We start from the raw sequence: 57,671 nt of genomic DNA, 5'->3' as shown, positions 1-57,671 counted from the left end.
ATTCGATTTATGCCAAGTTTGTATGTAACTCATGATGAAATCGATCTAGCGATTCGCATACTTTGTAAAGTGTTGAGGGAGCAGAGAGGGGAAGTAATATGAAATATTTAGAAAAACAAGACCCGCCAGTGGCGAAAGCAATTCAACAAGAGCTTGCTCGTCAGCAGGATAAAATTGAACTGATAGCGTCAGAAAATTTTGTAAGTCGCGCTGTTTTGGAAGCTACAGGTACAGTATTGACGAATAAATATGCAGAAGGATACCCGGGAAAAAGATTTTATGGTGGATGCGAATTTGTCGATCAAGTTGAAGAGCTTGCCATTCAACGTGCCAAACTATTATTTGGAGCGGAACATGCTAACGTACAGCCACACTCTGGCGCACAAGCGAATATGGCAGTTTATTTTGCTACAGTTAAACCAGGTGACACCATTTTAGGGATGAATTTATCTCATGGCGGTCATCTAACACACGGGAGTTTAGCAAATTTTTCAGGAGAAATGTACAATTTTATTCCCTATGGAGTTGACGAGCGGACTGGGCGTATTGATTATGATCAAGTGCGAAAACTTGCTCATAAAAATCGTCCACGTATGATTGTTGCTGGGGCAAGCGCCTATCCAAGGCAAATCGATTTTGAAATATTCGCTCAAATTGCAAATGAAGTTGGTGCTCTATTTTTTGTAGATATGGCTCATATTGCAGGATTTGTAGCGGCTGGTTTGCATGCTAATCCAGTGCCTCACGCTCATATTGTTACGACGACAACACACAAAACGTTGCGTGGACCAAGAGGCGGCATGATTTTGTGCCGCGAACCATGGGCAAAAGCTATTGATAAAGCGATGTTTCCTGGTACGCAAGGAGGACCGCTAATGCATGTCATTGCTGGAAAAGCGGTTGCGTTAGGCGAGGCATTGCAGCCAGACTTTGTAACGTACATGGAAAAAGTACTTGAAAATGCGAAAGCATTGGCAGAGGGATTAATTAGTGAAGGATTAACGGTCGTATCAGGAGGAACAGATAACCATATTGTTCTACTAGATTTGCGCTCGATTGGACTGACAGGTAAGGATGCTCAAGCATTACTCGATGAGTTAGGAATTACGGCTAACAAAAACTCGATACCGCATGATACCGCAAGCCCTTTAGTAACAAGTGGTATTCGTTTTGGTACACCTGCAATGACGACTAGAGGATTGGGAACGAAGGAAATGAAAGAAATTGCGGAATTAATTAGTCTTGCTTTTAAAAATCCGAAAAATACGAATATAAAAGATCATATTGTAGGGCGAGTACAAGAAATCACATCTGCGTTTCCATTGTATGAAGGTCTCCAATAGTTACTAACTTTATAAACTGAAACACATTAGGAGTGAGACGTAGCGATGTACACCTATAACTTTAATGCGGGACCGAGTGCATTACCTCCGGAAGTTTTGCAGGAAGCGCAAGCAGAGTTTTTGAATTTTCAAGGAATTGGCGCATCAATATTGGAAATATCTCATCGTAGTAAACACTATGAAACTATTCATCAGGAAGCGCAACAGCGCATCAAACAGATGCTGGCTTTATCTTCAGAATATGAAGTTTTGTTTTTACAAGGAGGCGCAAGCGCGCAGTTTTCGATGTTACCGATCAATTTTTTGACTAAAGGAAAAACAGCGGGATATATAAACAGTGGAGCATGGTCGGAAAAGGCATGGAAAGAGGCACAGAAAATTGGAGAAGCAGTTGTTTTAGCTAGTGGAAAAGATAAGCAGTTTCAACAATTGCCCAACTTGCAAGTACAGAATATTCCAGAAGAATTAGTATATATTCACTTTGCCTCCAATGAAACAATTGGCGGTATCCAATATAAAACGTATCCTAAAGTTGGCGATATTCCTTTGGTGGCCGATATGTCCAGTGATATTATGAGTCGTCCTTTTGATGCCTCCCAATTTTCATTAATTTACGCAGGTGCTCAGAAAAACTTAGGTCCTGCTGGAGTTACCATTGTCATCGTTCATCGCTCTTTGCTAGACAGTATTCCTGAATCAACGCCTGATATGCTTAACTACGCTGTGCAAGCTGCCAACCAATCATTGTTTAACACACCTCCTGTTTTTTCGGTGTATATGATGAATCTAGTTTTAAAATGGATAGAGCAGCATGGCGGTCTCGAAGGAATGGCTGCACGCAATCAGCAGAAGGCGGACATACTTTACGAAGTGATCGATAGTAGTGATGGATTTTATAAAGGTCTTGCTCACAAAGACAGCAGATCTATTATGAATATAACGTTTGGTACAGAAAGCTCGGAAAAAGAAAAAAAGTTACTTCTTGAGCTGGAGCAAGCAGGATTTATTGGTCTAAAAGGGCATCGTGCCGCAGGACATTTGCGCGCTTCCATCTACAACGCCGTACCGTACGAACATTGTAAAGCATTAGCAGAATTTCTCGTTGATTTTCAAAGGCGAAATGCTTAGCCGCGCATTATAATAGAGCAGTTACTGACAACTGGCTTGACATATTGGAAAAATTAGCTTAATCTTTGAATTAATTAAATAAACCTGTAGTGATAAGTGAAGCACACCTATTCCATTCGGAGTAAGTGTGCTTATTTTTGTTTTCATTGGAAATAAAAAGGAGATGTGATAGTACTTATAGAATAAAAATGATGTGCATATAAGTCGAAAGGACGAGGTTCATCAGACCTAATTATATAAGGAGCTAGTGCTTTGTGATGCCAAATATTAACGGAGAAGGAGAGGTACATTTGTCAAAAAATATACTGTTAATAGTTCTGTGTGCCATGTTGTTTTCGATAGTTGTAATAGAAAATGTAGGAGCAGCATCGAATAGGAAGCAAGCGGATCGAAACGAAGTAATTGTAAGAACATCCTATATGGCAGAAAAAGAAGCCAGTGTCATTTTTACCATCGTCGGAATGGATGGAGCTTTTACATCATCAGTAATGCTTCCTAGTGGTAAAGTGATTCAAAATGAAAAGTCACAAAAAAACAATGGAAAATGGGAGAGCTATTATATGATACAGCCAGCGCAAAAAGGAACGTATACATTTAAAATTCAAGCACCAAAACAAGCTTATTATGCCATACATGCAGATGTACCACTGTTTGCAGATATTACGAATCACTGGGGGAAGAGTGTTATCGAAGAATTTGTAAAGAAGGGTATTGTTAACGGTAAGTCCAAAACGATGTTTGCGCCTGATGAAAGAGTGACAGGGGAAGAATTTATTAAAATGCTCGTTTTAGCTTTGACCGATCAAACAGATACAGGAGAGCGTAATTGGTCAAGACGTTTGCGTTGGAATGTGATTGACCAAGCGAAGAAAGAACAGCTAGATAGCGGAGAGTATAACTTTTCTATAAAAAAGGGAAAACATTGGTCAGAACCTTATATCGGTGCATTTGAAGATTTACAGTTTAATATAGCAACAAATCATTTCAATAAGGAATTAAAAAGAAAAGATGTTGCACTCATTTTGTCTAACGTCATTACCATGACCAACGATAGCAAAATTAAAACAGCAACGTTCAAAGATGTAGCTAAACTCGATACAGACTACAAACAAGCGATAGCTACAGTTAGCCAATTCAGTATTTTTAACGGTTATGCTGACGAGACATTTAAACCTGAACAGCCAGTAACAAGAGCAGAAGCAGTAACGGTATTAAGGCGACTGGTATTATTTTTAACCAATTAAAGGGGGATTTTTTATGAAAAAAGTAATCCTATCTATGATGGCTGCATTGTTAATGTTTTTGGTACTTCCAATAATGCCGAAAGCAAGTGCGAATGAAAATAGTGCAAGCGTACCATTCAACGACATAAGTACACATTGGGCAAAAAACAATATATTGCAAGCGTATGAAAAAGGGTTAGTAGACGGTTTTCCTGATGGCTCATTTCGTCCAGATGATGTAGTGCAAGCTGATCAATTCGTAGTAATGATGCTACGTGCCTTCTCCATGACAGAAGATGGTAGAACGACTTTTGATATGGCATGGTACGACCAATTGGCGGAATATCAACCTGGCTTTCTAGGGGAGATACGAGCGGCAGTTCGTAAAAACAACTTCGACTTCCAAACAGCAAAGAAAGGCTATTGGGCAAAACCATATATCGATATGTTATATGAAATGCCGTACTTGTTAGAGTTTGATGGTGTGTTCCCAAAAGAATATAAGCGATTTGAGAAGAATTTGAAGAGAGAAGAAGCGAGTTTTTTACTTGGAGAATGGTATAGCAAGTTTGAAGGTGGAGTAGAAAACAACTATCACGAGTTTGTAAGGAAAAACAGTGGATTGAAAGATTTTGTTACAGGTAGTGGATATGTAGCTGTTTACCATCCTACGATGCTGATAACAGGCATTATGGCAGGCTATCCAAATGGTTATTTCTATCCTAATCGCTATGTTACACGAGCTGAAGCATTAACAATGGTACTACGTTTACGCAATCCTGAGTTACGCACACCATACAAGCCGAACTTAAAAGGACAATATTACATGGAACTAAATGGAAAAATAATCTTGTTTCCAGATAAATTTAAATATGACACTTATAATAATATATTGGAATTAGCTGAAAAACATGTAACAAAGGGATATGTAGATGTTGCTCAGTTTTCATTGTCCATTTTCAAAAATAAAGATGATGCTGATAGTTGGATCTATTTAACTAAGATAGGTAGATACGAAATTCGACCACAAACCGAATTTGGTGTGACAGTGAGTTCTAGTGATGCGAGAGAAATTAGGATGCGTTATCCTAAAACGAGAAAAATGCCCAATAGCCAAGCCTTGTTTGATGCTGTAGTAGAAGTATTTGCTGGTAAAGGAAAAGGGAAAGAACTAAATAAACTAATGAAGTCTTATGAAAAAGATTTATCAAAAGAAAAGTACTTTACATTTAATAATCGCAAATATTCGATGGTAATGCAAAGTGGCGAAGATATTCTATTGAAATATAATTACTAGGGGGCAGGAAACATTGACCAAGAAACGAAGGAAATTAGTCGTACTCACTTCTCTCATGGCTCTATTGCTCACGTTATTTCCAATAGAGCCTTTGCAAGAGTTCGTATTAGCAGCGCAAGTAAAAGCACCAACGACCATTAATGGTTTTAATAATAAGTGTGGTTATAATCCTTCAGTAGATGGGGATATACCTACTCATGTAAGACCATGTAGCGATAATGGATTTAAGTTTAATTCCGAATATTACTATCAAACATGGAAGATAAGTGACCATTCACAAGATGTTATTGGTCAACGTCATTTAATTGTATATGGAGATGTCAGTAAAGTAGATGGAAATATTCAAAGTTTTAAAAAAGGCATGCAAGATGCCGATGCAAATGTCTTTCCTAACAAAGGACATTTTAGCAAATCATCTGGTAGTAAAAAAGAATTTGGAGAGTATCGTTTCTTAGGATATGATGTTAGTGGCACACTGTATCCGAATGACCATTTCATTCGAGACAGTAACGATTATACATTGCAACCAGTGGATAAACGGTGGATTTATCAGCCATGGAAAAGCTTGCCTGGAAGCTATAAGTATAAGCCTGGATCACCAGGTGGAGTATACAGAGATAGGGAACATAATGATCCTGAACTAGATAAGATTAAAACGAACATCGATCGTTCCATTGGTTTTCGTTTTGCAGATGCACCAAGAATATCTTATGCCGATCGTGATCGTATTCTATCAAGTGAAAATAAAGATTACACTGACGTTCGTAATTTCATGAACATTGGACAAGAGCCGACCGTATGGGAGCCGGGCATTGGGATGATGTACCACTGGCATCCAACGAAAAAAGCGTTGTTCTATCAATCGTTTCCATTGTTACAGCAAACACCAAACGAAAAGAAACCAACGATAGCTGCTTGTGAAATTGTACCTGTAAGTAAGAAGCCCATTGCACTTGGAAAGTCGCAATTTGTGGAAGTAGAAGTGCAAGTGACTGGTATATTGAAAGATGAAAGCTATATTAATAAGCGAGACAGAGAAACAGAATTTTATACACGTAAAGATATTGATTATTGGAAACTAGATTTAACCAATCCAACTAGTAAGAAAATAGAATCTCGTCTTTCCTCTAAAAAGGCAGATGGGGTAATCATCACAAAAAATAAAGCTAGTCACGTATTTTCGATAAAAGTTGATACGGAAAAGTTGGATCGAACGAATAAGGATGTGTGGACATTAACTTCTAACGCAGCCGTCTCTGTTTACTATGCCAATCATAGTGACATTGATCCATCGTATGCGAGAGAAACTTGTCAGTTAAACTTAAAGTTTCAGCCGAATCCACATAGTAGTATGAAAAGTGATTTTCATGTATTGCCTGAACATCGTTTGGAACAACGTTCAGAACTGACAGCAGATATGTTAGATTATATCGATTACTCCTATGGGGAAGATGCAGACTACTATGAGTTTGTCATTACGAATACACACGATAAAAGCAAAAAAGCAACGAAGACATTTGATCCTGCTATTCCCGAAGTGAAAAAACCAAACAAGGGTTATTTAGATCAAGAAGCAGTAAATCGATTTTTACAACAATTTATGTATGACCAGCTGCCAGCAGAAACGATGCGAGATCAAGCGTTAATACGTACGTTTAGCATTAGTCAAACGATTATAGATAAAGATAAAACAACGAATAATCGTTCTACTGAAACGAAAGAAGTTACGGTTATGCTCATGCCGAATACACCTGCTTGGTCTTGTGACATGTTACCAGACATACCACAGTACATTACACCTAATGTCGATTGGGAGCTGCATTGGTATGATGTTGTACCTTTCCCAACAACAGAAGGTGCGCCTAATATGATTCCAACCGATCAATGCGGCAATGTTACAGCTAACTATAGTGATTTCACCAAACGTGTGACGGTAGATGATGTACCCATAGATGCCAATGCCTTTTTCAAAGGAGAGTACATTTTTGGAGAAGATAAGCTTGGTTTACGTAAAGTATCTGCTTACTTTAATGCACCAGATGGTACAGAATCACACATTACACAATATGTCGTCATTCATGAATCCAAACCAAGAGTATCTTTAAAATTAGAAGGGCTATATAAGCAAAATCGGACAATGCAAGCTTTTGACCGTTCGAAAGAAAGTAATGACCAGTGGGCAGAAGAACGTGATCCTCTAGAAATTACATCGTTTAGTTACGTAAAGCTTGATGATCCAAACCTTAAAATTAGAGAAGGATACGGAGAAAATAATAAGGCTGAAAAAATGTTTATCTATAAAGAGACCGGCAACTATCAAATGAGCATAGCAGCTAAGCGAGTCATTCGATATGGCAACGGTAAAAGTATAACAAGGGTGTCTGATCCATACCTTGTGGATTACGAAATATTACCTGACCATCGACCAGCCATTATTGCTCATACGTATAGTGAACAAACCAGCAGACTAGATGAATTACCGCTATTCTATGATGTACAGAGTACGGATGGCGATTTTATTGACACTAAAAAACTACAAGTCTTTTACGATAGCAAACAGGATGGTAGTTTTACTAAAAAAATGTTTGAATCGGATGGGGATGTAGACAATTTACCTGTCTTTGACCAATTAGGACAATACAAAATAGTCGTTGATGCCAAAGAAGGGACAAAGCAAGAACGTTTAGAAGAATTTATTACAGACAAAGACAACAAAACGCATCATTATGAAGCATTCTTTACGGTAGATAACTATGCACCATTTAGCCATATGTATTTTGACACACCTGTAGAGATGCCCGAAATGGATGTTTACTTCATGTTAGATAAAAACTTAAAACAAGATTCTATCGACTATATACGGGGTAATCGAGTAACGCTGACGAATGATTTCACACGTGCTAATATGATGGCGAACATCGGCATTTGGGATATGAAAACATACACCTATAGCCAAGAAGCTAGCACGTATCGAAATACAGGTTCAAGCTATCCATCCAGCACAACCACCTATACTTCACCCGATGGGTATTCTGGAGTATTGGAACGAACAAGCACAAGCAACTCTCCATACTCAAGAGACGAAGGTAACTATGTAAAAGTGACAGATAGTAAAACAGCAACGGATAGTTGTTCGAGTAGTGTAACGACTTATTACGATAGTAAAGGAAAATATCAAAGCAGTAGTTCATGGAGTAATTGTCCTTCTTCCATGTCTTACAGTAGTGATGGTTACTCAGGTTCACTTAGCCGTACAGGGGAATCGACTTCAGGAAAATGTCCAAACACTGGTTCTCCTAATGGTAGTTGTTCGGCGAGCTGGACGGCATATTATTCTGGAACAGTATACCGCATAAGAGATGAATGGGTTCCAAAAATGGTGCAGTATGATGATTACACTGGTTACTACAAAGGTACAATCTACAAAGATGTACGCCAGCCCTATGATGCTAGTTTTATGAAAGCTGTTAAAAACAAAGTCGTTGTTTATATGACCGACCAAACGATTTCGGAGTTAAATGATTTAAAGATGGTGTTGGACAAGCACGATGCAACACTTCTATTAGTAGGCAAGGATACGATACAAAAACAAATGACACACAATGGTTTTATAGTAAACGAGGGAGCGATAGAAGATGTAATGGCTGAACTCATTGCTCATATCGCCAAAAACAACCCAGCCGTACCGAAAACACTATTATTGGTTGGACAGACAGCGAAAACCTATACAGCATATTTTGATTATGAAGATGATGCATTGCCAACGGAGTTTGACCAGCTGCAAATAGTGCAAGACCCCGATTATTATGACAATAGTACAGGGTTTATGACATTCAATAAGCAGTCGCTTATTGCAGTAAAGGATATACAGAACTGGCATCCATATCAATCGGAAATAGCCCTTACTAAAACAGGAAAATATACGTTCTATCGAAAAGTAAAAGATCAACCATCAACCGATCCGAAACTAGCCAATTTTAATTACGAGTCGAACGAAGCAGCGGTAGAAGTGATGGTACACCGTAGACCGATTGCTGATGTTATTTTGGACTTTGATTACTTGACCGATGCGAATATGTACAAAACAATTTGGATCGATACGAGTTATGATTTAGACCATAACATTACTCGAGCAAAAACGGATCGTGGCATTCAAGATCGTACGCTACGCTTCACGAATAAAGGAACAGGCGAAGTATTTACTAAGATTCCCGATCGCTTGCCGCCTGGTACTTATACGTTGGATTATCGGGTGCAAGATATAGAGGATGAATGGTCTGATCCGGTTAGACGAGAATATATTTTGCCAAATGCGATACCGGTACAGATGAAAAGTAACCTTAAATCATCGTACAGTGGCTTTTCAGTAAATAGCGTACCAGCCAGTGAGCAGCTAACGGCATTTGATATGTGGACAAGGTATCCGTATTCTATATCATTGGCATTAACGATGGGAAGTCATATTAACAAAACAGTTCCTTACTATACAGGCAAGAAAATAAATAACGATATTAACTGGCAAAATGAAGTATTAACGATTCCCAACACAACACCAGATGGCACATACACGTTTACGATTCAAGGCATTGGTTCAGTTGCTGGATCAAAGGCAAGTCAAAATTATACAGTAAAAGTAGTAACGCCGATCAACTTAAAAGGTCAGATTGATGCGAAAGGTGAGCAGGGGGAGAGTGGTACGAAAAAAGTAACATCGCTCGTAGTGAACGATACGTATGAATTTGTAGCATCGACGACCAAGTATCCTGATGCAGCCTATCGAGCAAATGCAACAACAGTTACCTTGTTTAAAGGAACAAGCTATCAAAAAATATTTAACATGACATCGACAACGAAGAGTAGTACAGGTTACGGTGCAAAAGATTGGATCTATACACATAAAATTGGTTCAATGCCAAACGGCAAGTATACAATCGAATGGCAATCGACTACCCCTAATGGTAATACCGAAACGGTGAGACAAATCGTAGAAGTGGTAAACAATCGACCGCCAACCGCAGCATTTACATGGGAGCCACAGCCTGTGTATGAAGGGGACATGGTACAGTTTAAATCGGATGTGAATGACGCAGATAAAGACAAACTGACAGTGAAGTATGAACTGACGAGTCCGACGGGTAGGAAAACAACGTATGACTATACGTTTGATGCCCCATATCCAACTACTGCACCACGAGTAAAAATGACCGAAGTTGGTAAATGGACGATGAAATTAATGGTCAGTGATGAAAAAGCGCCACCAGTAAGTATTAGTAAGCCAATAGCAGTATTACCACTTACAGTTAGTGGGTTCGTACATCATACAGAAAAATGGAATAATCATCGGATACAGTATAATTTGAAAACAAGTGGTCACAAAGATAGTCCTCGTACATACGCTACTTTTTGGGCAGGAGAAAAACTGTTATTGCAAGCGCTAACAACAGATACAACAACAGCCACTGTAGCATCGCGAGTGGAGGTTGAAAGTGAAAGAATACCGAAAAAAGTGACATTACTTCCGGTAAATAAAAATAGTTGGGCGTTCGAGCTATGGGAGGAGTCGTTTGCCAAATGGGCAGATGGAGCGGTGCCGGTAACTTTTACTGCTTATTATAATAATGGAACAATCAAATCGACTACGGTTACTATTTTTATAATGGGTGAAGCTGCTTCGATTGCAGGTGTGCACCGATTGAAATAGTGAAAACAACGTAGCAAAAAGTGAAAGAAGCAGAATCAAGACCAAGAATCTAGATTAGATTCCCTTCTTTCACTTGTGTCAAAAAGCGTGCCAACGCCGCATATGCAGCGCCATGAACTGCAGAGTGATCTTCAAGTTCTGCAAATTGAAGTTTAATGTGTTCTCTATTTAACGGTAACGTTCGTGCAATAATTGCTTCCTGCACCGATGAGGCAAGAAATTTTCTTGCCCGACTCATTCGATTACCTATAATAATCAGATCGGGATTGAAGGTGTTAACAATGTTTGCTATACCAGTTCCGAGAAAGGCGCCAACGTGATCAAATAGAGCTAAAACTTCTTTATGACCAGATTCTGCGGCTTGCAATAATTGGGATAAACTATGCATCCCTAGCGATGCAGCACCATTTAACAAAGCTTGTTCGGAAGCGTAAAGTTCCCAGCAACCATAGTTACCACAACTACATCTGTCACCGTCAAATTTGATCGACATATGACCTAGTTCGCCAGAATAACCATAAGCTCCTTTGTATAATTGATTGTTTAATACGAGCCCTGTACCAATACCGATGCCGACACTAATGTAGATTTGGTTCGTTGTTTTGCGGCCTGCTCCATATATTAATTCGCCGAGTGCTCCAGCGTTCGCTTCGTTGTCTACGATGACGGGAACTTGTAGACGAGTTTCTAGTATTTGTTGTAAATTGACTTGTTTCCATAACAAATGGGGGGCAAGCAGTACAGTACCTAGTTCATCTACTAAACCAGGAACGCCAATGCCTAGACCGACTAATCCATAAGGACTTTCGGGCATTTGCTTACTTAATTGTTGTACACATTCGACCAATAATTCTATAATTTGTTCACTGTCTCGTAATTGATGAGCCAACTCATATTTGTGTAGGATGTTTCCTGTTACATCCGTTAAAATTCCATGTAAATAATTGACGCCCAAATCAATACCGATGGCAAACCCTGCGCGATGGTTGAAGTGTAAAATAACTGGTTTACGACCGCCACTAGATTTACCGGTGCCTGCTTCCAAAACAAGCTGTTGATCCAATAAATCTTGGACAAGATTAGAAACGGTCGCTTTATTCAGCCCGGTTAATACCGAGATTTTAGCTCTTGATATTGGCTCATGTTGTAAAACGGCATCAAGAACGATAGCAGTATTTATTTTTTTTATTAGTGCTTGATCGCCAGTAGATTTTGCCTTCACCGAAAAAACTCCTTTTTGTTACATACAATTTTGTCATTCATTATATCACGAAATCAGATTGTCGTAAGAATGAACTTTGCAAAATAAAAAGCAAATGAACTTAGTTTATCGGATAGACAAACTTGGTGAAAACGTGGTATTCTGTTGTTAAGAGATAACAACTTAAAATGATGGGGAGGCTATTTAATATGAGTTATTTTAAAAATATAGGAAAAATCGGATTTGAAGGTAAAGGTTCTGACAACCCATTTGCGTTTAAACATTATGATCCCAAACAAATGGTGCTTGGTAAAACAATGGAGGAGCATTTGCGTTTTGCAGTGGCTTATTGGCACACGTTTAATGCGAATGGAGCAGATCAATTCGGCGCCGGCACGATGGTGCGTCCTTGGGACAAACTAGATGGATTAGATCGTTCGAAAGCTCGAGTAGAAGCAAATTTTGAATTTATGGAAAAGTTAAATATTCCTTTTTATGCTTTTCACGATGTAGATATTGCGCCTGAAGGAGCTACACTTGCAGAGACGAACAAAAACTTGGATGTCATAGTAGCACTACTAAAAGAACAACAGCAAGCAACAGGCAAAAAATTGTTGTGGAATACAGCTAATATGTTTACGAATCCTCGCTATGTTCATGGTGCTGGTACGACGAACAATGCTGATGTCTACGCTTACGCTGCTGCTCAAATTAAAAAAGGCTTAGAAGTAGGTAAAGAACTAGGTGCCGAAAACTATGTGTTCTGGGGTGGTCGCGAAGGATACGAAACATTAATTAATACGGATATGGGCTTTGAACTAGATAATCTAGCTCGCTTGTATCAAATGGCGCTTGATTATGCAGCAGAAATTGGCTTCGACGCACAGTTTTTAATTGAACCGAAACCAAAAGAGCCGACCAAACATCAGTATGATTTTGATGCGGCAACTACGATTTCGTTTTTGCGCAAATATAATTTGCAAGATAAATTTAAGCTGAATTTGGAAGCGAACCATGCGACACTTGCTGGTCATACATTCGAGCATGAAATTCGGACAGCTGCGATCAACGGTATGCTCGGTTCACTAGATGCGAATCAAGGCGATCTACTATTAGGCTGGGATACGGATGAATTTCCAACAGATCTATATGGTACGACACTGGCAATGTTTGAAGTGCTAAAAGCAGGTGGTATCGGTCGTGGTGGTATTAACTTTGACGCAAAAGTACGCCGTGCTTCTTTCGAAGATGACGATTTGTTCCTAGCTCACATTGCTGGTATGGATAGCTTTGCTTGGGGCTTGAAAGCAGCGGCTAAACTGATCGATGAAAAAATATTTGACAGTGTAATAGAAGAGCGTTATAGCAGTTTTAATACAGGCATTGGTGCAGATATCGTTGCAGGGAAAGCGACATTAGCTTCATTAGAGCAGTATGCATTGCAAAATAATCCAATCGTTAATCGTTCTGGTCGTCAAGAACGTCTACGTTTACTATTAAGTGAAGTTATTTTTAGCGTGTAATTAACGTATCATTTACGTCGGGAGGCGTACTTATGAGTTATGTCATTGGTATAGATTTGGGAACGAGCGCTGTGAAGGCACTATTGGTCAATAAAAGTGGGCAAGTAGTAGCCGAAGCGGCTAGCAATTATCCTCTCTATCATGATCATTCAGGGTGGAGTGAACAAGATCCGGAAGATTGGGTACGAGGTACGATTGCTGCTATTGATGAAGTAGTTACGTCTGCCAAAGTTGCGAGCAACGAAGTAGCAGGAATAAGCTTTTCGGGACAAATGCATGGGCTTGTGTTATTAGATAAAGAAGGTGTGCCACTTCGCCGAGCAATTTTGTGGAATGATACACGGACAACTGCGCAATGTCGTTATATTGAGCAAGTACTTGGTGAGAAGCTAATACAAATTGCTCGTAATCAAGCGTTAGAAGGTTTCACATTGCCAAAAATATTGTGGGTACGTGAACATGAACCGGACGTATTTGCACAAGCAAATGTATTTCTACTACCAAAAGATTATGTGCGTTATCGGCTTACGGGGCAGTTGCATATGGACTATTCCGATGCAGCGGGAACATTATTGCTCGATGTAGCAGATAAACGATGGAGTGAAACGTTATTACAGTCATTCCAATTACCGTTATCGCTCTGTCCGCCGTTAGTGGAATCACACGATCATGTAGGGGAGCTACTGCCGGCAATTGCGGAGCAGGTCCAATTGGATCCGACTACGAATGTTTTTGCGGGTGGTGCAGATAATGCATGTGGTGCTATTGGTGCGGGTATTCTACACGAAGGACTGACGTTAAGCAGTATCGGTACATCTGGCGTTATTCTTGCTTATGAAGCAGATAAAACAAGTGACTTTGCTGGAAAAGTTCATTTCTTTAATCATGGTATGCAGGATGCTTACTATGCGATGGGAGTTACGCTAGCTGCTGGTTATAGTTTAAGCTGGTTCAAAGAAGTATTCGCCCCTCACGAAACGTTTGATCAGTTGTTAGGTGGGATCGATACAATTTCTCCAGGCAGTAACGGTTTATTGTTTACACCATATTTGGTTGGAGAACGAACACCTTATGCCGACGCTAATATTCGTGCTAGTTTTATCGGGATGGATGGTAGCCATCGTCGCAGTCATTTTGTACGAGCTGTTATGGAAGGAATTACCTATTCCTTGCATGAATCCATTGACTTATTACGCAATGCTGGCAAGCAGATTGATAAAGTGGTGTCTATTGGCGGTGGCGGGCAAAATAAAATATGGCTACAGATGCAAGCGGATATTTTTAACACGCCTGTTGTAGCCTTGGAAAATGAGCAAGGACCAGGCTTAGGAGCAGCGATGTTAGCGGCAGTCGGAGCTGGTTGGTTCAGCACTTTACAAGATTGTGCACAACAATTTGTAAAGTATGGTGCTACTTATGCTCCCGAAGAACAAGCAACTCAGACTTATGCTGAACTATTCGCTATTTACCAACAGGTTTATACACAAACGAAGCAAATAAATGAGCAGCTTGTACCTTTTAGAGCTTAAATGTGGTAGCTAGAGACTGGAATTGGTTATAACATAGTCTAATCAACAATATGGATACGATATTTAGATGATACGAAACTGTGTACAGAAGAGAAGCACTCTTGTTTACCTATTAGGTATGAGAGTAATGCTTGCATCTGTGCGCAGTTTTTTTGTTTTTAACAGCATGTTGCTTTGTGATAACTAACATGTGTATAGAGAGAACCAGTTGTTGTGCTACACTTTTAACTCGAAAATGAGTATACTAAAAATAAGTCGAAGGGAATGAAAGTAGATGGATTCGACAGAAAATAAGGAACGATTATATCAACAGCATGATAGTTCTTATCGTTTTTTATTATCGAATAAAAAGATATTTATTGAATTGCTACGCAGCTTTATTGCACGAGATTGGGTAAATAATATAGAGGAAGATCATGTGGAGGAAATTTCACATACGTTTGTATTACAGGACTTTAAACGAAAAGAAGCAGATCTTATCTATCGTGTGCAAGTAAACGAGCAAGATGTTATATTTTATTTATTATTAGAAATGCAATCGACCGTTGATTTCCGGATGGCTTATCGATTACTACTGTATCAAGTGGAAGTATGGCGTTACTTGTTGCAAAACGATGAGCAAATAGCTGCTAATCGAAAAACATTTCGATTGCCACCTATTATCCCGATTGTTTTATATAATGGAAAGCAGAAGTGGCATGCGCAGCGGCAGGTTCGTCAACTGTTAGTTAACGAGCAATTATTTACCTCGGAGTTATTAAATTTTGAATATATACTGATTGATGTTGCACGTTATAGTGAAGAAGATCTGCTAATGATGTCTAACACGATTGCATCTGTTTTTTTATTAGATCAAGCAGAAGAGAAAGAACAATTAACTAATAGATTAAGGAAATTGGTACGTATTATAAGTAAGCTTCCTGAAGATAATCAGCAAAAGTTATTGACTTGGATAGCGAACATTATTGGTCGCAAACTACCAGATGATGCTTTCAAAATAGTACAGTTTATACATAGTGCGAAAGGAGATGTGTCGATAATGGGACTGGAAAAAGTAATAAGTGATATTAAATTAGAAGGGAAACAAGAAGGTAAATTGGAAGGTAAGTTAGAAGGAAAATTAGAAGGTACACAAGAAACGAAGGAAATAATAGCGACACGAATGGTTCGATTAGGACTAGATGATCATGTAATAGCTGCCGCTACGGGACTATCTATGGAGGAAATAAAACGATTACAACAATTAAGCTAATATAGGAACTGTGATGTATTAAATACTTCGATATTATAGTAGCTTGTTCTATAGAGGCACGGCTTTGAGGGTACTGATTACTAACAAATAGTTGTTAATAGTCGGTGAACTAAGGTTGTGTCTTTTTTGTGTTCTGTTTTAGAAAATTGCCAAGAAATGAACAGGAAAGATACGCAGAAAAAAAGAAAAAACAATTAAAAGTAATTAATAACATGTAAAGATAGTGTGAAAGCAACGAAAAACATTGACCTTCTGAAGAAAGATGACTAATCTAATAACAAGTCAATTATTTTAACTGAACAAGTAAAAAGAATGGCGTAAAAGTATAACGTAAAGGAGGAATATAATGGGTGTTATTATCCGTTTAAAAGAACGACTTACGCCTGTCACTATGGTAGCAATTGTTACAGCGATTAGTTTATTAGGCGATTCTATGTTATATATTGTTTTACCTGTCTATTGGCGTCAAATTGGACTTGATTCGTTATGGCAAGTAGGAATTTTATTATCGATTAATCGTTTTGTACGTTTACCACTTAATCCTATTTTGGGTTGGTTATATCACAAAATGTCTCTGCGAACGGGATTGTTGGTAGCAATAGTATTGGGTACATTAACGACAATTGGCTATGGGGTTTTTAAAGGTTTTATTATTTGGTTAATATTACGTATAATATGGGGAATTGCATGGTCGTTACTGCGGATTGGCGGTTATTTTGCTGTTATTAATTATTCCGATGATACGAATCGTGGATATGTGATGGGAAAATTCAATGGTGTTTCTCGGTTAGGAAGTTTAGTAGGTATGCTTGCAGGTGGTATTTTGGTGCCGATCATTGGTTTGCCAACTGTTGCTATCGTATTTGGTTGTATATGTGCCATTGGTATACCGATCATTATGTTGTTTGTATCTAAACAAACGACGAATGAAACTTCAGTAAGTCCTTCCTTTAAGCAAGTTTCTGTTTATTTAAAATCAGCTCCTGTTCTCAAAATTATTATTGGAGGTCTATTAATTTCGCTACTATATGCGACGATGAGTGCTACGTTAAGTTTAGTTATTGAAACCCATTATGCGTCTGATATATCGGTTTTCGGTATTATATTGGGCAGTACTGCATTAGCTGGTGCGATTCAAGCTGCTCGTTGGTTATGGGAGCCATTCCTCGCAGTTTGGATTGGTCGCATGTCGGATGGTCCGAAAGGGAGAACGCCGTTATTGTTTGCATCGTTGATGATTGCCGCTATTTGTTTTGCGTTAATTCCATGGTCACTTCCAATCTATATATGGATACTAATTGTACTGTTTGCTTTAGTAACGGGAACGGCAGTAACAACGTTAATGGACGCCGTCGCTTCAGATATTGGCAAGTCCTCGATGGTCATCGCTATTATGACTGCTTATTCCGTCGCTACCGATTTGGGTGCAGCACTTGGACCTATGATTAGTTTTTGGGTTTTGGAAGCTACGGGTGGCATAGTCCCCGTCTATAGCATTTCTGCCATATTATTTGTAGTAACAGCGTTATGGCTGCGTACATTAAAAGAAATGCGCCCTACATTTCAAAAAACAACTAGTGAGTCAGTAGAATCGGTTTAATTCATATCATCCATATAGTCAGTGTGAAAAAATGGATTAGACCGCTGTAGTCAAGTATATACTATACTTATTAAACAGGTTTTCAGCGATGAAGGTCTGTTCTTTTTTGACTAGTTGCTCATAATTTAATACAATGAATGATAGTCATTCACGATTTTAATAATTAGTAATTAGTTTATTACTATATCAATGATGACTAAAAACGAAGAGAGAGGATCTTTATGAGTCGAAAAAAACAGTTGAAAATGCAGAAAGTGGAACCGGAACATTTGCAGCAATATAGTGAACTATTACGTTATGTTTTTCAGGTGACACATCAATCTTTGTATCGAATAGGCTGGGATGAAGAAGAAATGGTGCAAGCTATTTCCCCAGTACTAGAGCATGCAGATGTATGGGGCTGGTTTGATCGAGACAAGCTTGTATCACAAGTTGCTGTTTACCCATTTCAAGTGAATATATTCGGAAAAACTTATGATATGGGCGGGATTACTAGTGTTGGTACTTTTCCGGAGTATTCTAACCAAGGGCTGATGAACAAACTGTTATATAAAGCATTGGAAAATATGCGTCTTAAAAATCAATCGATATCGTACTTATATCCGTATTCTATCCCGTATTATCGTCGTAAAGGATGGGAGGTTATATCGGATCGTATTGTGTACGAAGTACAAGATTATCAATTGCCTAAATTAAAGCAAGTAACCGGCGATGTTGAACGAGTAGCTCCACAAAGTGAAGAAGTACGCCAAGCGTATGAACGGTTTTCACTAAAAACACATGGTGCGATGATTCGTAATAAATTAGCGTGGAATGAGTACTGGTTTTGGGATTCGGATGATTTAACAGCAGCCATTTATTACAATGAAAATCGTGAACCAGATGGTTACGTCTTGTACTGGATTGCCGATGAAATATTTCATATTAAAGATATGATTTTTATGAATGAAGAAGCGAGAAGTGGGTTGTGGAACTTTATAAGTGCCCATTTTTCTATGATTACCAAAGTAGTTGGGCGTACACATACAGATGAACCACTTGCATTTTTGTTGGAAGATGCGGATATAAAAGAAACTATTTCTCCATATTACATGGCTCGTATCGTTGATATTGAACAATTTGTTGCACAATATCCTTTCAAAGCAGATACATTCGAACGAACGTGGGTATTTACATTGGATGATCCGTTGCTTGCATGGAATCAAGGTGTGTTTAAGCTACACATTGCAGCAGACGGAAAAGGTTCCATTGAACGAACAACGGAACGAAGTAATTCCAGAATAGATATCCAAACGATGACAACGATGTTGCTCGGCTACAAACGACCAGACTATTTGCATAAAATAGGTCGCTTAACCTGTTCTGATGAGATTGTTGATCTATTAGAAGATGCAATCGAGCAACAAACATCGTATTTTTCTGATTATTTTTAAAATTACGCAATCGGCGTTCCATTTGGTAAAAGTTGATCTGGTTGTAGCAATACAACATCATCTGCTGATGGCACGCCACCTAGTACAAGTACTTCTGATTTATAACCGGCAATTTTTCTTGATGGAAAATTAATAATTGCAATGACTTGTTTTCCAATAAGTTGTTCAGCAGCATAGCGTTTCGTAATTTGGGCAGAGGATTGTTTTACACCGAGCTCGCCAAAATCAATTGTCATTTTAATTGCTGGTTTACGTGCTTCTGGAAAAGGCTGTGCAGTGAGCACCGTTCCTACTCGAATATCAAGTGCTGCAAAGTCTTCTATAGTTGCCATTAGGTATTGGACTCCTTTGTCTTTATAATAATAGTATTATTATAGCAGAATTAAATTACTAGTTAATAATCACACCCGATTTTGCTCTATAATGAGTAAAAGGGGTGTTTTTTATGTGTGCTGAACGTATTAATATAATTGATTTGAATTGTGATATAGGGGAAGATTACGGCGCTTACCGATTACTAACGGAGCAAGAAGAACGAATGTTAATGCAGCACGTTAGTTCAGTGAACATTGCTTGTGGTTTTCATGCCGGTGATCCAAAAACGATGCGTCGCACTGTGCGCTTAGCATTGGAGCATGACGTAGCAATCGGTGCGCATCCGGGATTAGCTGATTTGCATGGGTTTGGTAGACGAGAATTACAAGTTTCAGCGGAAGATGTGTACGAATTAGTTCTTTATCAGTTAGGGGCGCTAATGGCTGTTGCTAAAGCTGAAGGTGGCATTGTTCGCCATGTGAAACCCCATGGTGCGCTATACAATATGGCAGCTCGCAATGAGCATTTAGCTGAAGCGATAGTAAAAGCAGTTTATAAAGTAGACGACCAACTTATTTTATATGGACTCGCTGATAGTCAATTAATACGAGCAGCAAAGCAAAGGGGATTAGCTTATGCCAGTGAAGTATTTGCTGATCGCCGCTATGAACAGGATGGGAGTCTCACGCCCCGCACACATCATGCTGCCAGCATAACAGATGTCAACGAAGCAACTGCGCAAGTTTTACAAATAATAACGACTGGCAAAGTAACAACTAGAACTGGTCAATTTCTGCCGCTTCAAGCAAATACGATTTGTATTCACGGAGATAATGGCGCTGCGGTACAGTTTGCTCGACTGCTTTCACAGCAATTAAAGGAAGCTGGTTGGGTCATAAGGGGAAAGGGAGTTAGGTTATAACAATTTTCAGGCGATAAGGAATTGTAATCCGCTGGATAAAATTTGCTGGGGAACAAGTCATCCTACAAGTCTAGATTTTCTTTATTAGCGTATCCCCATCGCTCAGTGGGTGGGTATTTTGCACGGAGCGAATGGGATACTTACTGCCGACATAGCCTTTTACGATAAATTAGAATACAGAAAGTCGTATTATGTTATAATTATGAAAGTGGTATACGCTTACAAAAAAAGTGATGTGTATAAAGTGATGTATATATTATTAGAGGTGGGATGTATTTATGACGCAACCTAATATTTTATTATTGATGACGGACCAGCAACGATGGGATACGCTAGGGAGCTATGGCAATTCAGTGGTGGAGACGGCAAATTTGGATTGGTTAGCTTCCGAAGGAACGGTGTTTACTCATGCTTATACGCCAAGTCCATCTTGTATACCAGCTAGAGCGAGTTTATTGACAGGGATGAATCCGTGGAATACAGGTGTGCTGGGAATGGGACGGGGACAGGGACAGATGGGCACTGGTTTTCGTCATACGCTCCCAGGAGAGCTGGCAACTGCGGGCTATCATACGCAAGGTGTTGGCAAAATGCATTTTTATCCGCAACGGTCGCTCAATGGATTTCATCATACGCAATTAGATGAATCGGGTAGAGTGCATGATCCTGGGTTTAAATCTGATTATCGTATGTGGTTTGAACGTAATAGGACAGGGGAATATGATTTTGTTGATCATGGTATTGGTTGGAATTCTTGGATGGCAAGACCGTATCATGCTCCTGAATTTTTACACCCGACGAATTGGACCGTTAATGAATCAATCGCCTTTTTGAAGAAGCGAGATCCATCTAAACCTTTTTTTCTGAAAACATCGTTTGCTAGACCACATTCCCCTTATGATGCATTACCGTTTTATTTTGATTTGTATGCTAATAAAGAGATGCCGACACCGATGATTGGCGATTGGGCGAGTATGCATGATTGTCCGGAAGAAGCGGCGAGGCCTGATGCTTGGCGGGGAGTACGCAGTGAGGAAGAAATTAAACGAGCGCGAGCCGGGTATTATGGACTTATTCATCATATCGATCATCAGATTGGTCGCTTGCTTCAATTTATGACGGATCAAAAATTGTTAGATAACACGATTATTGTATTTACATCGGATCATGGCGATATGCTGGGCGATCATAATCTGTGGCGAAAAACATATGCTTACGAAGGCTCGGCACATATTCCGTTTATTGTTCGATTACCATCTTCTTTTGGGAAAATGGCGAAGCAAGTGGATACTCCAGTAGTATTACAAGATATTATGCCAACGTTGTTGGAGGCGGTAGGTGCTTCGATTCCGGATACGGTAGATGGGCTAAGTTTGTTACCTTTAATGCGAGGGGAAACTAATTTTCAACGGGATTATGTGCATGGAGAACATAGTACTTGTTACTCGGAAGAACAAGAGATGCAGTATGTAACAGATGGGAAGATGAAATATATTTGGTTTCCACGACTCGGGACAGAGCAACTATTTGATTTGACGAAAGATCCGTGCGAGTGTCAAAATGTAGCTAGTGATCCTAATTATAAGGAACAACTACTAGATTGGCGCAATAAATTAGTGTTAGAATTAGCACCTCGTCAATTAGGGCTGACAGACGGAGATTCGTTAGTTTGCCAAGCGGGCAAACCGCCGATTGTGTCACCACACTATGCAGAGCGGATAAATCAGACGAGATGAAAAGTTATACGATAGAGCCGCTAGGTGATAGTGCGCTACTGATTCGTTTTGGTAAGCAAATTGCAATAGAGGCGCATAGACAAGTGATGGAAGCTAAACAGTTACTAGAACAACGACCATTTCACGGCTTAGTTGAAGTAGTAATTAGTTATGCGGCAATTGCGGTACATTATGAGCCTATAGCTGTGCTGCAACAACAGTTACCAGTAGGCAAGCAGCGAGATAGCACTGTGTTCACTATCGTTGCTCAAATTGTTGAGGAAATATTAGCGGAGCAGAGAGTGTCGTTGGGGGAAGAGCAGTGTAGTAGCCCGGTGATCGAAGTTCCAGTTTGCTATGGAGGATCGTTTGGTCCTGATCTGGCTGAATTGGCAGCTGCTTGTCAGCTTTCTGTGCAGGAAGTGATTGCGATTCATAGTGAGCCATTATATCTTATCTATATGTTAGGTTTTGCACCAGGTTTTCCTTACTTAGGTGGAATGGATGAACGAATTACGTACAAACGGAGAGATCAGCCGCGTACGTTGGTAGCAGCAGGGAGTGTTGGAATTGCCGGTTTACAAACCGGCATATATCCTACTGCGATGCCAGGAGGATGGAACATTATTGGCAGAACACCACTTACGTTATTTGATGCTGACCATGATCCACCCGCAGTTTTGCAAGCAGGTAAGCGGATAAAATTTGTTCCCATTTCCGAAGCAGAGTACGACAAATGGGTGTAGCAGCAATAGCAACAAGGAGTCAACGGTGATCGGAGGCAAACAGGTAGGATGGCTTTAGTAGTGATACGAGCGGGTACATTGGCAACGATCCAAGATGGTGGTAGGTTTGGTTATCAACAAGTGGGAGTAGGACCGAGTGGGGCGATGGATCTCCATGCGTTGCAAACGGCGAATATGTTAGTTGGCAATGAGTCATGTGTACCAGCAATTGAAATAATGTATGGTGAAACCAGTTTCCTAGTAGAGCGCCCGATGTTAATTGCTATTTGTGGGTTCGGTATGAAAGTAGAAGTGACGAAAGCTCAATCGTCAGTTGTACAAGAGCAGCGAACGCTACTTCCGCTATGGCGACCTGTCGCAGTCAGTATCGGGATGCAGTTATATTTTTCACCTGAAAAAAAAGGGCTAGCGATGTATATGGCGATATGGGGTGGTGTGCAAGCAGCGGTGGAATTAGGAAGTAGCAGTACGGCGTTGCGAAGTGGGCTAGGAGGTCTTCCGCCAGGCGGTGGTAAATCGTTAGCAGCAGGAGATCGCATTACCCATCATCATCCGTCGGAACAAGCTGTGAAAATATATAAGTCTTTTCAACCTATGCTGTCACCAACATGGTTCGCTAATGCTGCTCCATATTATCCACAAACGAATACAGCTATCCGAATAATAGTAGGTGCACAGTTTGCAGAGCTGACAGAACAAAGTAAACACCGGTTGCTTCATACGACATTTCGTGTGAGTAGTCAGTCTGATCGAATGGGGTATCGATTGCAGGGAGAGCTGCTTAAATTAGCTAATGCCGAAGAATTAATTTCCGAACCAGTAGCAACAGGAACGATGCAGCTTCCACCAAGTGGAGAACCTATTATATTGCTGGCAGATCGACAAACGACAGGTGGTTATCCACGGATTGCTCATGTTTGTACGATAGACTTGCCAAAGCTGGCGCAACTGAAACCAGGAGATAAGGTTACGTTTCAATTGGTTAGTTTGCAAGAAGCAGAAGCATTACTTTTACAGCAGGCTCAGTCGTTTGCACTATTAAAAACAGCAATCACGTTGAAGCTACGATAGTGCGTAGTTTTAACGTGATTGTTTGTTTATTATTGTACTATTTAAAAAACAAAAAATGTGTCGGTAATTTTCGAAGCTGCCCATCGGCAGGATTATTAATTAATTTACCGTTGAACACGAGAGTAGTGGAACCGCCACCGTCTAAATTATAGCTATCTACTACACCGAATTTTTTCAATGATGATTGTACTTCTGCGAGTGTAGCACCAGCACCATTACCGCCTTTATTGTAGCCATCGGTAACGAGTAGAAGTAATTGATCGTCTTTGTAATTTGCTATAACAGTACGTGGAGCACGGGCAGGAGTAGTTTTCCACTTTTCTGGAATGGTTTGTGCTACACCTTTTTTCATTAAGACAGGTACGAAAGTAGCTCCGAATTTCGGCTTCAATTTATCTAGTTGTTGTTGATTAGAAAATTTGCCGCCGATTAGTTTATTATTTTTGCTCATGCCAACAAAAGCTAGATCCGCGTAAGTTGCTGCAAATCCGCCATTACTGTACTCGCCATCGACGATAGTTGTGCCAATTGGATATCGTTTCCCTTTACTATCGGCGTACCCTCCGGCATTAATGCCTACAGCCGCCTTATGTTGTTTGACCGCAGCTAGTGTTGTATTTGCTTTACCTAACTCATCGCCGCCAAGCACCATCTTCATTGCATCGTCTGTTTTTAACTTGATCTTGACTAGGTAGCTTCTATATTGTTCTTGATGATTATAAAAGAGCTGCGCCCGCATGTTTTTTCCTTCAATAGTAGAGACTGGCTTTCCTAATTTACTCGTAATTTTCTTGTCATAGATTTGGAGCGGGCGATTAGCTTGCTCTCTTGTTGTTTTGGCTATTTGCTTCATAGTAGCATTGGTTTCGTTGTAGAGCTTTAACTGTTTGTGGATCGATTGTTGTGTATGGACAGCAGTAGCTTCTGCTAGATTGAGTTGTTTGATCAGTCGTTCATGTTCTCTCGAAAATGTGATTGCTTCCGGTTTGTTTGCCTCCGATTGTAGCTCCGCTGAAGTTAATTGGATGGAGGCGCTGCTTAGTAATAACCAGATGAGCATCCCAAGAAAAGGGGTACAAACAAATAGCATGAAGCGGTTAATATAGTTAACTTTTAGCATTATTTCAGTACGTCCAAATTCTTTTTAAGTTCGTTCAATTGCTTCTTCACTTCGTTCAATTCAGAATATAGTTTGTTGCTATTATCTGTCTTCGAGTCCGCATTGTCTTTTGTAAAAGTAAGCAGCTCGTTGAGCGCTTCGACTTTGCTGGATAGTTCATCCATACGCTTCTCATATTGTTCATCCAGTTTTACCAAATTAGCTTGATACAGATCAGCCAGTGCAGTTACTTCGGCTTTTGTTTGTTGTTCAATGGCAATGGTCATTTGCTCTTTTGTAGTATCAATGTACCATTTCGCTAACCAGATGCCACTGCCAATTAAAATAAGCCATAGGATGAGAAAGACAACTAGTAATCGTTTGTTACGTTTTGTCCGTCTTGGAGAAGGCGTTTGATTGGTAATGTAATGTAGATCCGTTTGTAATTCACTCATCTTGTATCACCTCAAATTCAAGTTGCGTCTGTGTGGGAGTCGAAGAGGATGCGAAGATGAACGAAAGATATTAGGATGCGCCAAAAAAAGTCTGTCCACTGTACTAAACGCAATTGCGCCAAAAAGGTTGCGGATGAATAACGAACATTGTAGCTGAATTGTGAAATAATCGACTTCTACTCAGCTGCATTTATCGCTTAATATAACAGTTTTGGTTTCTATCGTTTGTCATGTATAATAGGGGTGGAATAGCATTATTGCTATCATTAGTATTAGAAGATGGAGGGGATAGCTATGGAGCTGTCGCATCATAATCAGGCTGAAGCGATGTTTGCAGGCGGTTGCTTTTGGTGTATGGTATCACCATTCGAAGAACAACCGGGTATTATAGCAGTAGTATCAGGATATGCAGGCGGTCATACTGTCAATCCGACGTATGAAGAAGTTTGTTCAGAAGCAACAGGTCATGCGGAAGTCATTCATATTACGTATGATCCTACTATTTTTCCTTATGAAAAGCTACTAGACGTATTTTGGAAACAAATAGATCCAACTGATGCAGGTGGACAATTTTTTGATCGTGGAGCCTCTTATCGTACAGCGATTTACTATTATACAGAAGAGCAACGTCAATTAGCGGAAGCATCCAAGCAGAAGTTAGCTGCTAGCGGCAAGTTTGATCGTCCGATCGTAACCGAAATTACAGCGGCTCCTACCTTCTATCCAGCAGAAGATTATCATCAACAATATTATAAAAAAAATCCGATGCGATATAAAATGTATCGACAAGGTTCAGGTAGAGATGCTTTTATTAACGAACATTGGCGTGCGGAGAAAAAAGATGTGGAGCAATTGCGTGCCGAGTTAACGGACATTCAATTTCACGTGACACAAAATAATGGTACGGAACGACCTTTCACTGGAGAATACTGGGATCACGAGGAAGAGGGTATCTATGTCGATATCGTTTCTGGTGAACCATTGTTTAGTTCACATGATAAATATGATGCTGGCTGCGGCTGGCCTAGTTTTACGAAACCGTTGCATCAGTCTTCTATAACAGAACATCAGGATACGACACATTTTATGGTGCGGACAGAAGTTCGTAGTGTCGATGCTGACTCCCATCTTGGTCATCTGTTTGAAGATGGTCCAGTTGATCGTGGAGGACTTCGCTATTGTATTAATAGTGCTGCGCTGCGATTTATTTCGAAGGATCGGTTGGAAGAAGAAGGTTACGGACAGTATGTAGCGTTATTTAGATAGCATACAAGCAAGGCCTGTAAACAGGAGAGGGGACAATACAAACAATGAAACAAGTAGATGATGTACTAGAGAGGCAGCTAACTGTCGGGGAAGCGATCCGTACTAGAAGATCCATAGGAAGAGTAAAGCAAGAGGAAGTGCCTCGTGAATATATCGAAAATATGATCGAAGCAGCTACATGGGCACCATGCCACTTTAATACACAACCGTGGCGCTTTATTGCGATGACCGGAGATGGGCGGAAATTGCTAGGCGATGGATATGGTAAAGTAATGATGGCTGAAAATCCGCAATTGTTAGGTGAAGAACTAGCAGAACGATTGCAAAAAGAAGAGCAAAAAGCGATGCGTGCTCCAGTCGTTATTGCAGCGATTTGTTCTCCCTCCGATGATCCAAGAGCGCTGATTGAAGAAGAGCTAGCTGCAACTCACGCTGCTGTACAAAATATGTTGTTACAAGCTCATGAGCTTGGTTTAGCAACGATTTGGCGTTCTGGTGATGCGACGTACCACGAAGCGATGCGTTCGCATTTTCAGTTAACGGATCGTGAAAGTATCGTTGGTTTTATATATGTAGGGTATTCTGATTTGCCAGAGAAAGTATCGACTCGTAAACCTGTGGAAGCTGTTATGAGTTGGGCAGACGAAAGTAAGTAAAGGATGCGCAGTTGAGAAACTATCCACAAGTTATTGTAATTGTAATAGCTCTTTTATGCCGTATCCCATTGGCTCAGTGACTATTCCATTGCGCTACTGAGTGAATGGGATACGTATTTAATTAATCTGTACTTTACTTCAGGTGACAAATATTATATTATTGCTTCATCATAAGATTTTAATGAAAGACATACTTATACGAGGTGTTTTATGAGTGTAGTAGGTTCGAAATAGGCACAATTTAACAAGGAATGATGCTATGACCTAGGGTAGGATGTACGTTTTTTACAACCCTATGTTATGGATTATTCGAGTTACCTATGAAGATACCTACGTTACATGATAAAGCATAAGCCGGTGAATAAAGGGAATCACAGCGACTGAGGATTGTTACAGCTGCTTGTGGTAGCCTTGATTTGTTGGATGTTGGAGTATGCTGAATACATGTCAACAAAGTTGTGGGTCTCCTGCAGCTTTTTTTTGTGCTTATTTGAGTATAGATATTGAAATCTTATGATGTAGGGATCTTCATCATGATAATAATAGATCGTGAGGAGAATGAAGCGATGAACACAAATACAACAGACAAATTACAATATAATGAACTGAAGGAAATGGTGAAGACATATTGCGTGAGTAATCTTGGAAAACAGTTGATCGATAAACTCGAACCAAGCTCGAATATCAAAGTCATTAGACTCCGGTTGAATGAAACGACAGAGGCTAGAGCGGTTTTGGATACAGAAAGTCGTGTACCGTTGCTAGGGATCTCGAATATTGAGTATATGCTGGAGAAGCTACAAAAAGGCATGGTATTGGACCCTTCGGAACTGATCGCCGTTGCCGATTTCCTGCGCGGTTGTCGGAAGATTAAGAAGTTCATGATGGAAAAGGAATTCTATGCGCCCAAACTGAGCTCTTATGCATATTCGATGGTAGAGTTTCTCGAGATCGAAGATCGCATCCAATTTGCAATTAAGGGGAATCGCGTAGATTCGGGTGCGTGCAAAGAGCTAAAGCGGATTCGCAAACATATCGAGATCACCGAAGCTAGGATTGAGGAGCAGTTACAGAAATTCCTAAAGAATCGTGCGAATAAGGAGTACATTCAAGAATTCTTTGTCAGTAAGAAGAATGACCGTTTCACGATTCCGATCAAAGCGGCGTATAAGAATCAGGTAGCGGGATCGATTATCGAAGTGTCTTCCAAAGGATCGACAGTGTTTATTGAACCCTCGACGGTGGCGAAGCACAATGCGGATTTATCGGGATTGAGGGCAGAAGAAGTGATGATGGAACTTCAAATATTAGCGGAACTGTCGAACCTTATTTTTGAACAGATGCATCCAATAACAATAAATATTGATCTGATTAGTCAGTATGATATGGTTTTTGCCAAAGCGAAATATAGCAAAAGCATCAGCGGGATCGAACCGAGAATTAATGATCATGGATATATCAAGTTAATCCATTGCAGACATCCGCTGCTTCCTGGCAACGTTGTTCCATTGCATTTCGAAATCGGGGATGCCTATCGTAGTCTGATCATTACTGGACCGAATGCCGGTGGGAAGACCGTTGTCTTGAAAACCATTGGACTGATCACGCTTGCGACAATGTCAGGTTTCCACGTTTCGGCGGACCCTGCTACAGAAATCGCTGTATTCAAGAAAATTTTTGTGGATATCGGCGATAATCAGAGTATGGAGAACGCGTTGAGTACCTTTTCATCGCATATGAAGAATATATCTGAGATTATGCACCAAGCGAACCGGAACACACTGTTGCTATTCGATGAGATTGGCAGCGGCACGGAACCGAATGAAGGGGCAGCCCTTGCAATCGCAATCTTAGAGGAGTTTTACCATATGGGGTGTATTACGGTAGCGTCTACTCATTATGGTGAGATCAAGCAGTTCTCAGAATTGCATGTTGACTTCATGAATGCAGCGATGGAATTCAATAGCGAAACGCTAGAGCCGCAATATAAGCTGATTATTGGACAATCCGGTGAGAGTAATGCGCTCTGGATTTCGAAGAAAATGAACTTAAAAGAGCAAGTTCTGGAGCGAGCGAAGAGCTATATGGAGCAAAAGGACTATCGTATGGACCGTCTTCACGAGAGTAAAGTAACCAAGCCACAAGTTACAGAAGAAGTTGCGGAAAATCTGATCGAGTATTTTATGGGGGATAAAGTAAGATTGCTGGAGCACAACGATCCGGCCATCGTCTATAAGGGGAGAGATACACGTCACAACTTGACCGTGCTCTATCAAGGGGAGCTGGTGGAAGTACATGCGAAGCGAGTCAGGTTAGAACTCCGAGCAAGTGAGTTGTATCCAGAGGGGTATGATTTGAATTAATATATCTATAAATAAGGAGCAGTAGATAAGCCTAAGTGCCTGTCAACTGCTCTTTATTTATTTTCAAGTTTAAGCCTGTTCTATTCGATTTGCCGTAGGCCGCAGGAAGTTTATAAAGAAAGGCGATTAGAGTAATTTGCTTACTGTTACGTTGTTGTCAATCAGTGTCCAGTTTTGTGGGCATGCAAGCCCAAGTACCCAATAACTCAACCCTCGTAACTGGTGTGCTTTGGCGATATTCAGTTTTGCTTGGATGCTGCGTGCATCTTCGAACCAGACAATATGTTGTTTTTGTTGCTCATCCGTGTAGTAGTAGTAGGGGGATTGAGCTGTTTCATCATATTGAATGGGAACGTTGTTTGTTGCTGCTCGTTTGATCGCTTCTTGTGAGCTAATTGGCTGAGCCCAATTGCCACCTTGTACGTAAGGTAAACTCCAATCGTATCCGTATAATGGCATGCCGAGCATAATTTTGTTGGCTGGAATAACGGATAGCGCATAGTTTAATACTTTAACTATTTCGTTCAGTGGAGCTACGGCTCGAGGTGGTCCACCAGACCAGCCCCATTCATAGGTCATCAATGTGACGAAATCTACGATCTGACCATGTGCTTCATAGTCATGTGCTTCGTAGAGAATCCCGGTCTGCTGCGATGATGTTTTTGGTGCGAGTGATGTAGCAACTAGTAGTTCATGTTGATGCAGTCTGTCTGTTAATGTGCGTAAAAACTGGTTATAAGCTAATCGATCTTCTGGCAATACATATTCAAAATCGACATTAAGCGCCGTATAGCCTTTCAACAGCATCGTAGAAGTGATTTGCTCCAGTAATCGCTGCTGGACTATATTATCGTGAAAAATAGTATGTGTAATTTGAGAATCGAAAGTACCGTTGTGCAGGTTAGTAATGACCATCATCGGCATGAGACTGTGTTCGTATGAGCTATCGATGAGCAAACCATCTTCTGGCGCTAACAAAGTACCATCAGCCTTGACAAGATAACTGAACGGACTTAAATAAGTAAGAGAAGGGCTTGCTTCGCGAACGAGTGCTGCACCAACTTCGCTGAATGCTTCACAATAGGCGTTAATTTCTAGAGGTTGTTTGTCTATTGCTGGAATATGTAACGGTACTCCAACTTCAATAAGTGCAGGATTATGCAATTGGTTCATTTGTTGAACAGCTGATATAGTAACGCCGTACTGTTGTGCAATATCTGCTAATGTTTCTCCCGCATTCGTTCGATGTTCGGTCACTGTAGCTGTGAGCGGAATAATGATTGCTTGCCCAATGACGAGTGAACTAGCAGATGTGAGACCATTGGCAATGGCTATATGTTCGAGATCTAGTTGGTATTGCTGAGACAATGTGGACATGGTATCGCCTTGATTAATTGTATGGATGAGCAACAGGATCAAACCTCCCAAAAAACGTTCTACTACAATTCAAGTCTATTAGTAGAGTTGGCAGAAAATGATTAAATATTGCTGATTTCATTTGAATTGTACGAAATATTATAGTTAATTATACGCTCTTAACCTAAAAATGGAAATGGATTCATTGTAAAATCACTTATTTTTTATTTTTAACGTACAAGTGCCATTGAAATTATAGAAAATTGTGAAAGTAATCCGCAAAAGGCGAACTTTAATAATTTTTAATAGTTTAATGTTCGTATTTTTGTTGACAGCTATTGTGGAATTGGATTAAAATATAAGAGTGCTAGATGAAGTAATGGAATACAGTTAACGCCTCGTATATGTTCGGGATAGGCTCGAACGTTTCTACCCGGAAACCGCATTTTCTGGACTACGAGTGGATTGGATATATGAGCATAAATAATGTATTAGGCTGCTATATTGTTGGCAAACTATGATTGATTTGTGTTTATTAGCAATGGTATAGACATATAACATATGTTGCTATCACCTCTATCTGCTCTGGTACTGCGGCACTTCTGAATGTGAATGAACGCTGACAGGATATTGTTAACGAAAACGTGAATGAAGGTAGGTATGCAGTCATGTCTGTGCAGGTAGGAGTAATCATGGGAAGTAAGTCAGATTGGGAAACGATGAAGCTAGCTTGTGATATTTTGGACGAATTAGCTATTCCTTATGAGAAAAAAGTAGTTTCGGCGCACCGCACACCAGATTTAATGTTTGAATATGCAGCATCAGCTGCTCAGCGTGGATTGAAAGTAATTATTGCTGGAGCTGGCGGAGCTGCACATTTGCCCGGCATGGTTGCCTCCAAAACCATTGTTCCGGTTATTGGTGTTCCGATCAAATCATCCACATTAAATGGAATAGATTCTTTGTTGTCGATTGTACAAATGCCAGGTGGCGTACCTGTTGCAACAATGGCAATTGGTGCAGCTGGCGCTACGAATGCTGGACTTATGGCAGGGCAAATGATTGGAGCATTCGATGAAGAAGTGCGTGAACGCTGTATAGCACGTCGCGAGCAGATGCAACAAGCGGTACTTACAGGTAGCGACTTATGAGCGCACCAATAATTGCTCCTGGCAGTACCATCGGCATGCTCGGCGGAGGACAGCTGGGTCGGATGATCGTACAAGAAGGTAGCAAAATGGGGTATCGTTTTATTACACTTGACCCAACAGTAGATAGTCCAATGGGACAACTATGTGAGCAAATTATTGCTCCTTATTATGATAAAGAAGCGGCACAGCAATTAGCTAAACAAGCCGATGTTATTACTTACGAATTTGAAAATGTCGATGCTGAAGTAGCCGCTATGTTAATGAAAGAAAGCTACGTGCCACAAGGCAGCGAATTGTTATTCACCACCCAGCATCGATTACGCGAAAAAGCGGCAATCGAAGCAGCTGGCGCTGTCGTTGCTCCATATAAGCAAGTATCAAGCGTTGCAGAACTAAGCGCAGCTGTCAAACAATTTGGTACGCCATGTGTACTGAAGACAGCTACAGGTGGTTACGATGGCAAAGGACAATGGGTTATCCGTGATGAAGCGGAAATAGAGCAAGCTTATGAAACAGTAGCCAAATCAGGCGTAGAGCTTGTCGTTGAAAAATTTATCGCATTTGAAAAAGAAATATCCGTTATAGCAGCACGCAGCACGCAGGGAGAAATCAAAGTTTTTCCTGTAGCTGAAAATATACATGTCAATAACATTCTCCATCTATCGATCGTGCCTGCCAATATTAGCGAGCAGATGCGTAAGCAAGCGGAGCAATTAGCTACGGCTATTGCTGAGAAGCTGCAAGTTATAGGGCTGATCGCAGTCGAAATGTTTGCTTGTGCAAACGGCGAATTGTATGTCAATGAGCTGGCGCCAAGACCGCATAATAGCGGGCACTATACGACGGACGCTTGTCGCACTTCACAATTCGAGCAGCATATTCGAGCGGTATGCGGATTGCCATTAGGCGATACGACGCTCATGACACCTGTTGTTATGGTGAATGTGCTAGGTCAGCATATGGAGCCATTAATTGCTCATATGTGTCAGCCGGATGCAGCAGCACAGCAATTAGCTGTTACACCAAAGTTACATCTGTATGGTAAGCAGGAAGCAGCTATGAATCGCAAGATGGGTCATGTTAATGTTATTGGAGCAAGTACTGATGCTGCACTAGAGTGGATAGCGCAAACCGCGTTATGGTAATTATCTTGTTCACCACTTAAGAAATTAACTAAATCGAAATTCAGGAGGCTACTCATGAAAGCAAAAGTTTATGTCACAATCCAACAAAACGTATTGGATCCACAAGGTTCAGCGGCAGAAAAGTCGCTACAGTCACTTGGATTTAATGAGGTAGGAAAAGTACGTATCGGCAAATTTATCGAAATTGAACTAGATACGAATGATCGCAACGAAGCAGAAAAACGCGTGAAAGAAATGTGCGAAAAGCTGCTTGTCAATGTTGAAGTGGAAGACTACCGTTTTGAACTGGAGGGGTAAGACTATGAAGTTTGCAGTACTCGTATTTCCTGGGTCAAATGGCGATATAGACAGCTATAGAGCTGTTAAGACAATTGGTGAACAAGTCGAATATGTATGGCATGAAACAACTGATTTATCTGATTACGATGTTATTATACTGCCAGGCGGTGCTACTTACGGTAACTATGTACGTCCTGGAGCACTAGCAAGTCATGCGGCAATCATTGATGGATTAAAGCAAGCAGTAGAGCAAGGCAAGTTAGTTATTGGTATTAGTAATGGTTTTCAAATTTTAACAGAGGCAGGCTTACTGCCAGGAACTTTTATGCCGAACGAAGGCTTGAAGTTCAGCTGTAAATATACGTCTCTAGTAGTAGAAAATAATGCAACAGCATTTACAGGTGATTATAAAGCAGCAGAACAAATATCGTTGCCAATCGCACATGCAGAAGGTAACTATTATTGTGATTCAGCAACGCTTGCGACTATGCAGGCAAATGGACAAATAGTGCTGCGTTATGCAGCTGATTATAATCCTGATGGTTCTTTAGATAATATTGCTGGTATTGTAAACGAAACAGGTAACGTGTTTGGGCTAATGCCGCATCCAGAGCGGGCGATGGACGAGCTGTTCGGATCAGAGGATGGCAAACGAATCTTTACATCGATTCTAAAAGCATGGAGGGAAAAAAATGGCACAACAGTTAACAGCTAAGGAACCTACAGCAGAACAAATTGCTTCTGAACGAATTTATTTGCAGTTTGGTGTAACGGAAGAAGAATACGAGCTTGTATGTAAATATATGGGACGCAAGCCAAACTATACAGAAATCGGCGTATTTAGCGTTATGTGGTCTGAGCACTGTTCGTATAAAAACTCCAAGCCAATTTTAAAGAAGTTTCCAATTACTGGTGAACGAGTGTTGATGGGTCCTGGTGAAGGTGCTGGAATTGTAGATATTGGTGACAATCAAGCGGTTGTATTCAAACTTGAGTCCCATAATCACCCTTCTGCTGTAGAGCCATATCAAGGAGCGGCTACTGGCGTAGGCGGAATATTGCGAGATATTTTCTCCATGGGCGCAAGACCGATTGCATCTTTGAACAGTATGCGTTTTGGTAATCTAAAAAGTGAACGAGCAAGGTATTTGTTCGAAAACGCAGTAGCTGGTATTGCTGGTTATGGTAATGCGATTGGTGTGCCATCTGTTGGCGGCGAATTGATGTTTGACGAAAGTTATGAAGGAAATCCACTAGTTAATGCGATGAGTGTTGGTCTTATTAATCACGATCAAATTCAGCGTGGTGTTGCCAAAGGAGTTGGTAACCCGGTATTTTATGTAGGTCCACCAACAGGTCGAGATGGTATTCACGGAGCAACATTCTCTTCTGTGGAACTATCTGAAGAGTCGGAGAAAAACCGTACGCCAGTACAAGTAGGCGATCCATTCGTGGAGAAATTAGTAATGGAAGCTACACTAGAATTGATCGAATCCGGTATTGTTCTTGGTATTCAAGATATGGGAGCAGCTGGGCTTACTTGTTCTAGTGCAGAGATGGCAGCAAAAGCGGGCAATGGTTTAGAGTTATATTTGGACGATGTACCGCAACGCGAGTCTGACATGACGGCATACGAAATGATGCTTTCTGAATCACAAGAAAGAATGTTGTTCGTTATTGAACCACAGCACGAAGCGCAAGCGATGGAAATTTTTGAGCGATGGGACGTTATTTGTGCCAAAGTAGGAAAAGTTACGGACGACGGTAGATTACGTTTATTCCACAAAGGAGAGCAAGTGGCAGATATGCCAGTTCAATCACTTGTTGATGATTGCCCAGTGTATCACAAGCCATCTGCTGAACCAGTTTATTATAGAGAAAACGGTATGATCGATAGTGCCGATTTTGAAGAAATTACAGATTTAAATAAAGCATTAGAAGACGTACTAGCTTCTCCGACTGTTGCGAGTAAAGAATGGGTATATAATCAATTCGACTATATGGCACGTACAGCGACAGCAGTTCCTCCAGGATCTGATGCAGGAGTAGTAGTTATTGAAGGAACGAACAAAGCGATTGCAATGACAACGGATTGTAACGGTCGTTATGTTTATTTGGACCCAGAGGTGGGCGGTAAAATTGCTGTAGCAGAAGCTGGTCGTAATATCGTTTGTTCGGGAGCAGAACCACTTGCGGTAACTGATAATCTTAACTTTGGTAACCCGGAGAAACCAGAAGTATTCTGGCAACTAGAAAAATCTGCTGACGGTATTTCAGAAGCTTGTGTCGTACTGAATACACCAGTTATTGGTGGTAACGTTAGTTTGTACAATGAAAATGCAGAAGGTGCAATCTACCCTACACCAGTTATTGGTATGGTAGGTTTGATGAATGACCTTGCTCATATTACAACACAAAGCTTCAAAGCAGAAGGCGATGTTATCGTATTGCTAGGTGAAACTAAAGCGGAATTTGGCGGTAGTGAACTACAATATGTGATGACAGGGAAAAGTGCCGGACGTCCACCAGCAATTGATTTGACAGTAGAAAAGAATACACAAGCAGCAGTACTTGCTTCGATTCGTGCAGGGCTTGTAGCTTCGGCTCATGATCTATCAGAAGGTGGACTAGCTGTTGCAATAGCAGAATCAGCAATAAGCGGTAAGCTGGGAGCGAAAGTAGCACTAGAAACGACGCTTCGTGCCGATCATCTATTGTTCAGTGAATCACAATCCCGTATTTTGTTATCCGTGAAAAAAGAGAACGTAGAGCAGCTTGCGAGCGTGCTAAAAGAGCATGACGTTACTTATGCTACGATTGGTGAAGTAACTGGCTCACAGCTTCAAATAGAAGTAAATGGTGCTGCAAAAATTGATGCACCAGTTGCTAACCTGGAAAAAGTCTGGAAGGAAGCGATCCCATGTCTGATGAAGTAATTCAGCAGACGAAGCTTTGGCTGGGAGAGCATTACAATGAAGGCAATGGCCGTAGCGAATTTGCTGACAAATTAAAAGAAGAATGCGGCGTACTCGGTATATTTAATGTGCCGGATGCAAGCACACTCTCTTACTATGCGTTGCATGCACTGCAACATCGTGGCGAAGAAAGTGCTGGTATTTGTACAGTGGACACAAAAGAGAAAAACCGCTTTTGTTATTATCGTGGGTTAGGGCTTGTAAAAGAAGTATTTGATAAAGAGAAGTTAGCGGAACTTAAAGGTGATCGAGCGATTGGACATGTTCGTTATCCAAGTTCTGGCGAAGAAGATGCGGCTAGTAATATCCAGCCGCTCATCTTCCGCTATCGTGATGGTGACCTTGCAGTCGCCACTAATGGTAGCATTATCAATGCCGGAGAAATTCGTACAGAGCTAGAACAGCAAGGATCGATATTTCAAACAACTAGTGATACGGAAGTAATTGCTCATTTGATTGCTCGTTCCTCGGCAGATTTTGAAACAGCAGCGAAGGAAGCTTTAGCTCGATTGAATGGTGGTTTCGCTGTATTAATTATGACGAACGATAAGCTGTTAGCAGCGACAGACCGTCATGGATTTCGTCCATTAGTATTAGGAAAAGTAGGCTCTGGTTTTGTATTTTCATCAGAAACGTGTGCATTTGAAACGATCGGTGCGACGTATGTGCGTGATATTACACCAGGAGAATTACTTATTCTAAGTGATAATGAATTACGAGAAGAGCGATTCGCAGAAGCAGAGCGCCAAGCGATGTGTGCGATGGAATATATTTATTTTGCACGACCAGATAGCGATATTAATGGAATTAACATCCACTCCGCTCGGAAACGGATGGGACGGATGTTAGCCAAAGAATCGTTTGTCGATGCAGACATTGTGACGGGCGTGCCCGATTCCAGTATATCTGCGGCGATTGGTTATGCAGAACAGACAGGAATTCCATACGAACTAGGATTAATTAAAAATAAATATACCGGCCGAACATTTATCCAGCCTTCACAGCAGCTACGTGAACAAGGTGTAAAAATGAAGCTATCGGCAGTACGTAAGGTTGTGGAAGGCAAACGAGTCGTTATGATTGATGATTCTATTGTTCGTGGCACGACCTCGTTGCGTATTGTTAACTTGCTTCGTGAAGCGGGTGCTATAGAAGTACATGTGCGCATTACTTCTCCACCGTTTCAAAATCCATGTTTTTATGGGATAGATACACCTGAGAGAAAAGATTTAATTGCTGCACGAATGACAGTAGAACAGATTAGACGTGAAATTAATGCTGATTCTTTGCAATTTTTAACGCATCAAGGTTGTTTGGACGCAGTTGGAAGTAATGAAGAAGTACGAAATCGTGGACTTTGTATGGCCTGCTTCGATAATGATTATCCAACAGAACAACAAAACGAGCAAATGGTTACTAGTAACAGCAAATGATGAAAATAAAGAGGTGTAATTAATGTCAGAGGCGTACAAAAAAGCTGGCGTTGATATAGCTGCTGGTAATGAAGCAGTAGATCGCATGAAAAAGCACGTGAAACGAACGTACCGTCCAGAAGTAATGGCAGAGCTAGGCGGATTCGGTAGTTTGTTTCGTTTCGATAAAGATAAGTACGATGAGCCTATTCTAGTGTCTGGAACAGATGGAGTAGGAACAAAGTTAAAGCTAGCATTCGCTATGGATAAACATGATACAATCGGTATTGATGCAGTGGCGATGTGTGTCAATGATGTTATCGTTCAAGGAGCGGAACCGTTGTTTTTTCTGGACTATTTAGCTTGCGATAAAGTTATTCCTGAGAAAATCGAAGCGATTGTTCAAGGGATAGCGGAAGGCTGTGTACAAGCTGGTTGTTCTTTGATTGGTGGAGAAACAGCTGAAATGCCAGGTATGTATGCGGAAGGAGAATATGATATTGCGGGCTTTACCGTTGGTGTCGTTGACAAAAAGAAAATGATCGATGGTTCAACGATTGCAGCTGGCGATGTTGTCCTTGGTTTTTCATCAAGCGGTATTCATAGTAATGGATTCTCTTTAGTACGTCGCTTATTGTTGGAAGAAGCAGGTTACGAGTTGACGGATGAGCTAGCAGAATTAGATGGGGCTAGACTTGGTGATGTGTTGATCGAACCGACACGGATATATGTGAAATCTGTCTTGAAACTGATGGAGCAAGTAGATGTAAAAGGGATGGCTCACATTACAGGTGGTGGCTTTATCGAAAATATTCCACGTATGTTACCTAAAACGGTCAACGTTAATGTAGAATATGGTTCATGGTCGATACAACCGATATTTCAGTTGATGCAACAAAAAGGAAATATTAGTGAGCGAGATATGTTTACGACATTTAATATGGGAATTGGGCTTGTCCTTGTCGTGCCAGCAGCACAAGCGGAGCTAGCTATGCAAATAGCAGCGGAGCAAGGCGAGGAAGTGTACCGGATCGGTGAAGTACAAGCTGGTCAAGGGGATGTAACTTTTACTGGAGTGACTGTATAATGGGAAGCAAACTGCGGATCGCAATATTTGCTTCTGGTCAAGGTAGTAATTTTCAAGCGATTGCAGATGCTGTACAACATAGGAAGCTCGATTGTTCTATCGAGCTTCTTGTTTGTGACAAGCCAGCTGCACCTGTTGTAGAGCGTGCGCATCAGAGTGGCGTAGAAGCATTCGTGTTTCAGCCAAAGCAGTATGCGTCACGAGCAGACTATGAAGCAGAAATACTGCTGGAATTGCAAAAGCGTTCTGTTGATTTAATTGTACTTGCCGGATATATGCGTATTATTACAAATACACTCGTTGAACCCTACTATGGCAAAATGATCAATATCCATCCATCACTGTTACCTGCTTTTCCGGGAGTAGCGGCTATGGAGCAAGCACTCGAATATGGGGTCAAAGTAACTGGCGTGACGGTACATTTCGTCGATGGAGGAATGGATACCGGTCCGATTATCGCTCAGCAAGCAGTGGACATTCGTCCTGATGAGACGATAGAGACATTAGCAGCAAGAATCCATGCTGTCGAACAAGAGCTATATCCAGCCGTTATTAACCAAATTGCTAATCAGCAAATCAAACTAACTGGAAGACATGTCCAGATTATAACAAACGCAAATTAAAGGAGGAATTCGTTTTGGCTATAAAGAGAGCACTACTTAGTGTTTCCGATAAAACAGGCATCGTTGATTTTGCTCGACAACTCGTGCAAGCTGGAATTGAGCTTATATCTACTGGTGGTACGCATCAATTGCTACAAGATGAAGGAGTACCGGTAATTGGTATTTCTGATGTTACAGGTTTTCCCGAAGTATTAGATGGGCGAGTAAAAACGTTGCATCCTGCTGTACATAGTGGTTTGCTAGCTATTCGCGACAATGCAGCACACCAAAAAACGATGCAAGAGCTAGAGTTTGATTATATTGATCTTGTAGTTGTTAACTTATATCCATTTAAAAATACGATTGCAAAATCGGACGTTTCTTATGCAGATGCGATTGAAAATATCGATATTGGTGGACCAACGATGTTGCGCTCTGCCGCCAAAAATCATGCTTTTGTAACAGTAGTCGTTGATGCTGCTGATTACGGTGCTGTTGTGGAACAAGTAATGGAAGCAGGGGATACAACGTTAGAACTTCGTAAACGACTTGCTGGAAAAGTATTCCGTCATACAGCAGCGTATGATACGCTAATCTCTACGTACATGCTGGAGCAAAATGGCGAAACGTTGCCAGAGACTTACACCGTTACGTATGAAAAAGTACAAGATTTACGTTATGGTGAAAATCCGCATCAGCAAGCAGCATTTTACCAAAAACCACTGGCGCAAGCGGGCAACATTACGACAGCGGAGCAACTACATGGTAAGGAATTATCATACAATAACATTAGCGATGCTAATGCGGCACTAGCGATTTTGCGTGAGTTTGAAGAACCTGCAGTTGTAGCAGTAAAACATATGAATCCATGTGGCGTAGGTATTGGTGCAACGATACATGAAGCGTATGAAAAAGCATATGCGGCTGATCCAACGTCTATCTTTGGTGGTATTGTAGCTGCTAACCGCGTAATTGAGGCAAATACAGCAGAACTATTGGCAGGTATTTTCTTGGAAATTATTATTGCACCAGATTTTAGTGCGGAAGCATTAGCTATTTTGACAAAAAAGAAAAATATTCGCTTACTAAAATTAGGGATCGATTCACTACAAACTGCTGCTCAACGTAAAGCGGACTGGGTAGTCACGTCTGTCGATGGCGGTATGCTAGTACAGCAAAGCGATGTGCATACGCTCGATGTGGCTGATCTAGAAATAGTAACAGAACGTGCGCCTTCTGAAGCAGAATTAAAACAACTGTTGTTCGGTTGGAAAGTTGTAAAGCATGTAAAATCGAATGCTATTTTATTAGCTAGAGATAATATGACCGTTGGTGTTGGTGCGGGACAAATGAACCGAGTAGGTGCAGCGAAAATTGCGATCGATCAAGCAGCTACTTTGGCGAGTGGCTCCGTACTTGCTTCCGATGCCTTCTTCCCAATGGGTGATACAGTAGAGCTGGCAGCGCAAGCGGGCATTACTGCTATTATTCAACCGGGTGGTTCTATTAGAGATGAGGAATCGATTGCAGCAGCTAACGCTAACAATATTGCTATGGTATTTACAAAAGTTCGTCATTTCAAACACTGATTCGAAGTAGTATCGTAATTACGATCTGTAGTATAATGGACGTTTGGATAGATATTCGGAAGGATGGGATTTGGAGTGCGCATTCTTGTAGTAGGTGGCGGTGGTCGTGAACATACGATCATTTGGTCATTGAAAAAAAGTGAAAAAGTATCAGAAATATATTGTGCTCCCGGCAATGCAGGAATTGCACAACTCGCTACTTGCGTGCCGATTGCAGTCGATAAATTCGCAGAGTTAGTTGCTTTTGCTAAACAAGAGCAAATAGATCTCGTTATTGTAGGTCCTGATGATCCACTGGCAGGGGGACTTATCGATGCATTTGAGCAAGCGAATATACCGGCTTATGGACCGAATAAAGCAGCAGCAGAAATTGAAGGCAGCAAGATTTTCATGAAAAACTTGTTGAAAAAATATAATATTCCAACTGCGGCTTACGAGACGTTTACTGATTACGAAGCAGCACTTACTTACTTAAGACAGCAATCTGCTCCAATCGTTATTAAAGCGGATGGATTAGCAGCAGGCAAAGGCGTTACGGTAGCAATGACGATGGAAGAAGCAGAACAAGCATTACATGAAGCGATGGTTGACAAAGTGTTCGGTGCATCGGGAAATCAAGTCGTGATTGAACAGTTTTTGCAAGGACAAGAGATGTCGATCTTAGCATTTGTTGATGGAGAAACAGTTAAGGCGATGCCCGCAGCGCAAGACCATAAACCGATTTTTGATGGCGACAAAGGTCCTAACACGGGTGGTATGGGTACTTATGCTCCACTACCTCATATTGATCCCGCTATTATTGCATCAGCGATGGAAACGATCGTTGTTCCAACTGCCAAAGCGATGGTACAGGAAGGTAGGCCGTTCCGTGGAGTATTGTTCGCTGGTTTAATAATGACAGCCGATGGAGTAAAAACAATTGAGTTTAATGCTCGTTTCGGAGATCCAGAAACACAAGTTGTTTTACCGAAATTAGAAACCGATTTGTTGGACATTATTCTTGCTTCGATGAATGGTAAGCTTGATGAGCTTGATATACAGTGGAATGATGATGCGGCAGTGTGTGTTATTATAGCTTCGGAAGGTTATCCAGGGAGTTATGAAAAAGGTAAAGTAATTACTGGTATAGAAGAAGCAGAAGAGCAAGGTGCGCTAGTATTTCATGCCGGAACAGCATTACAGGACGGACAGTTAGTAACAAACGGCGGACGAGTACTCGGTGTCGTTGGTAAAGGTGCATCGATTGCTGAAGCGCGTGAACGCGCCTATGAAGCTGTGGAGAAAATTACATTTGCAGGAAAGCAAAGTAGAACAGATATTGCACTTAAAGCACTAGTTTAACTACTGTAAACTTCCTAAAACATCCTCATGAGTAAACGAGAGTTCACGATTCTGACATCAATTCTCGTTTATGATGAGGTTTTTTTTATTTTATTAATAAACTTTAACAAATGATAGAACTTTTTCATCACTAGTAGCGTCTAAGTACATATAGAGTTAAATTGTGTCGAATCGATATGTCGAATGAACTATTTACAACTTTATAATGGATGTTACTTTTTTGTAACTCTATCAATATAACTATGCGATACAATAGAGGTAACAGCAATGATAAGAAGGTGATGCAAGTGGAAGTAAGAAGAGAACGACGGCGAATATTGGCAGTAGTAATTATGACATTATTTTTATTAATTGTACTTGTTAGTGGTTGTGCGCTTAATGGAACGTTTGGCAATACGATGGAAACGGAAAAGTTTCAACAAGGAAGTCAAGTAGATGGTAAAGGCAATGTAATCGGGTCGGTATCTGGTCATGGAGCAAATGGTAATGGTGAACAAAAGGATGGAGATCGTCCATCAACTGGTCATCATGTAGATGAGCCGTCATCAACAAGCTCACCCTCTAGTAATGGGCAGTCAGGAAGCAATCAGGGTGACAACGATGATGGGGACAATGCAGGCAAGCAAACGAATGGTAGTGAATCAAACGGAAATTCGAACAGTTCAGAACAAAGTAATAATGGGCAAGAAACAGATAACACCGAACAAACGACAGAGCCAAATGAAGGAGCGACAAACAGCGGTACAAAGGGGAATGAAGAAAATTCCACAGGAACTGCTGAGTCACCTAGCCCTAATCCTACTGATTCAAACCAATCTTCTACCAAACCTAATCCTGATGGGAAAGGTACTGGAACGAAGGGTAGTGAAACAGCCGGTACTATTGGCAAGGATAAGCCAACAGTGGATGGGAAACAACCATCAGATAAAAAAGTTGTTGCATTAACTTTCGATGATGGTCCAGATACGAAGTATACTCCAGCAATTTTGGATATACTACAAGAGAAAGGGGTGCCGGCGACGTTTTACGTAGTTGGTACACAAGTGTCAAAGCATCATGATATTATGAAACGAATAGTTGATGAAGGGCATGCGCTTGGTAATCATTCTTTAAGTCATAAAGATTTTACAAAATTAAGTAAAAAACAATTACAAGAGGAAATTGAAAAAAATGATCAGCTTATAAAAGCTGCTGTAGGTTTTTATCCTAATGAGATTAGAGCGCCTTATGGAGCTTTGAACAAAACTGTACGCGAGATGTTTAAGCAAAATGATCGGACGCATGTTGCTTGGACGGTGGATACGAGAGACTGGGCAGGAACATCGATTAAAGAAATGCGTGAAATGATCCGAACACAAACAAAAGATCGTGGAATTATATTAATGCACTCATTCGGTGGTAAACATATTCAGAACACAGTAGATATGCTAGCAGATGTTATTGATGATTTACAGAAGCTTGGCTTTACATTCGTCACAACAGAGGAATTATTTGATTAATATACTTTGCGATAGAAGGAGGAGTGCTATTTTGCAATGGCATGAGTTACAGCAGAGTAGCCGACACCAGCCGTCCGTTATTCGGACGGTTCTTCTTTTTTTATGGGCTAGTTGTGGATTATATTTAGCAGGGTGTAGCAGCTTTACCTCTACGCCAGTCGATATATTAGAGCAGCCAGCGATAGCAGCAGAGCAAGCGGCTGTTATCGAAGCGATTACGAAACAATTGCCGATAAATAGTACACTTATATTACCACAACGGGCGAATCAGCAGGGAGCAATTCAGTATGTAGATCTCGATAACGATCAAACGGATGAAGTAATCGTCTCATACCAAGATCAATATCGTCAGCCAGAAATATTAATATGGAAACAACTGCCGAACGAACAATGGTATGTATTTACACGGATTCGTGCTTCACTGGCATCAGAGCTGGATTGGCTACAAATAGTGGATATTGACCAAGATGGTACGAAAGAATTGTTAGTTGGTTGGATCATTGATGATGAAAGAAATGGTTTGTTGGAGTTGTATTCTATAACAGAGTCAGAGCAAACGAAACCAGATGATAGTGAGTTGGAAATGCAACTACAACCATTGGCAACTTATGAATACCATATGACGGCACTAAACGAAACCTTTAGTAATGGTGCAGGATCTGCTCCAGAATTAATATCGGAGAGAACGATGCAGCTTGCTTTAATTACTAAAAAGAAACAAGAAGATCATGCACAGAGTGAAGTCTATCAGCTTGTTGTTTATGGCTGGTCAGCGCAACAACAGCAACTAATACCATTAGCAACAACGACATTAAATAGTGAAGTAAATGACTATACTGTTTTACAAATAGGAAATATTGCACGAGCGAGGCAAGGGGTTATTGTAGAAGCATCCGTTGGAGCACATGGAACATTAAGTACAATGTATTTGTTTACAGGAGATAAGCTTCAAGCAATTATTCCTAAACAAATGGCGGATGGATTTAATGAATCATCTGCTTTTAGTAGAGATATGAATGAAGATGGAATATTGGAACTGGAATGGCGAGTTGCGGCTCCAGATAGTGTCGACAAATCCTATGCTGAAACGACCTACATCAGTAAATGGTTGCAATGGGACGGACGAGAGTCATTTCATATTATTCAAGAGCAAATAAATGATTATCGCTACAATGTGGCGATCAATATACCGGCTACTTGGAGCGACCACTATACGATTGATTTTACAGAACGAGAAGAGAAGCAATTGTTTGAGCTTTTTTATTGGGATAAGGAAAATAAAGTACGCTACTTGTTAGCGACCGTCTATGCAGTAGAACAACAAAAATGGCATAAATGGTTAGTCGATGAACGAAGCAAGCAGGAGGCGGAGTTTACGATTGTGTGGCGTGATAGTGGGAATATATTTGCGATGATGCCAGCTTCATTGGCTATAAGTAACGATCTATCTTCAGAAAAACAAGCGGTGTATATGAAAATGAAAGAACAGCTGCAATCAGCTGAACAGTTTTTTCAACCGTTATATAGGGAGTAACAGCAAATGGATAATACGATGATGCGTATTTTATTGTTGGAAGATGAAGAATCGATCCGAGGATTTGTGCGAATTAATTTGCGACGTAATCAGATGGAAGTAATCGAAGCAGAAACCGGTGAAGCGGCACTTATGTTGGCGGCTCAAGAAGGACCTTTTGATATTGCTTTGCTTGATGTGATGTTACCAACAATTAGTGGCTTTGAAGTATGCGAGCAGTTGCGAGCCTTATATCCACAGATGGGCATTATTATGCTCACTGCTAAATCACAAGAAGAAGATAAAATCTATGGCTTGGAGCTGGGAGCGGATGACTATATTCAAAAACCGTTTAGTCCTGGCGAATTAATTGCACGGATTAAATCATTGAAGCGTCGTTTAGCACCAGTACAGACAAATAATGATATGGAGCAGCTTCAAACTCCAACTAATGGATCAACAACTAATAATAAATTGGTATTGGATAGTGGTATATTTCGGTTGTCGCTACTTGAGCATCGCTTTTGGAAACGAGAGCAAGAAATTATATTAACTCCGACAGAATGGATGTTAGTAAAATTACTATTGGAACGAGCAGAAGAAAATGTTAGTCGTGATTTTATATTGACGGAAATATGGGGCAAATATTACACAGGTGATTTAAAGGTCGTTGATGTCAATATACGAAGACTTCGACAAAAAATTGAAGATGATCCATCAGAGCCGATGATTATTGAAACGATATGGGGCTATGGCTATCGTTGGCGGCGGAGGGAACGGCGTTGAAAAGTTTACAAACGAAAATGGTATTAAGCTATTTGGTACTTATTTTACTTGTTGTGGCGGTTATTGGTGGTTTGTTTATTACGACACTATGGAATTACTATTACGGAAGTACGCAAAGTGTGATGAAGCAGCGAGCGGAATCTGCCTTGACAGTCCATGGACGAATATTAGCGGAACAAGATCTCACGCAGCAAGCCAACTATATGTTGCAGTTTATGGCGGCAGATCGTGGAGCTACAACGATACAACTGCTACAGCCTTCTGGGGAATTGCAGATGGACTCGAACGGACTTGCTAATCAACATAAGTATGAAACAGAGGATGTAAAAGAAGCGTTAGCGGGACAAGTAAGTAGCTGGCGTGGAGTTGATCCGTATTTTCAGGAGCGAGTTATTTCCGTCACCGTTCCGGTAAAAAATGAAGTGCGAATTGTATCTTTGCTACGATATTCTTCTTCGTTAAAAAATGTAGATCAAATATTACAGCATCAAGTCCAAAAAGTTATATTTATTGGAATAATCGTTATATTGTTATTTTTATTTGTCAGTTTGTTTTTTGCTAGAAAGATTGTGAAGCCACTCCATCAGCTAACGAGAGCAACTAAGCAAATGACTACTGGTGATTGGACAACAAGAGCGACAGTTTATGGCAAGGATGAGATTAGCCAACTATCTGTTGCGTTTAATATGATGATGGATGAATTAAATAAACGTGAAAAAATGAAAAATGATTTTATTTCGTCTATTTCTCATGAATTGCGTACACCGTTAACATCGATAAAAGGGTGGAGTGTTACGCTTGCTGATGATGATCAAGAGCTACAAGCAGATGAGATGAAAACCGGTCTTCAAATTATAGCTAATGAAACAAAACGATTGTCGGGGCTAGTAGAAGATTTACTTGATTTTTCAAAGTTATCTTCGCAATCATTGCAGTTGAATACAGATATGGTTGATTTGAATATGATCGTTACGGCAACGATGAACCAATTTATTGTACGGGAAGAACAAATGAAAATTGGGATGGTTGCACAATTGGCACTTTCGCCCATTATCGTTCCACTTGACTACAATCGCTTTAAACAAGTATTAATTAATGTAATGGACAATGCTTTTAAATTTACAGACAGTGGCGGTAGTATTCGGATAACTACGATGATAAAAACGAATAGTGCTGTCGTGATGATTGCTGATAATGGAAAAGGTATTGCAGCCGAACATATGTCGCATATTACTGAAAAGTTTTACAAAGGAAATACAACTCATAGTGGATCGGGATTGGGGCTTGCCATTAGTAAAGAAATTATGGAGTTGCATGGCGGTACGCTACAAATTGAATCTGAATTAGGAGCGGGTACAGTCGTGACGTTATCATTGCCACTACACCTATAATGTCAGTTTAAGAAGAACGGAATTGACAGTAAGTGAGTAGTGGTGTTATTATGTGAATTAATCATAGTAAACACATAGGAATAATAAATTATAATACAGACGAATAGAAGCAACGATCGTTGATAATAAGTTAGGTGGAGGAGTACTGATGGAAAAATCATTAATTATTCGACATGACGAACTGCAATTAACCGCTACATTACATTATCCCAAAGTGACTACACAGGAGGATAACAGCAAATATCCGGCTATTATTGTTTGTCATGGATTTATTGGCAGTCGCATTGGCGTGGATCGTTTATTCGTGAAGGCTGCTCGCGCATTGGCTGCTACAGGAGCATACGTTATTCGGTTTGATTATGGCGGATGTGGAGAAAGTAGTGGCGATTACGGTGCGTTAGGCTTTGAAGAAATGATCCATCAAACGCGAACAGTCATTGATTATATGCACGATATTGAAAATGTGGATTGGGATAAAATCACTTTGCTAGGGCATAGTCTTGGTGCAGCTGTAGCTATTATGACTGGTGTACGTGATAGACGAGTAAACCGACTCGTACTTTGGTCACCAGTCGGTTATCCTTTTAATGATATAGTCAATATTGTTGGTCGACATAGTTATGATGAAGCAGTGAAATCTGGACAAACCGATTATATGGGTTATCGATTACAACCAGCATTTTTTGAATCGTTGATGCAGCATCAGCCATTTCAAGCAGCAGTTAAATTTACAGGAGATGTACTGTTAGTTCACGGTACAAGTGATGAAGATATTCCTGTCGATTACAGTTTCCTCTACCAAAAAGTTTTTTGGTCGCGTAGTCAAGGGATTTGTGATAAACAAATTATATTTCAAGCTAACCATACGTACTCCAGTCAAGCATATCAAAGCGAAGCGATTGAATATACGAAAGCATGGCTCGTGCAATTAGATGCGAAAGAACAATTGTGGTTTGACTGGAGTATTTAATTAAGTAGTGCGGCGTTTGTATTTTCCAAAATAAGGTATGTTCACTTTAACGTCTATTTTTTCAATCGATGTTTGATCGATAATCAACTTAGTATTGTTGTTGCTAAGTTTGCGCCACAGATCGGGCTGGCGATGACGAAGTTCTAAACCTAAATCATATATATCGATCCCTTTTTTAAAAGCAGCGCTATACGTATAGAGTACTTCTTTCTTTACTTGCTCGGCAGCTAATGTAACAAGCTTTTCATATGACACAGGTTCCAAATATTCGTAAAGCTCTCCTTTTAATTTAATAGAGATATGAAATGTAATATCATCGTCATTGATGATTGTTTTTATTTTCACTTTTGGTTTACTAAGCGATAGCTGAGCTATTAATTCATTATCGTCTTTGACGGACAGAGGGGCGCGCTGTGTGGAATCTAACATCCAGTGATATCCTTGCATTTGTGTTTCAGTTAAAAAACCTTTATAGTGTTCATTTGCTTGAAAGTACGCTCCATTTAATTTTAATAGCGGTAATTTTTTTTGTGATTGTTGCCAAGTATCTCTGTTCACAGTAATTGATGGCAAGTAAGAAGTAGCTGCTGGTTCCGTATAATGTGACAAGTATTCAACAGTAGTAATTGGTGGTAAGTAGGAATATTGTCTGTAGTTAGGTTCTGGATTATGAAGAATGCTAAACAAGGCAGACATTTCGAAAAAAGAGTTAGTTGATAGCACATCATCAATCGGGTCTTTAGTAACATAAATCCAAGTATTATATCTCGATTCCGGATGACGATTTATCATCTCCATCAGTTTTCCACCATGAGCTTTTAATGCTCGTTCTGACAGGACAAACGCTGTAACATGTCCCCACAAAACATAAGTTTGTGTCGTTTTGTATAAGTTGGTGGTAGCTTTAAAAAAAGAAGTATCTACTCCTTTCCCGACCCAAGTAACTGGTTTACTTGCTGTTGATCCACCGGATTCTGATTTTGCAATATTAGTAAAGCTGAGAAACTGGGCATAGGAATGAAATTTTCCATCAACGTAATCAATACCAAGTGCTTTTACGAAACTACGACCGTTATAATCTGTGTTACTCCAACAGCCAGTTATAAACACCATTTGGATGATCATTAGTATAACCAGTAAACTTTTTATTTTTGATGAGGAGGCAAAGGTACGAAAATGGTTCATTTTTTATCCTTCTTTCTCCTTGGTTTTCTACTGTGTAATTCATGAGGACGTTTATTGTTCCATTGGATTGGCGCTTTGAGTATGCCAGCTAACAATTCAGAAAGCTTGAGTGGTGCAAGCGGCGACAAATAGGATACACCAAAGGAACGAATGTTGGTCATATAGGCGATAAAAGCAATTAGCGATAACATAAATCCATACATGCCAAAGATAGAGGATAGAAAAAATGATGTATATCGCAATAGAGTCGTTGAACTAGTAAGCAATTGATTGACTAACGTTGCACCAGACACAACAGTTATAGCAGAAATAACGATCATTAGTGGGGAGACAATCCCCGCTCGAATAGCAGCATCCCCGATAATAAGCCCACCGACTACGGTTAACGTTTGACCAACGGAGCTTGGCATTCGAATGCCTGCTTCGCGAAAAAGCTCCATTAAACTCATAATAAAAAACATTTCTATAGGGCTTTCCATCGGCAGCCCATGCCTTCCGAGCGATATAGTTGCTAGTAAGGTAAACGGAATTTGATCAGAATGGTAAGTGGTAAAAGCGATATATAATCCAGGTAGAAAGATCGTAATCCATAGTCCGACAACACGAATAATTCGTCCGAACATGACAGATATCAATGGGTAGTACATATCCTCGGGTGATTTCATTAATAAAAATAAATTGACAGGAATGATAATTGCTGTAGGGTTGTTATCTAACAAAATAATGAATCGACCTGACATTAAACATTGAGCAGCAAAGTCAGCTCGCCCTGTATAATCACTAGTAGGAAAAATAGCGAATTTGGATGGAGCCAGTAATTCTTCCAGTTGCCCTGTAGAGATTAGCTTTTCCAGTGTAATTTCTTCTAGTTTGCTGCGAATTTGTTCTGCTGTATCTGGATTTGCAATATCGGACATGTACAGTAGAGCGGTTTTTGTTTTACTTTCCTGACCAATCTCAAAATATTCACAGGCTAAATTCGTTGTTTTTAGTCGCTTGCGAATAAGCGAAATATTCGTTTCTAAATGTTCAATAAATCCATCCTTGGAGCCGCGAATAGAAACCTCTGAAGCGGAGTCTGTAGGTTGGCGTTTTGGTACATTAGCTAGATTAATCATCCAAAAGCTTTGTAAGTGCGGTACAAAAAGTAATAACATACCTTCAAATATGTAATTGCTAATCCATTCAGAAGTAATGTTTGTACCTTTAGTATCATAAAACTTCCATAACATTTTATTAGCGTCATTCATGTCGGAAGCATTAGAAAAATTGGTCGCTTGATACAACTCATGAACCTCTGGCAAGACAAATTTATATATTAAACTGTTGTCAATCATCCCGTTAGAATAAATGAAAACGATGGACGAATGCTCTGCTTGCTTATCAAGGGTATGAGGAAAAATAGTAACGTCATTCGCCATTTTAAACCAATCGTTAATCAATTTTGTTGTAATTGTCTCATCTGTTTTTTTGTGAAGTTCATCGTTGTTACTCATTGCTATCATTCGCCTCCTGTTGTACAAGGGTATGTTGCTGATTGTTGTTCTGATGTCCTTGTTTACGTTGAAATACGAGCGCAATAGTTACAAGGATCGTTAGTATGGATACAAATATTAGTAAGGCTGGAGCATAAATATGTTGTAAAAACAAAAGACTGACATCATCTCGCCACGGATAAGTAACGAGTAGTAATACGAAGATGGTCACTATAGTCAAAATGGTAATATTAATTTTTTTGGACTTGAAGGTAAGTAAGGAGGAGATTAAGTAGATGCTAGTTGCTACTCTTACTAAAGCTCCGGATAGCCATTGGTAAATCGAAAGAAAGTCAATATGCTGTAGCAACAGTCCGAGTTTGACAATTTTCCATTGTTCAAAGGCGGAATACCGTTGTTTCGCTGCTTCCATCGGACCAAATTCCGTGATGGAGCTTAATGTTGGACCAATGGCCATACTAATCATAAAGAAAGCAAGCGCTATAATTTGCCATGCTTTTATTTTTTTTTGTAATTGATGCTGGTATAGTAACAATATCCAAGATTCCATAAAACCGGATAGTACAAAAGCAGAACCGATGAAGGCGGGCATCATCCCAAATTCAAACATTGGTTTTAATAAGCTGTAATCTTTATATTTGTAATTAGCAATCATGACGAAATAGCCTAGAAAAAGTACAGTCGGTAACAATATACTGGCTGTCATTGCAATATTTTTAAATCCAGAGAGAGCCATCAAAAAAGCAATTAAAATAAAGAGTAGAACTAGGACGAAAAAAGGAGTCACTTGCATATAGGTAGTCACTGTCCACATAGCAGTATCGTGAGTTGTATATAAACAAGAGGCGAACAAAAAGCAAATCGCTATTATTCGAAAGATAACAGCTACCGTCTTTCCGAAACTTTGTTCAAACCAGTCGACTAAACTTCTATTTTTTAATTGTTTCATAATGTAATAAAGTAATAGCATCCATAAAATGTAGAAAGGAGCAGCGAACAAAACGGAGATCCATGCATCACGCTTTGCAACATCGAGAATAACGGGAATAATCATGACATGAGAGACAAGCCCTGCACTTAATAATAAAACGGAAAACGCTGTCCAAATGGTAATATTACCTTGGTTTTGATTCAATGTTTACCTTCACCACCTTTGTTTGGAAAAGTCATCTTATATGATGCACTTTTTTTGGTGATTTTATTAGCAAAATAACAGAGAGTGTGAAATTTTTACAGACGTAACGGTAGAATTATGATTAAATAGAACGTAATAAATATGGAACGAAAGTAGGTAAAACTGTGAATGACTATAGAATTAGAAAAACATTAACAGCCAGCATGATTGCTATTTCCCTTAGTCTATCCGCTTGCGGAGGAGGGACGGCCCCAGTTAGTAAGGTAGAGGAAACGCCGCGATCAGTAGTTACGCTAGCTCCAAGTCCTGAACCTACACCTACACCGCTGCCCTATACATCTTTATTTACTGGAGCAGCTTTAGAGGAAGAGCGACTGGAACGACCAATTGCTGTAATGGTTAATAACTTTGCTGCAGCAAGACCGCAGTCTGGATTAACGGAAGCAGATGTTATTTGGGAAGTATTGGCAGAAGGTGGCATTACAAGATTAGTTGCTATATTTCAAAGCAGTACAGCGATAACAGAAACGATTGGACCAGTTCGTAGTAACCGTCCTTATTTAATCGATATAGCAGATAGTTATGGAGCAATTATGGCTCACGCAGGTGCAAGTCAAGGCGGTTATGCTATTTTGCAACGACAGAAAAAACCTTATCTCGATGAAATTTCAAATGCGGGAGCTTTTTATTGGAGAAGTAAGGAACGAAAAGCACCTCATAATTTGTATACAAATTTAGAAAAGCTGCGCCAAGGTAGGGACAAGCGTGGGTATCATAACGATGCACCGCAAGTAGCTTATTTATTTCATGAAGCGGGAACAGCACCAACTTATTTGCAGGCGGTAGAAGCGAAGCAATTTTCTTTTATATTTACATTGAAAAACTACCGAGTGGGATATGAGTATGACGAAGCTACTAGCTTATATAAACGATTTATTAATGATGAACCACATACGGACAAAAATAATGAACAACAATTAGTGGCAAGCAACCTTATTGTGATGAACGCTAATCACCAGACATTAGATGGAGAAGGAAGACTGGAGATCGATTTGACTAGTGGCGGGAAAGCGATATTAATTCAAAAAGGAAAAGCAATGGAAGTGGAATGGTTAAGAGCCGCTGATGAAATGATTCGATGGACGAAAGATGGAGAAGAGATTAAATTACTGCCAGGTAAGACTATAGTACATATTGTGCCCAAGCGATCTGAACTGCTAGAACATATTGCAGGAATAAATTTTGTAAAGGAATAGTAAAGGGATGTCGAAGTATGTTAGAGTAATGTAAAAGAATAGTTAAGCAATTGTAAATAGATGAAGAAATTTAGGTTAATAATGTTATAAAATGGATTTCCATAGCAGGAATGGTAGCGATTTTGAACAAAACGTGTCGAAAATAACCGCTTGCATCTCTTTTTGTAAAGATTATTCGCCAAAATATTTGAGATGTTTACATTGCGTTAACAAATGGGTTGTACACTTATGTATGGCAGTTATAATTGCTATATGAAATTCTCTAAATATGGCAAAAGTAGCCAGGCTACATATAATTGTACATCAATCATCATCCAATGAAGCAAAGGGGATTACCATGTTTAAGAAAAAAGACGTGTTTTTTTCTACATTTGAACAAATGGCTGATACGATCGTAGAAGCTGTTGAGTATTTTGCGGCAAGCGTGAAAGATTTATCAAATGTAAATGAGTTTGCTAAAAAGATGAAAGAATACGAAAGCACATGTGATGAATATACACATAGCATTTTGATTGAACTCAATAAAACTTTCATCACCCCAATTGAAAGAGAAGACATTATGGCACTGACGACATCACTGGATGATGTGCTCGATGGAGTAGAAGCAAGTGCTTCCCGATTTGTTATGTACAATGTGCAAGAGAAAGATGACTTCGTTATTCAGTTTGGTGATATTTTGGTGCGTTCCGTTCATGAGATCAAAAGCGCCATCAGCTTACTTACTCAAAGAAAACTGCTAGCTATGCGTCAACATTGTATCGCAATTAATCAATTGGAAAATGAAGGAGACGACTTGCTACGTGTCAGTGTAACACAATTGTTCGCATCCGTTGCAGATCCTATTGAACTAATTAAACGCAAAGAGATTTACGAGCGACTGGAGCAAACAACTGATTGTTGTGAAGATGTTGCGAATACGCTCGAGTCTATTATTATGCGTAATAGCTAATAGAGAGTAGGAATTGCAACTATGGATATTTTAATATTGTGTATTGTTGTTTTTTTTGCGTTGTCATTTGACTTTATTAATGGATTTCATGATACAGCTAATGCGATTGCAACTAGCGTATCAACGAGAGCGTTAAAACCACGTGTTGCTATTTTGATGGCAGCAGTGATGAACTTTCTTGGAGCAATTACGTTTACAGGAGTTGCTAAAACAATCGGAAGCGGCATAGCAGATCCAGCTCAGCTAGAGAATGGAACGATCATTGTTATTGCTGCTCTAATATCTGCGATCGCTTGGAACTTAATTACATGGTGGTTTGGAATTCCTTCCTCCTCCTCTCATGCATTGATTGGTTCATTGGCAGGTGCTGTTATTGCTTCTGCTGGATTCAAAGCAGTTAATGCAGGTGGCTTTCTTGATATACTCAAAGCATTGTTAATATCTCCGCTGATTGCATTTACGGCAGGATTTATTATTATGTGGATATTGAAAAAAGTACTAGCGAAAGCAAATCCGCATCGTGTTAACAAAGGGTTTCGTTATGGACAAGTTGTAACAGCGATGTTCCAATCCTTTTCACATGGTACGAATGATGCACAGAAAGCAATGGGTATTATTGTTTTTGCATTAGTTGCTGCTGATGTACAAGATACGATGGATGTACCGCTATGGGTGAAATTATCTGCCGCTCTGGCAATGGCACTAGGAACATCTGTTGGTGGTTGGAAAATTATTAAAACGATGGGTACGAAAATATTTAAAATTGAACCCGTAAACGGCTTTGCAGCTGATGTAGGTTCAGCAGTAGTTATATTAACAGCGACAATATTGCGTCTACCAGTAAGTACGACTCATGTTATTACTTCATCCATCCTTGGAGTGGGAAGTGCTAAACGTTTTGCTGCTGTAAAATGGGGAGTAGCTGGTCGGATTGTGGTAGCTTGGGTTATTACAATTCCTATTAGTGTAATTATGGCGGCTGGAGTATACTGGTTGATCGATTTAATATTTCTTTAAATAATATAGAAACACGATGAGTTTTCATGCGAAACTTCATCGTGTTTTTTTAATTGTAGGAGTGGAGAGAATAGAAAGAGTAGTGGGTGAAGGTGCTTTTAAGTCGTATCCCTTTTGCTCAGTAGTAGTTTAAGTACGCTTCAGAGATGACAACTATTTATCTTCGTGCGATGGAGCAAAACAAAAAAAGAAAGTATTTTATCTCCGGATATATATTATTATAGAAGAAACAGAAAGGAGAGAATACACCATGGTTATAGCAGAAATTACAGTTATTCCAATTGGTACGGGAAGTACAAGTTTGAGTGAGTATGTTGCCAATATGCAACGTGTCTTAGCAGCTCAAACGGATATCGATTTTACATTAACATCTATGGGGACTATTATTGAAGGGAATTTAGATGCGGTATTCGGTGCTATCAGGGCACTTCATGAAGCGCCGTTTGCAAGTGGAGCGAAGCGGGTATCTACTTCCATTAAAATTGATGATCGACGTGATAAAACAAGTTCTAGCATACAGAAAATGCAATCCGTTCAAAAGTTGCTCGAATAGCATGGCATGAATAGTAAGGCTGTTGCTGTAGCATGATAATAAATAAATGTATTAAAAACGAAACATTGTGATTAAATTCACAATGTTTCGTTTTTAATTGATCTATAATAAGAGTAACACCACATCAGGAGGGAACAATCATGGCGATACAAACATTCAAAGCAACAACACAACTACAAAACGGAATGGTAGTTAAAGCGACATCCCGTCATTTTGAAGTAACAATAGATGAACCGAAAAGTTTAGGCGGCACGGATACAGGGATGAATCCAGTAGAATTAGTATTATGTGCTCTCGGTGGTTGTCAGGCAATTGTTGCTCGCGTGTACGCGAAAAAGTTTGAAATTGATTTACAGGATTTTCGAGTAGAGCTGGAAGGCGATCTAGACACCGACGGATTCATGCATAAAGCGGATGTTGCACCTGGCTACTTAGAAATTCGTTATAACATATTTATTAAAACTAACGCGGCTCGTGAACAAGTAGAAAAATTTATCGAGTTTGTAGAAAAAACTTGTCCGGTTGGAGATACGATTGCCAGACCTGTAAAGACAGTTTTAAATAATATTGTAATAGTATAAGCTTATTCCGAAATATTCGTTCATTATATAATCTAACTTAGCTCCCCAATCCTCTTTATAAGCGATAAAATCGTAATATGATTTTATCGCTATATTAATGTTTGGGTTTGTTTAGTTCAAATAGTAGTTTTGGAGTTAGATTACAAATAAAATTATACCCAATGGATAGAAATTAGGATGGTTTGAAACATTTATATAGAAGGAAGGCAAAATTTTTGTAATATCTATTGACTATATTGTTAATCCTATGTTAAAGTGAAGTTCGCCTGAGAGGTTAGTGAGTTGCTTTTCGATAAAATTCAAGTATTACATTAAGAAGCTTTTCAATACATTAAAAAGAATTTTAAAAAAGACTTGCAATCAACTGGGTTAGTGTGGTATATTATAAAAGTCGCCGCTAAAAAGAAATAAACGTTAACGGCGTTAAACAATAAGACAAAAACGAAACAATGATTTGTTCTTTGAAAACTGAACAACGAGTGAAGTAATACAAAGCAAGTCAGCAAGAAATGAGCTACAAACTTTTATTGGAGAGTTTGATCCTGGCTCAGGACGAACGCTGGCG

The 57,671-nt window shown here is 40.0% G+C and carries 45 protein-coding genes, 1 pseudogene and 1 riboswitch (1 of these 47 running past the window's edge); of the genes and pseudogenes, 38 read left to right on the top strand and 8 right to left on the bottom strand.

Annotated elements, in window-relative coordinates; genetic code table 11:
* The 6 genes from ACFSTH_RS13485 to ACFSTH_RS13460 form a co-directional block, all read left to right on the top strand.
* Window positions 1-102, top strand: the final stretch of a protein-coding gene (locus ACFSTH_RS13485) for an acetylornithine transaminase (RefSeq protein WP_377769384.1). It extends 1,104 nt beyond the left edge of the window; 102 of the gene's 1,206 nt are visible here — the last part of the coding sequence; its start codon lies off the left edge, out of view; it ends in the stop codon at window positions 100-102.
* On the top strand, window positions 99-1,343 hold the full coding sequence (locus tag ACFSTH_RS13480; protein ID WP_377769383.1) for a serine hydroxymethyltransferase: 1,245 nt from the start codon (window positions 99-101) through the stop codon (window positions 1,341-1,343). The genes ACFSTH_RS13485 and ACFSTH_RS13480 overlap by 4 nt, the downstream gene beginning before the upstream one ends.
* Window positions 1,344-1,388: 45 nt before the next feature.
* Window positions 1,389-2,471 (top strand): 3-phosphoserine/phosphohydroxythreonine transaminase, encoded by a 1,083-nt coding sequence (serC, locus tag ACFSTH_RS13475; RefSeq protein WP_377769382.1) that lies wholly within the window; start codon window positions 1,389-1,391, stop codon window positions 2,469-2,471.
* Window positions 2,472-2,728: 257 nt separating this feature from the next.
* Window positions 2,729-3,715 (top strand): S-layer homology domain-containing protein, encoded by a 987-nt coding sequence (locus ACFSTH_RS13470; RefSeq protein WP_377769391.1) that lies wholly within the window; start codon window positions 2,729-2,731, stop codon window positions 3,713-3,715.
* Window positions 3,716-3,728: 13 nt separating this feature from the next.
* Window positions 3,729-4,991, top strand: coding sequence for an S-layer homology domain-containing protein (locus ACFSTH_RS13465; protein WP_377769381.1), 1,263 nt, complete (start codon window positions 3,729-3,731; stop codon window positions 4,989-4,991).
* 13 nt (window positions 4,992-5,004) lie between these two features.
* Window positions 5,005-10,692: an Athe_2463 domain-containing protein gene (locus tag ACFSTH_RS13460; protein WP_377769380.1), complete on the top strand. Its 5,688-nt coding sequence runs from the start codon at window positions 5,005-5,007 to the stop codon at window positions 10,690-10,692.
* Between the two features lie 49 nt (window positions 10,693-10,741).
* On the opposite strand, the gene ACFSTH_RS13455 is transcribed toward ACFSTH_RS13460, so the two are convergent.
* Window positions 10,742-11,914, bottom strand: a complete 1,173-nt coding sequence (locus ACFSTH_RS13455; RefSeq protein WP_377769379.1) for an ROK family protein — start codon at window positions 11,912-11,914, stop codon at window positions 10,742-10,744.
* 188 nt (window positions 11,915-12,102) lie between these two features.
* Between ACFSTH_RS13455 and xylA the strand changes: the two genes are divergently transcribed.
* The 5 genes from xylA (at window position 12,103) to ACFSTH_RS13430 (ending at window position 19,230) form a co-directional block, all read left to right on the top strand.
* Entirely contained in the window at window positions 12,103-13,416 is a 1,314-nt protein-coding gene (gene xylA, locus ACFSTH_RS13450; RefSeq protein WP_377769378.1) for a xylose isomerase, read from the top strand.
* A 32-nt stretch (window positions 13,417-13,448) separates the two neighbouring features.
* Window positions 13,449-14,945 carry a xylulokinase gene (gene xylB / locus ACFSTH_RS13445; RefSeq protein ID WP_377769377.1) on the top strand — a complete coding sequence of 499 codons (1,497 nt, stop codon included), beginning with the start codon at window positions 13,449-13,451 and terminating at the stop codon, window positions 14,943-14,945.
* 274 nt (window positions 14,946-15,219) lie between these two features.
* Window positions 15,220-16,197: an Rpn family recombination-promoting nuclease/putative transposase gene (locus tag ACFSTH_RS13440; protein ID WP_377769375.1), complete on the top strand. Its 978-nt coding sequence runs from the start codon at window positions 15,220-15,222 to the stop codon at window positions 16,195-16,197.
* Between the two features lie 346 nt (window positions 16,198-16,543).
* Window positions 16,544-17,797 carry an MFS transporter gene (locus tag ACFSTH_RS13435; protein ID WP_377769373.1) on the top strand — a complete coding sequence of 418 codons (1,254 nt, stop codon included), beginning with the start codon at window positions 16,544-16,546 and terminating at the stop codon, window positions 17,795-17,797.
* A gap of 221 nt (window positions 17,798-18,018) precedes the next feature.
* Window positions 18,019-19,230 carry a GNAT family N-acetyltransferase gene (locus tag ACFSTH_RS13430; RefSeq protein ID WP_377769371.1) on the top strand — a complete coding sequence of 404 codons (1,212 nt, stop codon included), beginning with the start codon at window positions 18,019-18,021 and terminating at the stop codon, window positions 19,228-19,230.
* 2 nt (window positions 19,231-19,232) lie between these two features.
* Here ACFSTH_RS13430 and csaA read toward each other — a convergent pair whose 3' ends face one another.
* Complete coding sequence (csaA, locus tag ACFSTH_RS13425; RefSeq protein WP_377769370.1) at window positions 19,233-19,562, bottom strand: chaperone CsaA; 330 nt, start codon at window positions 19,560-19,562, stop codon at window positions 19,233-19,235.
* 128 nt (window positions 19,563-19,690) lie between these two features.
* Between csaA and ACFSTH_RS13420 the strand changes: the two genes are divergently transcribed.
* The 4 genes from ACFSTH_RS13420 (at window position 19,691) to ACFSTH_RS13405 (ending at window position 23,999) form a co-directional block, all read left to right on the top strand.
* Complete coding sequence (locus ACFSTH_RS13420) at window positions 19,691-20,467, top strand: LamB/YcsF family protein (RefSeq protein WP_377769390.1); 777 nt, start codon at window positions 19,691-19,693, stop codon at window positions 20,465-20,467.
* A 278-nt stretch (window positions 20,468-20,745) separates the two neighbouring features.
* Complete coding sequence (locus tag ACFSTH_RS13415) at window positions 20,746-22,203, top strand: arylsulfatase (protein ID WP_377769369.1); 1,458 nt, start codon at window positions 20,746-20,748, stop codon at window positions 22,201-22,203.
* Window positions 22,137-22,928, top strand: coding sequence for a 5-oxoprolinase subunit PxpB (gene pxpB / locus ACFSTH_RS13410; RefSeq protein ID WP_377793712.1), 792 nt, complete (start codon window positions 22,137-22,139; stop codon window positions 22,926-22,928). Before ACFSTH_RS13415 ends, pxpB begins: the two co-directional genes overlap by 67 nt.
* A 48-nt stretch (window positions 22,929-22,976) precedes the next feature.
* On the top strand, window positions 22,977-23,999 hold the full coding sequence (locus tag ACFSTH_RS13405; protein WP_377769367.1) for a 5-oxoprolinase subunit C family protein: 1,023 nt from the start codon (window positions 22,977-22,979) through the stop codon (window positions 23,997-23,999).
* A gap of 37 nt (window positions 24,000-24,036) precedes the next feature.
* On the opposite strand, the gene ACFSTH_RS13400 is transcribed toward ACFSTH_RS13405, so the two are convergent.
* Together ACFSTH_RS13400 and ACFSTH_RS13395 are read right to left on the bottom strand one after the other, a co-directional pair.
* Entirely contained in the window at window positions 24,037-25,119 is a 1,083-nt protein-coding gene (locus ACFSTH_RS13400) for a phosphodiester glycosidase family protein (RefSeq protein ID WP_377769366.1), read from the bottom strand.
* Window positions 25,119-25,553, bottom strand: coding sequence for a hypothetical protein (locus ACFSTH_RS13395; protein WP_377769365.1), 435 nt, complete (start codon window positions 25,551-25,553; stop codon window positions 25,119-25,121). Before ACFSTH_RS13395 ends, ACFSTH_RS13400 begins: the two co-directional genes overlap by 1 nt.
* A 294-nt stretch (window positions 25,554-25,847) precedes the next feature.
* On the opposite strand from ACFSTH_RS13395, the gene msrA reads away from it, so the two are divergent.
* From msrA to ACFSTH_RS13380, 3 genes and pseudogenes are all read left to right on the top strand, one after another.
* Entirely contained in the window at window positions 25,848-26,819 is a 972-nt protein-coding gene (msrA, locus tag ACFSTH_RS13390) for a peptide-methionine (S)-S-oxide reductase MsrA (RefSeq protein ID WP_377769364.1), read from the top strand.
* Window positions 26,820-26,863: 44 nt separating this feature from the next.
* On the top strand, window positions 26,864-27,475 hold the full coding sequence (locus ACFSTH_RS13385) for a nitroreductase family protein (RefSeq protein ID WP_377769362.1): 612 nt from the start codon (window positions 26,864-26,866) through the stop codon (window positions 27,473-27,475).
* Between the two features lie 566 nt (window positions 27,476-28,041).
* Window positions 28,042-29,835 (top strand): annotated as a pseudogene (locus ACFSTH_RS13380) (endonuclease MutS2); the annotation flags it as partial.
* A 129-nt stretch (window positions 29,836-29,964) separates the two neighbouring features.
* On the opposite strand, the gene ACFSTH_RS13375 reads toward ACFSTH_RS13380, so the two are convergent.
* Window positions 29,965-31,248 carry a glycosyl hydrolase family 18 protein gene (locus ACFSTH_RS13375; RefSeq protein ID WP_377769360.1) on the bottom strand — a complete coding sequence of 428 codons (1,284 nt, stop codon included), beginning with the start codon at window positions 31,246-31,248 and terminating at the stop codon, window positions 29,965-29,967.
* A gap of 324 nt (window positions 31,249-31,572) precedes the next feature.
* A riboswitch (purine riboswitch) is annotated at window positions 31,573-31,671 on the top strand.
* A gap of 191 nt (window positions 31,672-31,862) precedes the next feature.
* Here ACFSTH_RS13375 and purE point away from each other — a divergent pair.
* From purE to ACFSTH_RS13300, 15 genes are all read left to right on the top strand, one after another.
* Window positions 31,863-32,345 carry a 5-(carboxyamino)imidazole ribonucleotide mutase gene (gene purE / locus ACFSTH_RS13370; protein ID WP_377769359.1) on the top strand — a complete coding sequence of 161 codons (483 nt, stop codon included), beginning with the start codon at window positions 31,863-31,865 and terminating at the stop codon, window positions 32,343-32,345.
* A complete protein-coding gene (gene purK / locus ACFSTH_RS13365) occupies window positions 32,342-33,490 on the top strand; it encodes a 5-(carboxyamino)imidazole ribonucleotide synthase (protein WP_377769358.1) in 1,149 nt (382 codons plus the stop codon). Before purE ends, purK begins: the two co-directional genes overlap by 4 nt.
* 54 nt (window positions 33,491-33,544) lie before the next feature.
* A complete protein-coding gene (gene purS, locus ACFSTH_RS13360) occupies window positions 33,545-33,787 on the top strand; it encodes a phosphoribosylformylglycinamidine synthase subunit PurS (protein WP_377769357.1) in 243 nt (80 codons plus the stop codon).
* Window positions 33,788-33,791: 4 nt separating this feature from the next.
* On the top strand, window positions 33,792-34,484 hold the full coding sequence (gene purQ, locus ACFSTH_RS13355) for a phosphoribosylformylglycinamidine synthase subunit PurQ (protein WP_377769356.1): 693 nt from the start codon (window positions 33,792-33,794) through the stop codon (window positions 34,482-34,484).
* The gene (purL, locus tag ACFSTH_RS13350; RefSeq protein WP_377769355.1) at window positions 34,462-36,705 is read left to right on the top strand and encodes a phosphoribosylformylglycinamidine synthase subunit PurL; all 2,244 of its coding nucleotides are present in this window, start codon (window positions 34,462-34,464) and stop codon (window positions 36,703-36,705) included. Before purQ ends, purL begins: the two co-directional genes overlap by 23 nt.
* Entirely contained in the window at window positions 36,690-38,177 is a 1,488-nt protein-coding gene (purF, locus tag ACFSTH_RS13345) for an amidophosphoribosyltransferase (RefSeq protein ID WP_377769354.1), read from the top strand. Before purL ends, purF begins: the two co-directional genes overlap by 16 nt.
* Before the next feature lie 22 nt (window positions 38,178-38,199).
* On the top strand, window positions 38,200-39,243 hold the full coding sequence (gene purM, locus ACFSTH_RS13340) for a phosphoribosylformylglycinamidine cyclo-ligase (RefSeq protein ID WP_377769353.1): 1,044 nt from the start codon (window positions 38,200-38,202) through the stop codon (window positions 39,241-39,243).
* On the top strand, window positions 39,243-39,866 hold the full coding sequence (gene purN, locus ACFSTH_RS13335; protein WP_377769352.1) for a phosphoribosylglycinamide formyltransferase: 624 nt from the start codon (window positions 39,243-39,245) through the stop codon (window positions 39,864-39,866). Before purM ends, purN begins: the two co-directional genes overlap by 1 nt.
* Before the next feature lie 14 nt (window positions 39,867-39,880).
* A complete protein-coding gene (gene purH, locus ACFSTH_RS13330) occupies window positions 39,881-41,434 on the top strand; it encodes a bifunctional phosphoribosylaminoimidazolecarboxamide formyltransferase/IMP cyclohydrolase (protein ID WP_377769351.1) in 1,554 nt (517 codons plus the stop codon).
* 75 nt (window positions 41,435-41,509) lie between these two features.
* Window positions 41,510-42,775: a phosphoribosylamine--glycine ligase gene (gene purD, locus ACFSTH_RS13325; protein WP_377769350.1), complete on the top strand. Its 1,266-nt coding sequence runs from the start codon at window positions 41,510-41,512 to the stop codon at window positions 42,773-42,775.
* Window positions 42,776-43,062: 287 nt separating this feature from the next.
* Window positions 43,063-44,274, top strand: coding sequence for a polysaccharide deacetylase family protein (locus tag ACFSTH_RS13320; protein WP_377769349.1), 1,212 nt, complete (start codon window positions 43,063-43,065; stop codon window positions 44,272-44,274).
* Window positions 44,275-44,305: 31 nt separating this feature from the next.
* A complete protein-coding gene (locus ACFSTH_RS13315) occupies window positions 44,306-45,808 on the top strand; it encodes an FG-GAP repeat domain-containing protein (protein WP_377769348.1) in 1,503 nt (500 codons plus the stop codon).
* Window positions 45,809-45,829: 21 nt separating this feature from the next.
* Window positions 45,830-46,573 (top strand): response regulator transcription factor, encoded by a 744-nt coding sequence (locus ACFSTH_RS13310; RefSeq protein ID WP_377769388.1) that lies wholly within the window; start codon window positions 45,830-45,832, stop codon window positions 46,571-46,573.
* Complete coding sequence (locus tag ACFSTH_RS13305) at window positions 46,570-47,964, top strand: sensor histidine kinase (RefSeq protein ID WP_377769347.1); 1,395 nt, start codon at window positions 46,570-46,572, stop codon at window positions 47,962-47,964. Before ACFSTH_RS13310 ends, ACFSTH_RS13305 begins: the two co-directional genes overlap by 4 nt.
* A 148-nt stretch (window positions 47,965-48,112) precedes the next feature.
* The gene (locus ACFSTH_RS13300) at window positions 48,113-48,934 is read left to right on the top strand and encodes an alpha/beta hydrolase (RefSeq protein ID WP_377769346.1); all 822 of its coding nucleotides are present in this window, start codon (window positions 48,113-48,115) and stop codon (window positions 48,932-48,934) included.
* On the opposite strand, the gene ACFSTH_RS13295 is transcribed toward ACFSTH_RS13300, so the two are convergent.
* Genes ACFSTH_RS13295 through ACFSTH_RS13285 form a run of 3 tightly spaced genes read right to left on the bottom strand, consistent with a single transcriptional unit; the run spans window position 48,935 to window position 52,750 of the window.
* A complete protein-coding gene (locus ACFSTH_RS13295) occupies window positions 48,935-50,119 on the bottom strand; it encodes a Ger(x)C family spore germination protein (RefSeq protein WP_377769345.1) in 1,185 nt (394 codons plus the stop codon). It abuts the gene before it with no gap.
* Window positions 50,116-51,615, bottom strand: a complete 1,500-nt coding sequence (locus ACFSTH_RS13290) for a spore germination protein (protein WP_377769344.1) — start codon at window positions 51,613-51,615, stop codon at window positions 50,116-50,118. Before ACFSTH_RS13290 ends, ACFSTH_RS13295 begins: the two co-directional genes overlap by 4 nt.
* Entirely contained in the window at window positions 51,608-52,750 is a 1,143-nt protein-coding gene (locus ACFSTH_RS13285) for a GerAB/ArcD/ProY family transporter (protein WP_377769343.1), read from the bottom strand. The genes ACFSTH_RS13290 and ACFSTH_RS13285 overlap by 8 nt, the downstream gene beginning before the upstream one ends.
* Window positions 52,751-52,914: 164 nt before the next feature.
* On the opposite strand from ACFSTH_RS13285, the gene ACFSTH_RS13280 reads away from it, so the two are divergent.
* From ACFSTH_RS13280 to ACFSTH_RS13260, 5 genes are all read left to right on the top strand, one after another.
* Window positions 52,915-54,006: a DUF3048 domain-containing protein gene (locus ACFSTH_RS13280; RefSeq protein WP_377769342.1), complete on the top strand. Its 1,092-nt coding sequence runs from the start codon at window positions 52,915-52,917 to the stop codon at window positions 54,004-54,006.
* 337 nt (window positions 54,007-54,343) lie between these two features.
* Entirely contained in the window at window positions 54,344-54,955 is a 612-nt protein-coding gene (locus ACFSTH_RS13275; protein WP_377769341.1) for a DUF47 domain-containing protein, read from the top strand.
* 21 nt (window positions 54,956-54,976) lie between these two features.
* Window positions 54,977-55,972, top strand: coding sequence for an inorganic phosphate transporter (locus ACFSTH_RS13270; protein WP_377769340.1), 996 nt, complete (start codon window positions 54,977-54,979; stop codon window positions 55,970-55,972).
* A 250-nt stretch (window positions 55,973-56,222) separates the two neighbouring features.
* Window positions 56,223-56,525, top strand: a complete 303-nt coding sequence (locus ACFSTH_RS13265; protein WP_377769339.1) for an MTH1187 family thiamine-binding protein — start codon at window positions 56,223-56,225, stop codon at window positions 56,523-56,525.
* Between the two features lie 140 nt (window positions 56,526-56,665).
* Complete coding sequence (locus ACFSTH_RS13260; RefSeq protein WP_377769338.1) at window positions 56,666-57,106, top strand: OsmC family protein; 441 nt, start codon at window positions 56,666-56,668, stop codon at window positions 57,104-57,106.
* Window positions 57,107-57,671: the final 565 nt, after the last annotated feature.

It is taken from the genome of Paenibacillus yanchengensis, from assembly GCF_042684845.1.
Lineage (GTDB): Bacteria > Bacillota > Bacilli > Paenibacillales > Paenibacillaceae > Pristimantibacillus > Pristimantibacillus yanchengensis.
This window is presented reverse-complemented; position numbering and strand designations above follow the sequence as displayed.

What these genes read in the sequence shown, in the direction of transcription:
- purM (WP_377769353.1), top strand. Translation starts at nt 38,200, where the DNA reads ATGTCAGAGGCGTACAAAAAAGCTGGCGTTGATATAGCTGCTGGTAAT.
- purL (WP_377769355.1), top strand. Translation starts at nt 34,462, where the DNA reads ATGGCACAACAGTTAACAGCTAAGGAACCTACAGCAGAACAAATTGCT.
- ACFSTH_RS13400 (WP_377769366.1), bottom strand. Translation starts at nt 25,119, where the DNA reads ATGCTAAAAGTTAACTATATTAACCGCTTCATGCTATTTGTTTGTACC.
- purS (WP_377769357.1), top strand. Translation starts at nt 33,545, where the DNA reads ATGAAAGCAAAAGTTTATGTCACAATCCAACAAAACGTATTGGATCCA.
- ACFSTH_RS13265 (WP_377769339.1), top strand. Translation starts at nt 56,223, where the DNA reads ATGGTTATAGCAGAAATTACAGTTATTCCAATTGGTACGGGAAGTACA.
- ACFSTH_RS13480 (WP_377769383.1), top strand. Translation starts at nt 99, where the DNA reads ATGAAATATTTAGAAAAACAAGACCCGCCAGTGGCGAAAGCAATTCAA.
- ACFSTH_RS13270 (WP_377769340.1), top strand. Translation starts at nt 54,977, where the DNA reads ATGGATATTTTAATATTGTGTATTGTTGTTTTTTTTGCGTTGTCATTT.
- purE (WP_377769359.1), top strand. Translation starts at nt 31,863, where the DNA reads ATGTCTGTGCAGGTAGGAGTAATCATGGGAAGTAAGTCAGATTGGGAA.
- purN (WP_377769352.1), top strand. Translation starts at nt 39,243, where the DNA reads ATGGGAAGCAAACTGCGGATCGCAATATTTGCTTCTGGTCAAGGTAGT.
- ACFSTH_RS13295 (WP_377769345.1), bottom strand. Translation starts at nt 50,119, where the DNA reads ATGAACCATTTTCGTACCTTTGCCTCCTCATCAAAAATAAAAAGTTTA.
- ACFSTH_RS13430 (WP_377769371.1), top strand. Translation starts at nt 18,019, where the DNA reads ATGAGTCGAAAAAAACAGTTGAAAATGCAGAAAGTGGAACCGGAACAT.
- csaA (WP_377769370.1), bottom strand. Translation starts at nt 19,562, where the DNA reads ATGGCAACTATAGAAGACTTTGCAGCACTTGATATTCGAGTAGGAACG.
- ACFSTH_RS13405 (WP_377769367.1), top strand. Translation starts at nt 22,977, where the DNA reads ATGGCTTTAGTAGTGATACGAGCGGGTACATTGGCAACGATCCAAGAT.
- msrA (WP_377769364.1), top strand. Translation starts at nt 25,848, where the DNA reads ATGGAGCTGTCGCATCATAATCAGGCTGAAGCGATGTTTGCAGGCGGT.
- ACFSTH_RS13415 (WP_377769369.1), top strand. Translation starts at nt 20,746, where the DNA reads ATGACGCAACCTAATATTTTATTATTGATGACGGACCAGCAACGATGG.
- ACFSTH_RS13290 (WP_377769344.1), bottom strand. Translation starts at nt 51,615, where the DNA reads ATGAGTAACAACGATGAACTTCACAAAAAAACAGATGAGACAATTACA.
- purK (WP_377769358.1), top strand. Translation starts at nt 32,342, where the DNA reads ATGAGCGCACCAATAATTGCTCCTGGCAGTACCATCGGCATGCTCGGC.
- ACFSTH_RS13440 (WP_377769375.1), top strand. Translation starts at nt 15,220, where the DNA reads ATGGATTCGACAGAAAATAAGGAACGATTATATCAACAGCATGATAGT.
- purQ (WP_377769356.1), top strand. Translation starts at nt 33,792, where the DNA reads ATGAAGTTTGCAGTACTCGTATTTCCTGGGTCAAATGGCGATATAGAC.
- xylA (WP_377769378.1), top strand. Translation starts at nt 12,103, where the DNA reads ATGAGTTATTTTAAAAATATAGGAAAAATCGGATTTGAAGGTAAAGGT.
- ACFSTH_RS13300 (WP_377769346.1), top strand. Translation starts at nt 48,113, where the DNA reads ATGGAAAAATCATTAATTATTCGACATGACGAACTGCAATTAACCGCT.
- xylB (WP_377769377.1), top strand. Translation starts at nt 13,449, where the DNA reads ATGAGTTATGTCATTGGTATAGATTTGGGAACGAGCGCTGTGAAGGCA.
- ACFSTH_RS13395 (WP_377769365.1), bottom strand. Translation starts at nt 25,553, where the DNA reads ATGAGTGAATTACAAACGGATCTACATTACATTACCAATCAAACGCCT.
- serC (WP_377769382.1), top strand. Translation starts at nt 1,389, where the DNA reads ATGTACACCTATAACTTTAATGCGGGACCGAGTGCATTACCTCCGGAA.
- ACFSTH_RS13465 (WP_377769381.1), top strand. Translation starts at nt 3,729, where the DNA reads ATGAAAAAAGTAATCCTATCTATGATGGCTGCATTGTTAATGTTTTTG.
- ACFSTH_RS13310 (WP_377769388.1), top strand. Translation starts at nt 45,830, where the DNA reads ATGCGTATTTTATTGTTGGAAGATGAAGAATCGATCCGAGGATTTGTG.
- purF (WP_377769354.1), top strand. Translation starts at nt 36,690, where the DNA reads ATGTCTGATGAAGTAATTCAGCAGACGAAGCTTTGGCTGGGAGAGCAT.
- ACFSTH_RS13260 (WP_377769338.1), top strand. Translation starts at nt 56,666, where the DNA reads ATGGCGATACAAACATTCAAAGCAACAACACAACTACAAAACGGAATG.
- ACFSTH_RS13435 (WP_377769373.1), top strand. Translation starts at nt 16,544, where the DNA reads ATGGGTGTTATTATCCGTTTAAAAGAACGACTTACGCCTGTCACTATG.
- ACFSTH_RS13470 (WP_377769391.1), top strand. Translation starts at nt 2,729, where the DNA reads ATGCCAAATATTAACGGAGAAGGAGAGGTACATTTGTCAAAAAATATA.
- ACFSTH_RS13275 (WP_377769341.1), top strand. Translation starts at nt 54,344, where the DNA reads ATGTTTAAGAAAAAAGACGTGTTTTTTTCTACATTTGAACAAATGGCT.
- ACFSTH_RS13385 (WP_377769362.1), top strand. Translation starts at nt 26,864, where the DNA reads ATGAAACAAGTAGATGATGTACTAGAGAGGCAGCTAACTGTCGGGGAA.